The sequence below is a fragment of the Antarctobacter heliothermus genome (assembly GCF_900188425.1).
In the GTDB taxonomy this organism is placed as follows: Bacteria; Pseudomonadota; Alphaproteobacteria; order Rhodobacterales; family Rhodobacteraceae; genus Antarctobacter; species Antarctobacter heliothermus.
Genome location: NZ_FZON01000001.1, coordinates 112,489 through 168,815 on the forward strand (window position 1 = coordinate 112,489; position 56,327 = coordinate 168,815).

Below are 56,327 nucleotides of genomic sequence, written 5' to 3' on the forward strand. Positions count from 1 at the left end.
ACATTCCGACCACGCGCTAGGCATGGACTACTGGGTCGAACGCAACTGGAGCGTTGAAGAAGACCGCAGCATTCAGGCCCTTGCCGGTGTCGCCGAACAACGCGCCAAACTGGCCGCCGATCCTGACCTGTCGCGCCTGCACACCGCCGCCGTCGCTTGGCGCAAGGCCCGCTTTGACACGCTTTTGGCACAGGAACCCTATCGGGCCTTGTTTGCCCGCTTGCTTATGACACCACCCGCTCGGCCCGTATCGCTCAACGCGGCGCGGTTTCTGGCCGGGCACGCAACGCAGGCACGCAACACCAAAGACGCCCCCCAGAACTGACGCCTCTGGGGTCACACCCACCGTGTTGTCACCGCGCGACCATATTCTTGCCCAAAAGCCCGGACATTGTTTCCCCCAAATGCGTGCCAATTTTGGTGCAAAGTGAGGATACCCGGCCAATGGAATCGCAAGCCAAAGGATTCGCCCCCGATCTCAGCAACCAGCCGCGCGGAGAGTGGCTGGCAACGCTGCGCCGGATCGGCGAGGAATACGGGTTTGCCGAACCCATGGGCAAAAGCCACGCCGCGATCTTTGTCGAAGAGGGTGACACGCTGGTCGTCGCGTTTGAGACCATGTCCGGCATCGAAGCCCTGTCAGAGACGCGCACCCCCATCGGGTTCGACATGGTCAACGCCAACGGCTGGTCCTCGCTGTCGATGCTCAGCCACGGCGATACATGGTTCCGCGATGAACGGGTCTATGCGTTTTTCGACCAGCTTCAGGATGACGGCTTTTTCGACGACTTTGAAAACGTGCTGTTTTATGGCGCTGGACCCTGTGGCTATGCTGCCGGGGCCTATTCCGTCACCGCCCCCGGTGCCCGCGTTCTGATGCTGCAACCGCAGGCCACGCTGGACCCGCGCGTGGCCGAATGGGACGACCGCTTTGCCGAGGAACGCCGCCGCGATTTCACCTCGCGCTATGGATTTGCGCCGGAAATGATCGACGCCGCCGAACGGGCCTATGTGATCTACGACCCGCGTGAACGGTTGGACGCAATGCACTCGGCGCTGTTCGCACGGCCCAACGTCACGCGCCTGCGCGCACCCTTTATGGGGGGCGCGTTGCAATCCGATTTCCGCGCGCTCGACCTGTTGCCGGGGATGTTGACAGCCGCCGCCCAGGGCCGGTTGGACAGCGATTTGTTTGCCACAATGCTGCGCGCCCGGCGCAACCACCCGCCTTACCTGCGTCGCCTGCTGGCGCGGCTGGATGCAGATGGACGCGACGGGCTGGCCCGCATCCTGTGCCAGAACGTGGTGGGCCGCATGCCCGCGCCGCGCTTTCGCCGCCGCCTTGCGGAACTGGAGGCCGGGGACGACAGCGTCCGGGCGGCTGACGCGCGCTGAGTCCACTGGCGCGCGCCCGGTCCGCATGCTAACCGCAAATCCATGGATAGCATCACCCTTCGCCGCCCCGACGACTGGCATTTGCACCTGCGCGATGGCGCAATGCTGGCCGGGATCGCCCCCGAGAGCGCCCGCCACTTTGGCCGCGCCATCATCATGCCCAACCTCGTGCCGCCGGTTGTGACCGGCGCGCAGGCACAGGCTTACCGCGACCGCATCACCGCCGCCCTGCCCGCCGACAGCGGTTTCACCCCGCTGATGACCCTGTACCTGACAGAGGAAAGCGATCCGGCGGATATCATCGCCGCCCACCAAAGCGGGCTGGTGACGGCGGTCAAACTGTATCCCGCCGGGGCCACCACCAACTCCACCTCCGGGGTGCGCGACTTTGACAAGGTGCGCCCGGTGCTGGAGGCGATGGCCGAACATGGCATCCCCCTGTGCGTCCACGGCGAAGTGGTCGACAGCGACGTCGACATCTTTGACCGTGAGGCGGTGTTCATCGACCGCGTGCTGGACCCGATCCGCCGACGCACCCCCGGTCTGCGCGTCATCATGGAACACATCACCACCCGTCAGGGCGTCGACTACGCCCGCGCGGGCGGCGACGATCTGGGCGCGACCATCACCACCCATCACCTTGTGATCAACCGCAACGCCATTCTGGTGGGCGGGATCAAGCCGCATTACTACTGCCTGCCGGTTGCCAAGCGTGAGGAACACCGCCTTGCCCTGCGCGCCGCCGCAACCAGTGGCGACGCCAGCTTTTTCCTTGGCACCGACAGCGCGCCGCATACCGACCCGCTCAAGGAAAACGCCTGTGGCTGCGCCGGGTGCTTTACCGCGACCAACACCATGTCGATCCTTGCCGAGGTGTTCGAACAGGAAAACGCGCTCGACCGGCTTGAGGCGTTTGCCTCGCTCAACGGTCCCGCGTTTTATCGCCTGCCCGCGAACGAAACCCGCGTGACCCTGACTAAGGGTGATCCGGTCAGCTACCCGGCCAAGATCGACACCGGCGACGGGCCGGTCACGGTTTTCGATCCGATGATGCCGTTGCACTGGCGCGTGGGCTGAGCGGCGAGCCGACAGCATGGCCCAGCTCTGCTGCCGTGTCGATCAGCAGCCGGCCATTGACCGAAATGTCCATTCCTTCTTGGTAGACAAAGGATGACGTCCTGAATCCGGGGTACCTCGCCTACAACCTGTCGGCCACGTCCTGCGCCGCCCTGTCCGTGCCCAATTGAGCCAGAGCCACCGCGGTGAAGACGGCGTGGAAGACAGGATGAACGCGCTCATTGCTCAAAGCCTTGGCCGATGTAATTGATTCCGAAACTTGGATGAGGGTTATCCCAATCCTTCAAACCAGAATAAATACAATTAAAAACAGTGAGACGCAGAAAAAGTACCAAATTTTAAAAATAGGGCGAATCTCCGATCCGAAGAACACCAGCTTAATGACAAAAGTAAACAAAGGGGATGGATCAATTAACTCAAATGGACTCTTCCACTTTTTTCCAGAAAGAAGGAAGAAACCTGCATTGATTAGAGAAATTGTGCCTATGGCTGAGAAAACTAAGATCAACGGTTCCATGTAGTTTTTTTAGCACAAATCGTGCGAGGACGGAACGAAGGACACGATCTACCTGCTGGCCCCGACCCATGTCGACCATGCCGAGCCATTCGACAGCCCCTCCGACAACCCCCTGTTCCGTGAAATCCTGCTGCACGAACTGGTCCACCACGTCCAGCGCAACACCGGGCTCTGGGACGAATGGGCCTGCCCGGCGATTGGCGAAACCGAGGCGTACCGGCTGGGCGGGCGCTACCTGCGTCAGACGCGGACCGCCGATCCTTTGCCCAACCGCAATTTCTGGGCGGCGATCTACGCCCGCTGCTGACCGACCGGCGGGGCGGGACCTGTGCCACGCGTTTCCGCCCTTCAATTGCGCCACGGAAAAGGCTAGGCGGTCTCCAGACAAAATCCGGAGCGCCTCTCATGATCCCCTCATCCTATCCCTCTGCCGAAGAAATGGCCCGCCTGACCGCGCGCATGTTGTGGGAAATCGAGGCGGTGAACTTCATGACCGATGAGCCGTACAAACTGGCCTCCGGCCAGCTGTCGCCGGTCTACATCGACTGCCGCAAGCTGATCTCCTACCCGCGCATCCGGTCGACCCTGATGGATTTCCTCACCGTCACCGTGATGCGCAACGCAGGCTTTGAGGCGTTTGACAACATCGCCGGGGGCGAGACCGCAGGCATCCCCTTTGCCGCGCTGGTGGCCGAACGCATGGCCCTGCCCATGACCTATGTGCGCAAGAAACCCAAAGGCTACGGCAAGAACGCCCGCATCGAGGGCGCCATGTCCGAGGGTGAGCGCGTGCTGCTGGTCGAGGATCTGACCACCGATGGCGGATCAAAGATCAGCTTTGTCGACGCGATCCGCGACACCGGCGCCACCTGCGCCCACACGGCAGTTATCTTTTACTACGGCATCTTCCCCGAGACGATCAAAACGCTGGGCGATCATGGCGTCGACCTGCACCACCTGTGTACCTGGTGGGAAGTGCTGGCAGAGGCCCCGGAGAAACACGCTGGCGTCCTGTCCGAGGTCGAGTCGTTCCTCAAGGATCCGCACGGCTGGCGCACGGCCCGCAGCGACAGCTGACCTGACGGCAGCGCCGACATCTTGTGTGTTGAACGTGACAGGAAGATCACAGGGTCGACTCGCCCACACCAGATGTTGACGGCTGACCCGTCAAAATGCCAATATCCAGTGGGCAAAAGCGACCACAGGTTATCAACAGAGATATACAGTCTGCCCGTCGCCGACGCCCCCTGATAGGGCGTCTGTCTACGCAGCAGGGGATGGAAATGAACGAGATCGCAACGATCAACCCGACCGGAGTCGAAATTCAGGCAGCGGACACGATGCCCAATTCGATCGAGGCAGAGCAACAGCTTCTGGGCGCGATTCTTGTCGAGAACGACACCTATGACCGCATCGCCGCCATCATCGGCGCGCATCATTTCTACGACCCCGTCCACGCCCGCATCTTTGAAATCGCCGCCGCCCGCATCGCCAAGAACAACCTCGCCTCTCCGGTCACGCTCAAGGCGTTCATGGAGGATGATGAGGGCCTCAAGGAACTGGGCGGCCCGGCCTATCTGGCGCGTCTGGCGGCCTCTGCCATCTCGACCTTTGCTGTGCGCGACTATGCGCAGATGATCTATGATCTGGCCGTGCGCCGTGACCTGATCCGGCTGGGCAAGAGCATATCTGACAAGGCGGCCAAGGTCGATGTGGCGTCAGAGCCGCGCGAACAGATCGTCGAGGCGGAACAGGCGCTGTATAAACTGGCCGAACAGGGCCAGACCGAAAGCGGGTTCCAGAGCTTTCTCAAGGCGGTCACAGAGGCGGTCAATGTCGCCAACGCCGCCTACCAGCGCGAGGGCGGGCTGGCCGGTATTTCCACCGGCCTTGACGACATGGACAAGAAACTGGGCGGTCTGCACCCCTCTGACCTGTTGATCCTTGCCGGGCGTCCGTCGATGGGCAAAACCTCGCTGGCGACCAACATCGCCTTCAACATCGCCAAGGCCTACAAGAAGGGCCAGAAACCCGACGGCTCCTTTGGTGCCACGGATGGCGGCGTGGTCGGCTTTTTCAGCCTTGAAATGAGCGCCGAACAGCTGGCAGGCCGTATCCTTGCCGAAGCGTCCGAGATCAGCTCGCACAAGATCCGCCAAGGCGACATGGACGAGACAGAGTTCCGCCGCTTTGTGCAGGCCGCCAAGGATCTGGAGGCCTGCCCGCTCTATATCGACGACACGCCCGCCCTGCCGATCAGTCAGGTCGCGGCGCGCGCGCGGCGTCTGAAACGGACCCACGGGCTGGATCTGGTCATTGTCGACTACCTGCAACTGCTGCGCGGCACCGCCGAAAACCGGGTGCAGGAAATCGGCGAAATTTCTATGGGGCTCAAGGCCATCGCCAAGGAACTCAACATCCCGGTGGTTGCCCTGTCCCAGTTGTCGCGTCAGGTCGAAAACCGCGAGGACAAGCGCCCGCAGCTGTCGGACCTGCGGGAATCGGGTTCCATCGAACAGGACGCGGACGTGGTCATGTTCGTGTTCCGCGAAGAATATTACGCCGAACGCGAAAAACCCTCGGACGACCGGCTGGACGAAATGGCCGCATGGCAGGACCGGATGAGCCGCCTGCACGCCAAGGCCGAGGTCATCATCGGCAAACAGCGTCACGGCCCCATCGGCACCGTGGAACTGTCGTTCGAGGCGCAATTCACCCGCTTTGGCAATCTCGTCAAACCGTGGCAGCAGGACGGCCAACGGGACATGTGACGGCGTCAGGCGCTTCGCCGCGCCCGCCTACAGCCACAGCGCCAGCCCCAGGTAAAAGCCCAGCTCTGCCAGTTGTTGCGCCCCGCCAAGGCAATCGCCGGTATAGCCGCCAATGCGGTTGATGCTCCAGATGCGGAACGCCTGCCCCAACAACACCGCCCCGGCAAAGCCGCAAAGGACCGAGCCGATCCCCGCCACGAGGGTCAGCGGGATCAGCGCCACCATCGTCAGGGTCAGCGCCACGCGGTAGCCGTCCGGCGTGACCTTGGGGACAAATTTCTGCATGCCCTCGCTGCGGGCATGTATTGTGGTCCCGGTCACATGCACAGAGGCCATGCGCCCGGTGGCATGTGCGGCCACCAGACCCGCCGCCGCCACCGCCAGCGGCAGCGCCGCGATCAACGTCACCTTCAGCGCCAGCACCAGCCCCAGCGCCAATGCGCCGTAGACCCCAAAGCGCCGTTGATCCATCAGCGCGATGATCTCGGCGCGGTCGCGCCCGGCGGCCATCGCCTCGACCGCGCCGACCAGCCCGGCCTCGTGAAACGCCCCTGTCATCAACAGCGTGGCCGCGAGCGCCAGCAGCACCGCCACCATGCCCGGCAGGACCGGTGCCGTCGCCCACAACACCAGCGCGCCCAGCAGCCCCACCAGCGCGCCGATACCCGGATGATACTTGACCGCGCGCACCATCAGATCGTCCGACTCGGGCAAGGCGCGCGGCACCGGCAGCACCGTCAGATAGCGCAGCGCCAGCCAGAACAGATCCGCCTCCAACCGCACCGCATTGCGCATGACCTTTCCTCCGAGCCGGTCGCCTCAGATGCAGCATAAGCGGCAAGGCACCGCCGGCAAGGCCACCCGCGCGGCGATTTCGCGCTTGACCCTGACTGGGAACCTGAGAAACACCTGATCCCATGGCACAGGCACAGCTTTCCATCGATCTCACGGCGCTGCGCGCCAATTGGCGCGGCCTTTCAGAGATGTCGCAGGCAGAGACCGGCGCCGTGGTCAAGGCGGACGCCTATGGCCTTGGCGTCGACCAGGTCGCCCCCGCGCTGGCGGCAGAGGGCGCGCGCCGCTTTTTCGTCGCCATCGCCGAAGAGGGTGCAGAGCTGCGCCGCATCCTTGGCCCGCGCCCCGAGATCTGCGTCTTTTCCGGCCATATGGCGGGCGACGCCGCGCTGATCCGCGACGCGCAGTTGACACCGATTATCAACTCCATCGACCAGATGCTGCGCCACGTCGAGGGGCTGCCGGGCCACGCCTTCGGCATCCAGCTGGACAGCGGCATGAACCGTCTGGGGATGGAACCCGCCGAATGGCGCGCTCTGCGCGACATCGCGCTGGCGCAGAAACCCAGCCTGATCATGAGCCATCTTGCCTGCTCGGATGACCCGGCCCATCCGATGAACGTCCAGCAGTTGAACCAATTCCTTGAGATGACGGACGGCATCGACGCGCCACGCTCGCTGTCCGCCACGGGCGGCGTGCTGCTGGGACCGAACTATCACTTTGACGTCACCCGCCCGGGCATCGGCGTCTACGGCGGGTTGCCCTATCTGGACGCGCGTCCGGTGGCCTTTGTCGACCTGCCGGTGATCCAGACCCGCGATGTCCTGCCCGGCGAAACCGTGGGCTACGGCAACACCTGGACGGCAGAGCGCCCAACCCGCGTCGCCACCGTCGCGGCGGGCTACGCCGACGGCATCTTGCGCGGCATGAGCCATCAGGCCCACCTCTGGGCCGGTGAAACCCGCTGCGCCGTGCTGGGCCGGATCTCGATGGACCTGATCGGCGTCGACGTGACCGATGTCACCGGCGACCCGGAATCGCTGGAACTGCTGGGCACCCATCAAAGCATCGACACGCTGGCCGACTGGGCCGGCAGCATCGGCTATGAGATCCTGACCTCTCTCGGCGCGCGCTACAATCGCAGCTACACCGGCGCATGACCCTGCTGGCCCCCCTTGGCGCGCTGGGACGCGCCACGCTGGCACTGCTGGCCATGGTCGGGCGCGTCGCCCTGTTCGCCCTCAGCGCGCTCAGCCACATGCTGCGCCCGCCCTTCTACGGCCGCGAATTTGGCGCGGCCCTGATGAACGTCGGCTGGCTGTCGTTGCCGGTTGTCGGGCTGACCGCCATCTTCACCGGCGGTGCGCTGGCGCTGCAAATCTACTCCGGCGGCGCGCGCTTCAGCGCCGAGGCGGTGGTCCCCCAGATCGTCGCCATCGGCATCGTGCGGGAACTGGGTCCCGTGCTTGTGGGCCTGATGATCGCCGCCCGCGTAACCTCCTCTATCGCCGCCGAAATCGCCACCATGAAGGTGACGGAACAGATCGACGCGCTGGTCACACTCTCCACCGACCCGATGAAATACCTCGTGGCCCCCCGCGTGCTGGCGGCGCTGATCGTGGTGCCGCTCTTGGTGGCGGTGGGGGACGTCATCGGCATCTTCGGCGGCTACGCCGTGGCCACCGGCACGCTGGGCTTCAACGCCGCGGCCTACCTCAAGAACACCGTCGATTTCCTCGAACCGCTGGACATCATCTCCTCGCTGGTCAAGGGCTGCGCCTTTGGCGGGCTGGCGGCGCTGATGGGCTGCTACTTCGGCATGACCTCCGGGCGCGGCGCGCAGGGCGTGGGCCGCGCGACCAAAGGCTCGGTCGAGGCCGCCGCCATCCTGATCCTCGCCGCCAACTTCCTGCTTACGGGGGCGTTTTTCTCGCTATGACCAAAGACCCTTCCGGTTTCTTCTCTGTCAAAATACCCAAATCCGCCCCCGCCACCGGGCGCAACGACAGGATGGCGCGATGATCGACCTGCAAGGCGTCACCAAGGCCTTCGGCAACAACCACGTCCTGCGCGGTGTCGACCTGACCATCGAACGCGGCACCTCCATGGTGATCATCGGCGGCTCCGGCACCGGCAAATCCGTGCTGTTGAAATGCATCCTCGGCCTTGTCGCGCCCGACGCCGGCACCATCACGCTGGAGGGCACGGATGTGACCAAAACCGACCGCGACGCCTTTCTGGCGCGCTTCGGCATGTTGTTTCAGGGCGCAGCCCTGTTTGACAGCCTGCCGGTCTGGCAAAACGTCGCCTTCCGCCTGCTGCAGGGCCGCGACCGCCTGCCCAAACCAGAGGCCCGCGACCGCGCCATCGAAAAACTGCGCCGCGTCGGTCTGAAAGCAGATGTGGCCGACCGCCTGCCCGCCGAACTATCGGGCGGGATGCAAAAGCGCGTCGGCCTGGCCCGCGCCATCGCCGCCGATCCCGAAATCATCTTCTTTGACGAACCCACCACCGGCCTCGACCCGATCATGGCGGGCGTGATCAATGAACTGATCCGCGAAATCGTGACCGAGATGGGCGCCACCGCCATGACCATCACCCATGACATGACCAGCGTGCGCGCCATTTCAGACCGGGTCGCCATGCTGCACGACGGCGTGATCCAGTGGACCGGCCCGGTGTCGCAACTGGACAGCAGCGGCGACCCCTATGTGGCCCAGTTCATCTCCGGCAGCGCCGAGGGCCCGATCGAGGCCGTCCGGTGAGCCTGCCGTTTCAACCCGATCCGGTGATCCTGTTCTTTCTGTTCGCCAAGAAATTCCTCTACCTCGAAATCCTGACGGTTCTGGCCGCGATCCGCCTGATCCTGGGCCGGGGCCTGTCGCGCTGGCCTGCGCTGGCGGCCTTTGCCCTCGCCCTCGGCGGCGTCTTCACCGTATTCGCCCCCGCTGTCGGCCTGAACGACGGGCCGCTCTACGCCTCTGCCGCGCGCACCATGGCGGGACAGGGCGGCATCACCGCGCTGCTGGTGCCCTCTGCGGTGTTCCTGCTCAGCGCCCTCTCCCCCGGCGCGCGCGCGCGTTGGATCGACGTGGTTCACGGGCTAATGCTGCTGGGCCTGTTGGGCCTGTGGTGGTGGGTCTCTTGACCGGTCGCGCCAAGGACTGGCGGCACCACCTGCGCTGGCTCAACCTTGCGCTGTTCATCGCCTACCCGCTGTCATGGTTCGCGCCGCTGCTGCGGGCGGGCCTGCTACCGCTGTTCGGCCTCAGCGAGATCAGCCTGATCTCCGGCCTGCAATCGCTGTGGGAATCCGACGTCTTTCTGGCCCTTCTCGTCACGCTGTTTGCGCTGTTTGCCCCGCTGATCAAAACGCTGGGACTGGCGCTGGTCCAGTTCGACCTGCTCGACCGGCGCAGCCTGCCGGTGCTTGAGATCATCGGCAAACTCGCCATGGCCGACATCTTTTTGATCGCGCTGTATATCACCCTGTCCAAAGGCATGGGCGTGGGCCGCGTCGAACCCGCCTGGGGGCTGTACCTGTTCACCGCCTGCATCCTCACCTCGATCACGCTGGGCCTGATCGAAAAGCACCGCCCCCCGGCGCCTTCTTTGTAAAAAGACCTCGTAGGGAGCGGCCAAAGGCCGACGCGGGTCATTGGCCTCCCGCCCCGGATGAGGCATAAGCCGCCCTGCCCCAACACGCCCGGACACCCCCGACACTCCCGACACTCCCGACACTCCCGGAGACCATATGGCCAAAGCCACCGCCCGTTTCGTCTGTCAGTCCTGCGCCGCCGCCACCACCAAATGGTCGGGGCGTTGCGAAACCTGCGGCGAATGGAACACCATCACCGAGGAAAAGCCGCTCAGCCAGGGACCGTCGGGCAAGACCTTGGGCAAATCGCGCGGGCGTGCCGTGGCCTTGACCGATCTCTCCGCCAAAGAGGCGCCGCCGCCGCGCACCGCCTGCGGCATGGATGAATTTGACCGCGTTCTGGGCGGCGGACTGGTGCCGTCCAGCGCCGTGCTGATGGCGGGTGATCCGGGCATCGGCAAATCCACCCTGCTGTTGCAGGCCGCCGCCGCCTTTGCCAATGCCGGGCTCAAGGTCGTCTATATCTCGGGCGAAGAGGCCAGCGCCCAGATCCGCCTGCGCGCCCAACGCCTGAACCTGGCAGAGGCGCCGGTGAAACTGGCGACAGAAACCAACCTGCGCGACATCCTGACCACGCTGGATGAAACCCGCCCCGATCTGGCGATCATCGATTCGATCCAGACCATGTGGGCCGACAATGTCGACAGCACCCCCGGCTCTGTCAGTCAGGTCCGCGCCGCCGCGCATGAGCTGACAACCTTTGCCAAACGCACCGGCAGTTCCATCATGATGGTGGGGCACGTCACCAAGGAAGGCCAGCTGGCCGGTCCCCGCGTGGTCGAGCACATGGTCGACACTGTGCTGTATTTCGAGGGCGAGCGCGGCCACCAGTTCCGCATCCTGCGGTCGGTCAAGAACCGCTTTGGCCCCACCGATGAGATCGGCGTGTTCGAGATGACCGGCGGCGGGTTGTCAGAGGTCGCCAACCCCTCGGCGCTGTTTTTGTCCGAACGCGGCCAGCCCGCACCGGGATCGGTGGTCTTTGCCGGGGTCGAGGGCACCCGCCCCCTGCTGGTCGAATTGCAGGCGCTGGTTTCTCCCAGCCCGCATTCCCAACCGCGCCGGTCAGTTGTGGGCTGGGATGGCAGCCGTCTGGCGATGATCCTCGCGGTGCTCGAATCGCGCTGCGGCATCCCGTTTGCCGGGCTTGACGTGTATCTCAACGTCGCGGGCGGGATGCGGGTCAGCGAACCGGCCGCCGATCTGGCTGTGGCCGCTGCGCTACTTTCCGCCCGTGAGGACGCCGCCCTGCCCCCCGATACTGTCGTTTTCGGCGAAATCAGCCTATCAGGGAGCCTGCGTCCGGTCGGCCAGTCGGAAAACCGATTGAAAGAGGCGCAGAAACTTGGTTTCTCCAAGGCGATTCTGCCGCAAGGGGGCAAGGCCACGGCATCGGACGGCATGGCGCTGTCCCGGATGCCCGACCTGACCACCTTCGTCGGCGAGGTCTTTGGCGCCGGTTAGACCCGGCAGAACCGCTATGACAGGCAGAACACAGGCCGCGTGCGGCCAGGCGACAAGAGGCGAGTGAGGCAGATGGACGGGTTTACAATCGTTGATGGCGTGGTGGGCGTCATTATTCTGCTATCGGCGCTGCTGGCCTATTCACGCGGTCTGGTGCGGGAAACCATGGCGATTCTCGGCTGGGTCGTGGCCGCCGTGGTGGCCTTTCTCTTTGCCGATCAGGTGCAACCGCTGGTCAAGGAAATCCCGGTGATCGGCGAATTCCTTGCCGACAGCTGCGAACTGGCCGTCATCGCCAGCTTTGCCGCGATCTTTACCGTGGCTCTGGTGGTGGTCTCGCTGTTCACGCCGCTGTTTTCCTCGCTTATCAAACGCTCGGCCCTTGGCGGGCTGGATCAGGCGCTTGGCTTCTTCTTTGGCGTGGCGCGCGGCATCCTGCTCGTAGCCATCGCGTTCTTTGTCTACGAGACCGTGATCACCGCGCAGGACATCGCGATGATCGACGACTCGCGCTCTGCGGCAGTGTTTGCCCAGTTCACCGACCGGATCGAGGAACAGAACCCCGAACAGGCGCTTGGCTGGATCACCGCGCAATACGAACAACTGGTCAGCGTCTGCGACGCCCCGCAATAAGGCGCGAACCAAAACATGCGGCCTGCCTCTCCGGGAGGGCTAACGTAATCGTTTCGTGACATTCGCGCCCCCACCCACTACACCATGCTGCACATGCAAAGCGGATTCGGAGCTGCCCCCTTGCCCGACGCCATATTTCCTCCCGCCCATCCTTTCGACTTTGACGCAGTCCGCGAGCCGGACAACGACGACAAGCTCAAGGAAGAGTGCGGCATCTTCGGCGTTGTCGGCGTGGCCGACGCGGCGAACTTCGTGGCCCTTGGCCTGCACGCCCTGCAACATCGCGGGCAAGAGGCCGGTGGCATCGTCGCCTACCACCCCGATCTGGGCGGTTTCAATTCCGCCCGCCGGTTCGGCTATGTGCGCGACAACTTCACCCGCCAGTCATTGATGGACACGCTGCCCGGCCAACTGGCCATCGGGCATGTGCGCTATTCCACCGCCGGATCAAAGGGCCAGACCCAGATCCGCGACGTACAGCCCTTCTTTGGTGAATTCTCCATGGGTGGTGCCGCGATTGCCCACAACGGCAACATCACCAATGCCGACGCCCTGCGCCGCGAATTGATCGACCGTGGCTCGATCTTTCAGTCCTCCTCGGACAGCGAATGTATCATCCACCTGATGGCGCGCTCGCTGCAACGCGACATCCCTTCCCGGATGGAGGACGCGCTGCGCCGCGTCGAAGGCGCGTTCAGCGTTGTTGCCATGACCCGCACCAAACTGATCGGTGTCCGTGACCCGCTGGGCGTGCGCCCGCTGGTGCTGGGCAAGGTCGGCGACGGCTGGGCGCTCAGCTCTGAAACCTGCGCGCTGGACATCATCGGCGCCGAATTTGTTCGCGAAATCGCGCCCGGCGAAATGGTTGTCATCACCGCCGACGGCGGCGTCGAATCGCACTTTCCGTTCCGCAAGGCGGCGCCCCGTTTCTGCATCTTTGAACATGTCTATTTCTCACGCCCCGACTCGATCATCGGCGGCCGGTCAGTCTATGAAACCCGCCGCCAGATCGGTGTCGAACTGGCGCGTGAGGTGCCGGTGGACGCCGACCTCGTCTGCCCGGTCCCCGACAGCGGCACGCCCGCCGCCATCGGCTATGCCCACGAATCCGGCATTCCCTACGGCATGGGCATCGTGCGCAACCAATACATGGGCCGCACCTTCATCGAGCCGACAGAGCAGATCCGCAACATGGGTGTGCGCCTGAAACTCAACGTCAACCGCGCCCTGATCAAGGGCAAGCGGGTGATACTTGTGGATGACAGCGTCGTGCGCGGCACCACCAGCCGCAAGATCAAGGAGATGATCCTTGATGCCGGCGCGGCAGAGGTCCACTTCCGCATCGCGTCGCCCCCGACGGCATGGCCCTGTTTCTACGGCGTCGACACGCCCCAGCGCGAAAAGCTGCTGGCCGCGACCATGTCAGAGGATGAGATGTGCACACATCTGGGCGTCGACAGCCTGCGCTTTATCTCGCTCGACGGTCTGTACCGCGCGGTGGGTGAGGCCGAAGGCCGCAACGCCAAATGCCCGCAGTATTGTGACGCCTGCTTCTCTGGGGAATACCCGGTGGAACCCGCCGACATGATCCAAAAGGGCTTTCAGATGAAGGCGGCGGAATAAGCCGCCTCTCCCTCTGCGTGCCACGATAATCGGCTCATCCGCACCCAAGGGTCGGCGGGTGGGCGCCTTCGGCCCGCAGGCCGAACAGAGCCACACGGCGACCACAGGCCAAAAATCGCCTGCACATGACCCGCCGCCAGCCATCCGCCGCGCATCCTCCCGGCCCCTCTTTCGCCTGATGCTGCACCGCAGTATGCGCCGCTCTTCAACAACCCAGTGAAGAGCCATGGCCCAAGAAACCCCAACCCCCGACGCCGTCATATCGGCAGCCACCCGCCCGGCAACAGCCGACCTCACAGGGCTTATCCTGCTGGGCACCTTCGGCTCCGGCGACGCGCCCAAGGCCCTTGTGCGCACCTCGCGCGGCAAGGTGCAGACGCTCAAGATCGGCGATCAGATCGGCCGCGATCCCGTCATCGCAATTGAGGACGGGCGCTTGGCGCTGGCCCAAAAGGGCGAAACCCGCTGGCTGACACAGCCCGTGGCGCAATAGACCGCTAGCTTGTCACCGCCCGGCAGCGCGTCCAACTGACCGGCGTGCTGCCGTCGATGCTATATAACACCTCTTCTTCGGACCGTTGCTGCAACACAATGGCCGCACCCGCGTCCGCGCCGCCTTCGGGCATGGTGAATTCATAGCGGTGGCGGCTATAGCGCCCATCGGTCTCAATCCCCGATGGGGCCACCACCCGGTTGTCGCGGATGGTCAGGCTTTGCCCGTCGGGCGAACACCACTCTCCGCTGATCTCATCCGCCAGCGCCGCACCCGGCACCAGCAACGCGCACAGAACCAATCCCCGTTTGATCATCGTTCCACTCCTGAAAGCTGTCTTGCCAGCATGACGCAGCAATTCCGACCTGCCCAGCCCCTTGACCCCATTCGCAATGCGCCTCACATCATCGTCATGAATATCCTTGATCTCGATGCCCGCTGGCGGCGCTTCAACGATGACACCCGGTCCTGTCCCTGTTGCGGACGGCAGTTCAGCGGCCTCTATGACATCGGCTTTGATGCGCCGGACGATTGGGCCTTTGGCCCCCGCATGGGCGACGCCGACCTTGAGGTTAGTGAGGACCGCCTCGGGGCCGAGTTTTGCCGGATTTCGGGCCGGTATTTCCTGCGCTGCGTGCTGACCCTGCCCCTGCGCGGCAGCGATGAGGTGTTCGCCTTTGGCCCCTGGGCCGAGGTGCCAGAGCCGGTGTTTCGCGCCTATCTCGCCATCATCGACGATCCCGCAGCCCCCTTTCCGCCCGCCGACGGGCTGCTGGCCAACACCCTGCCGCTGTTCGAGGAAGACCTCGGCACAGCCGTCACCCTCACCCTGCCCGACCCCGACCAACGCCCGCAGGTGACCGTGGCCGAGGGACCATTGGCCGAGGCACAGGCTCAAGGCATCTCGTTCGACGATCTTCTGGACCTCTACGCCGCCTTCGGCGACGACATCCGCCCCCATCTGACGGCGGATTGACCGCCCGCGCTCCGGCGCAGGCAAAGGTCACGCGACGGCCTCGCTGTGAACAACATCCTGGCACGTCCCAACTGGCCGTGGAGTTGCATGTCAATCCCGATGAAACACGGCCCGGTCAGGCCCGCCACCCACAGGTCCCCTTGCGTTTCTTCTGTCCAAAAATATCCTGGGGGAGTCGACCAAGGGGAGACGGGGGCAACGCCCCCATGCCCCTCCCCGCTCAGTACATCCGGTCAGGAAAACCCGATTCATCCCACATTCCGGCACCGCAAACCCGTCGTGCACGGGCGCGATTCCGCCCCCGCCCGCACCAGAATACCCCTGTCACAGAACGGGCAAAGGTTAAGCGCAGGTAAATTACCTCTGTAACCCCTTGATATTGCATAGGCGCATCCCTGTCCACGCGTGGACACCCCCTATCCGGGGCCGCCGCGACATGGCCGCGCTTGACCCCGTGCCAAATCCCCGGCAAAGCAGCCGCCATGACCAAGATAGCCCTCATCACCGGCGCCTCCCGCGGCCTTGGCTTTGCCCTCGCCGAGGCGCTTGCGCCCACCCATCACATCATCGCCGTGGCCCGCACCGTCGGCGGCCTCGAAGAGCTGGACGACCGCATCCAAGCCAAGGGCGGCAGCGCCACGCTGGCCCCGATGGACGTGACCGATCGCGACGCCATGGCCCACCTGTGCCGCTCGATCCATGACCGCTGGGGCAGCCTCGCCCTCTGGGCCCACACGGCGATCCACGCCAGCGCCCTGACCCCCGCGCCCCATATCGACCCCAAGGAATGGCGCAAGGCCCTGACCACCAACGCCGACGCCATGGGCCACCTGATCCCCTTCATCGCCCCGCTTCTGGGCGACACCGGCACGGCGCTGTTCTTTGACGATCCGGTGCAGGGTCAGAAATTCTACGGCTACTACGGCACCACCAAGGCCGCGCAGATCGCTTTGGCCCGCAGCTGGGCCGCCGAAACCGAACGCACCGGCCCGCGCGTCCATGTGCTGGCGCCCAAACCGATGGCCACCGCCACCCGGGCGCGGTTTCATCCCGGCGAGGACCGCGCCGCCCTCGCCACCCCCGAGGCCGAGGCCAAACGCCTGCTCGCAAAGCTGCTCTGACCAAAAGCCCGGCAACAGGGCCGGACCGCAAGGCACGCTGAGTCTTTCAGGGCGCACCCCGCACACATCGGCGGAGCGTTGCTTGCCCCATGCCCCCCCTTTGACTAGAGAAGGGACAAACCAGAACGGGCGATCCCTCATGCGCATCCTCATCACCAACGACGACGGCATCAACGCGCCGGGTCTCAAGGTTCTTGCCGCCATCGCCGCAGAGCTGGCCGGTCCACAGGGCGAGGTCTGGACCGTCGCCCCCGCCTTTGAGCAATCCGGCGTCGCGCACTGCATCTCCTACACCCATCCGACCATGATCGCGCAGCTGGGCCCGCGCCAATACGCCGCCGAGGGCAGCCCCGCAGATTGCGTGCTGGCCGGTCTGCATGACGTGCTCAAGGACAGCCCGCCGGATCTGGTCCTGTCGGGCGTGAACCGAGGCAACAACTCGGCCGAGAACGCGCTGTATTCCGGCACGCTGGGTGGCGCGATGGAGGCGGCCTTGCAAGGGCTGACCGCCATAGGGCTGTCACAGTATTACGGCCCGGACAACGCATTGGCCGATGACCCGTTCGAGGCCGCCTCCGTCCACGGAGCCGAAACCGTGCGCCGCATCCTGCGTGTGGACCCGGGCCGGACCGAGGGCTATCGCCGGTTCTACAACGTCAACTTTCCGCCGGTGTCCGCCGCAAGGGTCGAGGGTACGGTGGCCGCGCCGCAGGGGCTGCGCCGCGATACCCGCTTTACTGTCGAGTCGACGCATTCCCCCTCCGGGCGGCGGTTTCTCTGGGTCCGCGGCGGCGATCAACGCGCCGAGACCGCGCCCGGCAGCGACGCCGACATGAACCTCAAGGGCTGGATCACCGTCACGCCGATGCGCGCCGACCTGACCGACCATGCCGCGCTGAACGATCTGAAAGACGCCTTTTCATGAGCTTCGACGCCGAGGCCAAGATGCAGTTCCTCTTTGCGCTTCGGTCCAAAGGCGTCACCGACAAGGCTGTGCTCAACGCGATGGAACGGGTCGACCGGGGCCGGTTCATCCAGGGCTATTTCTCTGAACGCGCCTACGAGGACATGCCGCTGCCGATTTCCTGCGGGCAGACCATCTCACAGCCCTCAGTCGTCGGGTTGATGACGCAGGCGCTGAAGGTCGGGTCGCGCGACAAGGTGCTAGAGGTCGGCACCGGCTCTGGCTATCAGGCGGCGATCCTCGCGCAACTGGCGCGGCGGGTCTACACCGTGGACCGTCACCGGCGGCTGGTACATGCCGCGCGAGCTGTGTTTGACGCGCTTGAACTGACCAATATCACCGCCTTTACGGCAGACGGATCCTTTGGTTTGCCTGATCAGGAACCGTTTGACCGCATAATTGTGACCGCAGCCGCCGAAGACCCCCCCGGCCCGCTCTTGGCGCAATTGAAGATTGGCGGTATCATGGTGGTGCCGGTGGGCCAGTCGGATGCCGTTCAAAGCCTGATCCGCGTGACGCGGACCGAACAAGGCTACGACTATGACGAAATGCGGCCCGTGCGCTTTGTGCCGCTGGTCGAAGGGCTCGGCAAGGACTGACGCGCCGGCGCGGCGCGCAAATCGCGCCACCAACCTGTGACGCCCTGGAGACAAGGGGTGCATGTGAGGATATCGAGATGACACTTGGCTTCCGCCCCATGACGGCCCTTGCCCTGGTAACACTGCTGTCGGCCTGTTCCGACGGCATGGATTTCGACCTGCGTGGCGGAATCGGAGGCGGGGTCGATACAACCGACGCCGCGCTCAAGGCGACGGGAACCCGCCCCGAACCGGATGATCGGGGCATCCTGTCCTATCCCAGCTACCAGGTCGCCGTGGCCAAACGCGGCGACACGCTGGCCGATGTGGCCGCCCGTGTTGGCCTGCCCGCCGACGAACTGGGCAAGTACAACGGAATCAGACCGAGTGACGCGCTGCGGCGGGGCGAGATCGTCGCCCTGCCCCGCCGCGTGGCTGAACCGTCGATTGGCGCTGACGGGACCGGACCGATTCGCCCGCCGTCGGGGGTGGATGTCACCACGCTGGCCTCGAACGCGATCGACCGGGCGCCAGACACCGCCCGCCGAAACGGGAGTGCGGCGGCGACAGGCGCGGAACCTGTCCGGCACAAGGTCGCCCGGGGCGAGACTGCCTTTACCATCGCGCGGCTGTACAACGTCTCGCCGCGCGCGCTGTCGGAATGGAACGCACTGGACAAGGATTTCTCGATCCGCGAAGGCCAGTTCCTGTTGATCCCGGTCAGCACGCAGACCGCCGCGCGCACGATTGAACCGGCCACCACGCCGCCGGGGTCCGGGTCGTTGACCCCGGTGCCGCCGTCAGCCGCAACACCGCTGCCCGCCGAGACGCCAGAGCCGCGCACCGCGGCCAAACCCGATGTCAAACCGGACAAGCCGGTGGCCGACATCGGCCAGTCCAAAACCACGACCGGCGGCAGCATGTCGATGCCGGTCCCCGGGTCGATCATTCGGGAATACAACCCCGGCACCAATCCCGGCATCGACATCAGCGCCTCACCCGGCACGCCGGTGTCCGCCGCCGCCAGCGGATCAGTCATCAGCGTGTCCAAAAAGACCGATGGTGCAAGTTTCATCATCGTCCGCCACCCGGACAATGTGAACACGGTCTATCTGAACGTGGCCGATATTGGCGTGAATGTCGGTGATGCGGTCAGCCGGGGACAGCAGATCGGTCGCGTGGCGCCCGGTGATGTCGGGTTCCTGCACTTTGAGGTCCGCAAGGGCCTGGATAGCACCGACCCGATGAGCTATCTGCGCTGACCCTGATGCGTGGCGCTATCCCAGCGCCACGCCATTGCGCCCTGCAAGATCGGTAAAGAACTGCCAAGCCACCCGGCCCGAACGTGCGCCGCGCGTGGCCTGCCATTCGACCGCCTCGGCGCGCAAATCCTCATCGCTGACCGTGACGCCGTAAGCGTCGCAATAGCCCCGCACCATGGCAAGATAGTCGTCCTGAGAGCAGGGATGAAAGCCAAGCCACAGGCCGAAACGATCCGACAGCGACACCTTTTCCTCAACCGCCTCAGAGGGGCTGATCGCGGTCGACCGTTCGTTTTCGATCATGTCGCGCGGCATCAGGTGACGGCGGTTTGAGGTGGCGTAGAACAGCACGTTCTCGGGCCGCCCCTCGATCCCGCCATCCAGCACCGCCTTGAGGCTCTTGTAGTGCTCATCGTCATGGCTGAACGACAGATCATCGCAGAACAACACAAAGCGCAGTGGCGCATCACGCAGCACCGCCAGCAGACGCCCGACAGATCCCAGATCCTCGCGTTGCAGTTCCACCAGTTTCAGGTCGTGCCCCTGTGCACGCACGGAGGCGTGTACCGCCTTGACGACGCTGGATTTCCCCATGCCGCGCGCGCCCCAGAGCAGGGCGTTGTTGGCGGCATGTCCGCGCGCAAATTGCAGCGTGTTGTCCACCAGCGTATCGCGGGCGCGGTCAATGCCGATCAGCAGATCCAGCGCCACACGATTGACCTGCGGCACCGGCACCAACCTGTCAGGATCGACATGCCAGACAAAGGCCTCTGCCTCGTCAAAGGCGGGGGCGGCCTGCGGCGCCGGCGACATCCGCTCCAGCGCCGCGGCGATGCGTTTCAGCGCCGCGGCCTTGGTCCCTACGGATTTTCCACTCATCGCCGTGCCTCGTCTTCGTCCTCGTCTTCTTCGAACTCATCCATCAGAGGATCGTTTTCGGTGTCGGGTTCTTCCTCGAACCACAGACCCTGAGCGCGCAATTCGGCCTCGCGCTTTTTCTCGACCCGGCCAACAAGGAAGATCGACACTTCGTACAGGCCGTAGACCACCACGAAGAGGATCAGCTGCGTCACCACGTCCGGCGGTGTCACCACGGCCGCCAGCACAAGGATGGCCACCATGGCATACTTGCGCACGCTGCCCAGACCCTCGGCAGAGACCAGCCCGGCCTTGCCCATCAGCGTCAGCAGAACCGGCAACTGAAAGCACAGGCCAAAGGCCATGATAAAGACCAGCGAGGTGCTCAGGCTTTCGTTGACCTTGCCGAAAAAGGTGATCCGCAAGCCCTGCTCTGTCTCTGGCACCACGATTGCGGTCGCGTCGGACACGTCCACACTGCCCGAAAGCAGATCAGCAAAGATCGAGGGCGCGTCGGCAAAGCCCAGAAAGAATGCCATCGCCAGCGGGGTCACGACAAAATGGGCAAAACTCGCGCCCAGCAAGAACATCACCGGCGACGCGATGATGAAAGGCAAGAAGGCGTTCTTTTCCTTTTTGTAGAGACCGGGCGCCACAAACCGCCACATCTGGAAGGCTATGACCGGGAACGCCAGCGCAAAGCCGAACACCATCGAGATCCGGAACACCACAAAGAGGTATTCCTGCGGGCTGGTGTATTGCAGCGTTGGCGACGGATCGCCCAGCGCGCGCAGCGTGTTTTCGATCGGGACAAGCAGGAATTGCAGGATATGCTCGGCGAGGAAATCGCCGCTGATCGGAATGAACAGAACGCAAATCCCTGCCAGCAGCGCCAGCACCGAGCGGATCAACCGCGTCCGCAGTTCGGCCAGATGCTCGATCAGCGGGGCCGAGCTGTCCTCGATCTCATCTTGCGCGTCACTCATGCCTTGTCATTTCCTTCGGCGGCGGGCCCTTCGGCGGCGGGCGCATCGGCTGCGGGTTTGGGGGCGGCGTCTTCGGGGGGCGCATGCATGGACGCTTCAAGCTCATCCGCCTTGCGCAGGGCCTCCTGCGCCTCACGCGCCTTGCGCTCGGCCGCCTTGCGGGCAGCGCCGGCCTCGATCTTCTTGCGGGCGTCTTCGCGTTCCTTGGCCAGCTTGCCAGTTTCGCTGTCAGGGTCGAGGTTGGTCATGGATTTGGCGGCATCCTTGACGCCGTCCATTGCACTGCTCACCGGATTGGTGGCTGACTTGAACGTCTTGGCAATATCCTTGACCCCGGCATCATCCGCCGCCTCATTCATCGCACGGCTGAACTCGCGCGCCATTCCACGCGCCTTGCCCATGAAACGACCCACGTTGCGAAAAAGCACCGGCAGATCCTTGGGCCCGACAACGATCAGCGCAACGATGCCGATCACCAGCAGTTCGGCAAAGCCAAGATCGAACATAACAGCTTACGCCTTGTCTTTCTCGTCTTCCGGGGTGACGTCCTTGGCCTCATCGGCCTTTTTCTGTTCTTCCAATTCTTCGGTGCTTTCGCTCACGCCCTTCTTGAAGGCGGTGATGCCTTTGCCCACTTCGCCCATCAGCGAAGAGATCTTGCCGCGACCAAACAGGACCAGCACGACAACCGCGATCAGCAGAAGGCCTGGAAGGCCGATGTTTCCGATACCCATGATGTCTCTCCTAACGTCGGCGGCGCCGCAAACGGGGGCCGCGCATCAATGCCACTGCCGCTATCTATAGGCTCTGCCGCGCTGCGAAAAGCGCCAAAGCGCCGCGAATGGCCACTCGTTTTGTCATGACCTTGTCAGTTGTCAGGTTTTTGTCAGTATGGTCGGCGCACGGATGCCGGAAAGGGGATGCGCGATGAATCGGAAAGACCGACTGTATGCCCTGACCCAGCGCCTGCGCGACGGTAAATTGCACACAGCAGAGGCGATGGCGCAGGATCTCGGGGTGTCGGTGCGCACGATCTACCGAGACATGGAAACGCTGGCCGCGTCCGGCGTGCCGGTCGAGGGCGCGCGCGGCTATGGCTATACCGTGCAGGCGGCCATCACCCTGCCCCCGTTGAACCTGACCGAAGAAGAGCTGGAGGCGCTGCATCTGGCCCTTGCCGCCCTTGGCGCATCGACCCTGCCGGAACAGGCCGCCAGCGCCCGCAGCCTTGCCGCCAAGATAGAGGCGGTCCTGCCAGAGGATTCCGGACCCGCCCCTGCGCCCTTCGGCTTTGCCACCGACCGCTTTGCCGAAGCGGCGCGCGGCTTTGTGCATATGCCGGCCATCCGCGCCGCGATCCGCGCGCGCCAGCGTCTGCGGATTGAGACCCGCGAGGGGGTGCATGTGCTGCGCCCGCTGCATCTGGATTACTTTGGCCGGATCTGGACCTGTGTCGGTTGGAACGAAACAGAGGCGCAGTTTCTCAGCCTGCGGATCGACAGGATCGACAGGCTCACGCCCTTGCCCGGCCTCTTTGTCGATGAACCGGGCAAGACGCTGGCCGATTGGCGAAAACAATCGGGGTGAGCGGGTTTGAAACGCAAGTGACCCCGGCGCTGGGAGCGGGCACCGGGGTCGATCGGGACTGACGCGGCAATGGGTGGGACGTGGGGATGTACCGCGTTTGGGACAGCCCGAAATCAGTATTTGTGGGTCGTGCCGCCAGAGTATCCGCCTGTGTAGCCACCAGTGTAACCGCCGGTATGGCCGCCAGTGTAGCCACCGGTATAGCCACCCGTGTGCCCGCCAGTATAGCCGCCTGTGTAGCCACCCGTGTGCCCGTTGTCCTTCTTGTAGCCGCCGTCATAGCCGCCATTGTAGCTGGTCTTGACGTCCTGATAGCCGCTTACGATGCAGGACCAGGGCGCGCCCTGGTCACCACCGATCTTGATGACTTCACGCGACAGGGTCGAGTATTTCTCGGTCACGGTGGCATAGGTCTGCACGCATTCCATGTGACCGATATAGGCGGTGTTCCAGTCGGCATAGCCGTAGGAGTCGTGCGCCGCCGTGGTCCAGGTCTGTATGGTCACGATCTTGGCGTGCTGCTGGGTCGGGCCATAGCCCATGGCAGTGATCTTGTCACCCTGATCGGCGACAGCTGCGGTTGCGGTCAGCGCGAGGGCTGCGAAAGCAATCTTGGCAAAGGTTTTCATGGGTTTGTTCCTTGGGAAAATGTGGGCAGTCTGGATAAAACGGGGCTTGGTCCATCCGGTCAGCGGCTTGAATGCGCGTGTTGCTCCGAACGTCGTAACTGAGACGCAAGATAGCCGCCAATCCTTGGCCGCATCAGTGAGGAAAACCCCCACTTCGGCGCAAGCGGCTGATATAAGGGGGCAAATTCATGAAACCCATACAGGTTAACAGCAAAAAGCCCCGCTTCCGGTCAGGAAACGGGGCCAGCACTGTGATCAATTCGAGAGGCGGATCAGATCGACGCGCGATAGATCTTGTCGATGTTGGCCCCCAGGGCCGCGTTGAAATCCGCGTCCGACAGTTGCTTGCTCAGCCCTTCTGACAGCGCGCGGCTGAAAGAGGCAATCATCTTGGGCTGGCGCGCCAGACGTTCGCAGGCCTCGTCGGTGGAGTATCCGCCCGACAACGCCACAACCCGGATCACGCGCGGATGGTCGGCCAGATCGTTGTACAGCCCATCCTCGGTCGGGATGGTCAGCTTAAGCATGACATCCTGACCTTCGGCCAGCTTGTCCAACTGGGCGGCAATCTCAGCCTTGAGGATCACCTCTGCCTCTGCCTTTGTCGCCGCATGAATGTCGACCTCGGGTTCAAGGATCGGCACAAGGCCCGCCGCCAGAACGGTCATGCCCAGTTCGAATTGCTGGGCGACAACGGCCTTGATGCCGTCTGCGTTGGCCCCGTGGATGACAGAGCGTTCCTTGGTGCCGAAGATGCCAAAGTCGGCGGCCTCCTTGAGGGTCTCCTCAATGCCAGGGATCGGCTTCATCAGCTGCACGCCGTCGGCCTTGTCCTCCAGCCCCTTGTCGATCTTGAGGAAGGGCACGATGCCCCGGTCGTCCCACAGCGCCTGTGCGGTGGGCTTGCCCTCGACCTCGGCGCGCATGGTGCGCTCAAACAGAATCGCGCCCAGCACCTTGGCGTTGGTGAAATCCGGGGCGGTGATGATGCGTGAGCGCATCTTGTGGATCTCGGCATACATGGCGTCTTCGCCTTCGTAGCTGTCCTCGGTCACGCCGTAGAGCCGCAGCGCCTTGGGCGTAGAGCCGCCGGACTGGTCCAGCGCGGCAATAAAACCGCCGCCTGTGCGCATTTGCTCGGTTTGTTTGGAAAAAGTGGCTGCGTCCTGTCCCATGAGACCCTCTTATGATGAGATGAAAGGCTTTTGCGCTTTCGATACCGCAGGGGACCGGACCGGTATAGTGGGCGTCTGACCTGATAACGCTAACTGTGACGTGGAGGCGATTTTTCGGCGAAAAATCGTTTCACCGCCGGTCGACCTTGAGCCATATCCCGTCTTTCGCCCGCACCGTCAGATGCGCCTCCGGCACCGGCACCTTGCCCGCGACCGGGGTCACGCGCAAATCACGCAGCAAGAGCGACAGCAGCAGCACGCCTTCGACCATGGCGAATCCCGCCCCCGTGCAGACCCGCGGGCCGGCGGAGAACGGGATATAGGCCTCGCGCCCGCAGGTCTTGCCGTTCTCGGTCTGCCAGCGTCCGGGGTCAAAGCCGTCCGGGTTGTCCCACAGCCCCTCATGGCGATGCAGGTGCCACGGGCTGAGCACCATCTGCGACCCTTTTGGAATGTCGCGGTTGCGGAACCGTTCCGGGCAGGTCGCTTCGCGCACCATCATCGGCACCGGCGGATACAGGCGCAGCGCCTCACGGAACACATCGCGGCTGACCCGCAGCTTGGAGATGTCGGAAAACGCGCAGGTCCGCAGCGCCTGCGCCTCTGTCGCCACCTTTTCCTGCCACTCCGGGTGAGTCGCCATCAGGTACAAGGCCCAGCCAAGGGCGGAGGCGCTAGTTTCATGCCCCGCAAGGAAAAAGATCGCCACCTGATCGACCATTTCTTCGGCGGTGAACCCCTGCCCCGTCTCGGGGTCGCGTGTGGTCATGATCTTGGTCGCCAGATCGTCGGGCGCGGTGCCCGCCTTGATCGCGGCCAGACGCGCCTCTGTCAGACGGGTGATCAGGGTGCGGATGCGCCGGGCAGCCGCCTTGGTGTCGCGGCGGAAAAACCGGGGCATCCAGCGCGGCACCGGGATGAAGGCGGCGAGGTTCAGGATCGGTTGCGTGCGCTGGTAGGCGCGAAATTCGTGAAACACCTCTTGCGCGGTTTCATCCTCGATCGGGATGGAAAACAGCGTGCGAAAGATCACGTCCGCCGCCGCGTGGCTGGCGATCTCCTCGACCTCCACATCCTGTCCCGCCTGTGCCGACAGCCGGTCCAGCGCCGATTGCGCCGCCGCCCACATCGCCGGATAGGTTTCGCGCAGGCGTCCCCCCTCAAAGGCGGGGTCGATGATCCGCCGCTGCCGCTGCCATGTGGCGCCATTGGTCAGGAACACCGAATTGCCCAGCAGCGGGCGCAACCCTTCGCTGATGCGGCCCGATTTGGGGAAATCCATCGGGCGTTCCTTCAGCACCGTCTTGACCAGATCGGGCTGGTTCAGCAGGTAAGAGCGAAAGAACGGCGTGCGGAATTCTGCCATCTTGGCGCGGTACAGGCGCGCGGGCTGCGCCGACAGGATGTCCTGCCGGAACAGTTTGATATAGCGCCACAGCGAAACCCGATCAGGCCGCGCCGCCGGTTTCGGAGGGATCATGCCGCAATGCTCGTGTATTTTGACACCGGCACGTCGATCCGACTGTTGGAGGGCGGGCGGTCCGCATAGCGGGCGGCCAGCGACAGCGGTCCGGCGGTGATGCGGAAGTAATCATAGTCCCGTGGCCGGTCAAAAGCGCAGAGATACTGGAAATGCAGGCGAAAGAACTTCCACCGCAGTTCCTTCCACCGTTCGGGGGACAGGGACCGGGTAAATTGCGCCGAAAACACCAGCGGCCAGCGTTTGTTCTCGGGTGCCACGCCGGACACGCTGACCGGATCACATAACGCAAAGGCACAGCCATCCCCCGGCGCGGTGACATCGACCCATGTCATCTCGTCCCGTGCGCTCAGATACCGCAGATCCGCCCGCAAACGATGTGCGCCGCGCAAGAACGACACCATGGGCACCACCTGCCCCAAACTGAGAAAGGCCAGTTTCGGCCCGTTCGCCGGGACGCGGCCCGCGCGGATCAGATCGGCCAGAATCGACACCGCAAGATGCGCGCCAGAGGAATGGCCCACCACCAGCACCTCATCCACGTCATCGGTCAACGCCTTGGCGATGATCTCACCGAAGTCCGCCATGCGCGCCTCCAACTCGGGCGGGTTGGCGCCGTGATAGCGGGCGGAATAGGCGTAGTCGTGCATCAGGTAATAGGCAAAGACCTTGCCGTCTTTCTTCTTGAACCAACGCAGCAGGGTCCATGTGGTGACTGCCCAGACCACAAGTCCCGCAACCGTCGCCGCCGACCCAAGATCCATCCCAAGCCACCCTGCCAGACCCGCTGAAAGCCCGCCAATGACGGCAAACCCGGCCCAGCCCAGCAGTATCGCAATGATCAATTGCAGCAACAGCATCCCGATCGGGTAAAGCGCGGCAATCACCGGCCCCTTGCGCAGCAACATCAGCCGTCGCAGCGCGCCGGTTGCGATGTATTCCCAGGCGGTGCGGACCAGTTGCGCATAGGTCGCGGGGATCGAGGTCGACATGCTGTTGCGCACGATGTCGGACCAGACCAGAACCTCGACATCTGCCGTGACCGTCTTACCGTCCATCTCGCTGGTGACGTGCCAGCCATACAGCCCGCCGGTGCGCTTGGGGCTGAGGTCGATCCGATAGCCGGACACCTGCGCCTGGGCCGCGCCCTCCTTGCGGTACAGCTCGCGGTAGCGACGGGGATGAATCGGATCGTAGCCGGGGATGTAGAACACCCTGCGCCGTGACACATCCTGCGGTTTTTCGGCCCGTGGTTCGTCGGCCCGTAGCTTTTCGAACTGTGGTTTTTCGAACTGTGGTTTTTCAGTCTGTCCAGTGCCCATCATTCGCACCTCTTTGTTGCGAACAGGGTATGCCGGATTTTCGGCAAGAGTAAGGCGGCCTCAGGGCGGGACGGATGCGGATGCCGCCCACCGGCCCCGGGAATGCCATCACGCCCCGCGAACAGCCACCCCATGATCCCTGGAGTGTTGGGCAGGCGGCGACCTGTGCGACGCATAGGCCTCGATCAGATACCAGAACACCAGGCAGTTCGTGACGTGCCACATGAAATGCGTCCCCGTCGGGATCGCCTCACACAGCCGCATGTCCAGACTACGGAAAAGCAGGGCAAGTCCGAACAGGCCGACACCCAGCCCAAGCCTCAGCAGCGACGGATGTCGGGCTTTCCAGATGAACCAGAAGACGCTGGCGCTCATCAACGCGGCGGGGAAATACTGCGCCGATCCACTGAAACCGGAGGTGATGGCAAGCGGTGTCGCCCGCACAAGATCGCCAGAGGCCAGCGCGATCCCGGACCCCATGACGCTGAGGCTGAACAGTGCGGCATAGGGCAGGCTAAAGCTGTCCGGCGCAAAGCGCCGCAGCGCCAGAAGGCCGTAGACTACAACAAAGGACCAGATCGGGACCACATCCGCAATCTCTGCCCAGACGGTCGCATAGGTGTGCAACAGGAACGATCCGACCCCGATAGAGGCCGCGAGGATCATCAAGATCGTCACCGACACGCTAAGTTGGCCACGGCGCCACAGCAAAACGAACCCGACAATCGCCACCAGCACAACGACAAGACTGGACACCGCATTGAGCGGCTCGGCCCAGAACTCGGGAGAGGTCCGCTCGCAGTATAAACTTGTGCTGGGGGCACTCAGGTCAGGAAACACGGTCAACTCTTCAAGGTTGTCGGCCCGGATTCGGACGGACCAAACCCGTTTGCCGCAGCCCGGGCACGCTGGCAACTCCGGAATAGAAATTGCAGCCGCGACCGATTTGCACTATCCAATTTTCGAATGTGATCAGAACGAGGCGGAAGCCTATGATAAATTTACGGGAATTTTCGTTCGTGGCCAGTCTTGACCTGCGGTCCCGCCCCGTTCCGTTCGGCCCCACGAACCTGTTCTCCAAAGCGCGCAATTGGTGTGTCGGTCCGCCGACCTGGACGCGCTTTGCCGCTAAGGCACGGATCCGGCCCATGACATTTGCGTTCATGATCGCTGTTTCAGGTGCGCTTGGCGCAACGGCTGCGTCGGCCGAGGATGCAGTGGCCTCTGTTGTCAGGATCTACACAACCACGGTTCAGACCGGCCAGTCGCCCAAGCGGCTGGCGGACCGGCTTGCGCCGTCGATCGACCTACAGACCCTGTCGTCAAAGATCCTGGGAAAAGCGTATGCCAGCGCAACACCGCAAGACCGCTCCGACTTCAACGCTGTCCTGCTGGAGGTGATCGCCTTTGAACTGAGCAGAAGACTGGGCAACGAACAGACTTTCACGGTTCTGCGGTCGCGGACTCTGAGCGGCGGGGACGTGGTTGTTCTGACCAAAGTCACAAAAAGCGACGGCTCTGAAAAGAGCATCGACTGGAAGATGCGGCCCTGCGGGTCGGTCTATTGCATCTACGATCTGCGCAGTGACAACGTATCCTTCAGCGTTGCGCGCCGCGACGAATTCAGCGCCCGGCTGCAATCGGCGGGTGGTTCGCTTGCCGGTCTGACAACCTCGCTGCGGGCAGAGATCGCCGCTAGACAGTGACCGCGCGTATGGACACCTCCCCGCTCACCGAACTGCGCCACTGCCATCGGACCTATGACCGGGGGCGTATTGTGGCGCTGAACGACGTGTCCCTGAAAATCGGCCATGGCGAACTGGTGTCGATCACCGGCCCCAGCGGCTGTGGCAAGTCCACGCTGCTTGACATCATGTGTGGCCTTGAGGAACCCAAGCCGGGTGAGGTGTTCTTTGACGGCCACCGCATTCAGGGGCGCAGCGCCTGGGCACGGCTGCGCGCGGCGCGCATCGGCTTTGTCTTTCAGACCTTTCACCTGATCCCGTCGCTGAGCGTGGCAGAAAACATCGAACTGGCGATGCTGACGCAAACCCGGACGCAACGTGCGCGTCGGGCGCGCGTCGCCGAATTGCTGGAGGTGCTTGGCCTTGGGTTGCGCGCCGCGCAGTTTCCGCTGGAACTGTCGGGCGGCGAACGGCAGCGTGTCGCCATCGCGCGGGCCCTTGCGAACAGGCCCGGACTGGTCATCGCCGATGAACCGACCGGCAGCCTCGACTCCAAAAGCAGCGCGCAGATCGTCGACCTGCTGGAGGGGTTGCAGCGCCAAGAGGGCATCACGGTCGTGATCGTCACCCATGACCCCAACATCGCCGCCCGCTGCGACCGACGGATCAACATGTGCGACGGCCAGATCGTCTCTGACCTGACAACCGCGCCGCTGCGGCCCGAGGGGGCAACCCCATGAACCTGGCCACCCTGCCCTGGCGCAGCCTGACCGCGCAACGCGTGCGATCCACATTGACCGTGCTGGGCATCGCGGTGGCCGTCGGGGCCTTCATCGCTCTGACCGGCCTGACGCGCGGAATACAGCATTCCTTTGATACCGGGATCGGCGACACCGGGGCGGATTTCGTGGTCAGCCAGCGCAATACCTACAGTCTGGTCAGCAGTTCCGTCGCTCAGGACTTCGACGAGGCCTTGTCTGCCGTTGCCGGGGTCGATCAGGTATCAGGCGTGGTTCTGACCGTCGCGGAACTGGACGAAAGCGCAAACATCTTTGTCACCGGCTGGCCAAGCGGCAGCTTTTTGTGGTCCTCGCTTGACCTGTATGAGGGAAAAGCGCCGGATGGCCCGCGTGAGTTGGTCCTTGGCCGGTCGATTGCCCGCGCACTGGGCAAGACCGTGGGGGACGAGGTCAACCTGCAATATGAGACCTTTGTGATTTCCGGATTGTCGCGGTCGGACTCTGTCTTCAACCAGAACATCGCGATCACGCAATTGCCTGTCCTCCAGGACCTGTTGGGACGCCCGGGGACCGTCTCGCTGTTTCAGATCCGCCTGTCGCGTCCGGTGACACCAACCGTGGCGGAAGAGGTCCGTCTGGCCTTGGCCGCCGTGTCGCCCCTGCTGGACATCAGCGACAGCGAGTCTTTCGCCGGGAACATGCGGTTCGAGCAAACCCTTGGAACCATTGCCTCTGCCGTGTCTCTGGTCATGATCCTCGCCTCGTCGATCCTGGTGGCCAACACGTTGCTGATGTCGGTCTCAGAGCGCAGTCAGGAATTTGGCATTCTGGCAGCCATCGGCTGGACGCCCGGCATGATCCGCGCGCTGGTGGTGTCAGAGGGGCTGATGATGTGCATGATCGGCAGTATCGCGGGCGTCGGTCTGGGCATCGGTGCGATGTACGTCGTGTCGTGGATGCAGGTGTTTGCCGGGTTGCTGGAACCCTACATCACGCTGGGCATTGTGGGTCAGGCCACAGGCTGGGTCTGCCTTGTCGGCACGGCGGCAGCGTTTTATCCGGCGTGGCGTGTCACGCGGATTGCCCCCTCGGCGGCGCTGCGCGGGTTGCGCTGACCCGGGATCAGCCCAGATCAGCCCAGAGTGGCCAGCGCCGGAAAGGTTTCCAGCAGCCAGAACGACAGCGACGAGAACCCGCCCGTCAACATCAACAGGCCGATGGTCCACAGCAAAAGACCCATGGCGCGCTCGATCTGTTCCATGTGCCGTTTCATCCAGCCCATGACCCCGGTCAGGCGCGGCAGGAAGGCCGCGACCAGCAGGAAGGGCACCCCCAACCCGATGGCATAGACCGCCAGCAGCAATGTCCCGCGCGCCACCGAGGCCTCGGAGGCGGCAAGGCTGAGGATCGCGCCCAGTTGCGGGCCGATACAGGGTGTCCAGCCAAAGGCAAAGGCGAGGCCCAGAATATACGCCCCAAAGGCCGATCCGCCCCGGTCGCCCGCATCCAGCCGCGCCTCGCGGTCCAGAAAGCCGATCCGGTAGACGCCGACAAAATGCGCGCCAAAGATCATCACCACGATCCCGGCGGCGGTGTTGAGCCAGTCCTGATACTGGAGAAAGGCAAGGCCGACGGCGGAGGCGGCAAAGCCCATCAACAGAAAGACCGTCGAGAGACCCAGCACAAAGAAAACGGCAGGCAGCAGCGCCTTGTTCCGGCCCGCATCACGCGAGCCCAGATCAGTCACGGACACCCCGCTCATGTAGGCCAGATAGGGCGGCACCACCGGCAGCACGCAGGGGCTGAGGAATGAGATGACCCCGGCCACCAGCGCCACGATCATGGCGGGCAAGAGCGATGCGTCTATGATTTCGATTCCGAACATATCCCGGGTCTTAGGCCAAAGCGCGGGCGGCGTCACCTCGCAGCTGTGTCACATCCGCGTGCAATGTGGTCGCGCTTTTCTTCGGGCGGCCAAGGGGCTACATCCGGGCCATGACACATGAACTTGACGCGCTAGGACTGCTGTGCCCGCTTCCTGTCCTGAAGGCCCGCAAAAGGCTGCAGGGGCTGGCCTCTGGCGAAGTGTTGATCCTGCACACGGACGACCCCGCGGCGGTGGTGGATGTGCCGCATTTTTGTGCCGAGGCGGGGCATGTTCTGGACGGGTATGAAGAGGCGGGCAAGGCGATCACCTGGACGATCCGCAAAGGGTGAGCCGTGCGGCTGTCCACATGTGGACAGAACAGTGACGTCGCGTCTTCAATGGCTTACGGAGGCGAATTCACACATTGTTAGGTAAATCGCTGCTGATAGGCATGGGAAATATCCGTCCGCGCCCTGCCCTTGCCGTTCCCGGAGGTGTCTAGGGTCACGGTTTTAGCGACGGGGAAGAAAATGGGGAGTACGCTCCAGAAGGCCCGTCAGCGCGTCGGGTGCAGACTTTGAGTTGTGCGGACAGGTCGCACTTTCGATGCTACGCTGACCCAACAGCAGAAGGACGGGCAATGACGATCACCAAGCAGGAAGAGTTGGACGGGCTCAGAGAGATCGGCCGGATTGTCGCGAACACGATGCGTGTCATGGCACAAAAGATGGAGCCAGACATGACAACAGCGGATCTGGACGCAATCGGGCGCGAATTTATGGAGCGCGAAGGGGCGGTTTCAGCACCGCAATCGACCTATGGGTTTCCAGGTGCCACCTGCATCAGCGTGAACGAAGAGATCGCGCATGGGATTCCGGGAAAGCGCGTGATTGCAAAGGGCGATATGGTCAACATTGACGTCTCCGCTTCCAAAAACGGTTACTTCGCGGATACCGGCGCGACGTTTTGTGTCCCCCCGGTTGCCCCGTCTCTGGGCAAACTGTGTCGCGATGGACGGCGCGCAATGCAAATCGGGATTGCACAGGTTGGGCGGGATCGCCCGGTGGCCGGTATTGGCAAGGCCATCGGACGCTTTGCGTCGCACCGGGGGTACACTTTGATCAGAAACCTTGCGAGCCACGGCGTGGGGCGCGCCCTGCACGAATATCCCGAAGAGATCGCGACGTGGCCGACCCGTGGCGACAGGCGCCGGATCGGGAACGGTTTAGTCATGACTGTGGAACCCTTCCTTTCGAAAGGAGGATTGTGGGCAAACGAGGGACGCGATGGCTGGACTCTGTATAGCGAGCCGACCGCGCCTGTTGTGCAGTATGAGCACACAGTTGTGGCGACGGATCGCGGCGCCATTATCGTGACAATGCCCGGTTAATCCATTTCTGTCGGGTCGTTACGGCACCTGCACGCACATCCCCCCAGATCTTGAGGTCTTGTCCCCCGCCTGCGCGGAACAACAAAAAGCCCCGCGAAAACGCGGGGCTTTTTAATGTTCATTTGGTCCGGATCAGCTGCCCAGTGACCACCAGCCACGGCGCTTGGGCTTGTCGTCGGCCTCTGCGGGCTCCGGGGCCTCGGCGGCGGGTGCCGGTGTGGGTTCTGGTGTAGATTCGGGCGCGGGTTCCGGGGTGGGCGCGGGTTCGGCGCTGGCCACCTCGACGGGGGCCGGTTCCGCCTGTGCTTCCTCCGGTGCCGGTGCCGTTTCTGGAGCCGTTTCAGGGGCCGTTTCGGCGACCGGCGTTTCGGCGACCTCGGCAGCGGGGGCCGCCGGTTGCACCGGCGTCTCCGCCGCAATCGGCGTGCCGACCGCCTCGGCGATCACATCCGCAGCCTTGCGCCGCGTGCGGGCGCGCTTGGGCTTGGCGTCGGTGTCGGGCGCGGTGGCCTCAACCGGGTCCGGTGTCTTGTCCTCAGTCGCCTGGGCAACCACTTCGGGCGTCTCGGCGTCCGGCGTGGGTGCGTCGGCAGGCTGCGCATCGGCAACTGGCGCATCGGCAACTGGCGAAGCCTCTGCCACAACGGGCTCTGCCGCAGGGGCGGCATCGGCAGTTTCTGTCACGGTATCCGTGGACTTGCTGCGTGACCGGCGCGACCGCGTGCGGGTGCGCTTGGGTTTGGGCGCATCCTCGGCGGTCTGCGGGGCGTCGGCCCCTTCGACCGTCTCAGCCGTGTCACCGGCGGGCGCGGCCGTGGCCATTTCAGGCTGGCGCGCGTCATCATCCGACGAGTCACTGTCACCGTTGTCGCCGTTGTTGTCGCCGTTATCCCCATTCTCGCCGTTGTCCTTGGACTTCGACTTGCGCCGACGCCGACGACGGCGCTTTTTCGCCTTGTCGTCTTCGCCGGTCTCCTCCGCCTGCGGTGCGGCGGCAGGCGCGGCCTCGGGGGCTGTGGTCTCGACGATCTCCGCGTCTTCGATCTCTTCCTCGTAGTCCTCGTCCACCTGATCCATCAGCGAGGTATCGACGGAGACCACCGGCGCGGTCGCCTCTGGCACCACGCGGGTCGCGGTCTTGAACTTCTCCAGTGTGAAGTCGGGCGAGACCAGATGCGGTTCGCCCTCGATCCGGACCGACATGCCATAGCGCGTCTCGATCTGGAGGATGTGTTCGCGTTTCTGGTTCATCAGGTAGTTGGCGATGCCCACCGGGCATTTCACCAGCACCTCGCGCGAGCGGCGGCGCACGCCTTCTTCTTCGATCTGGCGCAGCACCTGTAGCGACAGATTGTCATCCGAGCGGATCAGCCCGGTGCCGTGGCAGGCCGGGCAAGGCTGGGTTGTCGCCTCGATCATGCCGGGGCGCAGACGCTGGCGCGACATTTCCATCAGGCCAAAGCCCGAGATGCGGCCCACCTGAATACGCGCGCGGTCTGTTTTCAGCTTGTCCTTGATGCGCTTTTCGACGGCGGCGTTGTTCTTGCGCTCATCCATGTCGATGAAGTCGATGACGATCAGGCCGGCAAGGTCGCGCAGACGCAACTGGCGGGCCACCTCTTCGGCGGCCTCAAGGTTGGTCTTGGTGGCGGTTTCCTCGATCGAGCCCTCTTTGGTGGCGCGGCCAGAGTTCACGTCGATGGCCACCAGCGCCTCTGTCACACCGATCACGATGTAACCGCCGGATTTCAGCTGCACGGTCGGGTTGAACATGCCGCCTAGGTAGGATTCGACCTGAAAGCGCGCGAACAGCGGCATCTGGTCGTGGTAGTGCTGCACGTTTTTGGCGTGGGACGGCATGATCATCTTCATGAAGTCCTTGGCGACGCGGTAGCCGCGTTCGCCCTCGACCAGAACCTCGTCGATCTCGCGGCTGTACAGATCGCGGATCGAGCGTTTGATCAGGTCGCCCTCTTCGTAGATCTTGGCGGGGGCGATGGATTTCAGTGTCAGTTCACGGATCTGTTCCCACAGGCGCTGGAGGTATTCGTAGTCGCGCTTGATCTCTGTCTTGGTGCGTTTCGCGCCAGCGGTGCGGATGATCAGCCCGGCGCCCTTGGGGACGTCGATGCTGGTGGCGATTTCCTTGAGCTTGGAGCGGTCGGCGGCATTGGTGATCTTGCGGCTGATGCCACCACCGCGCGCGGTGTTGGGCATCAGGACGCAGTAGCGACCGGCGAGCGACAGGTAGGTGGTCAGGGCCGCGCCCTTGTTGCCGCGCTCTTCCTTGACGACCTGCACCAGCATGATCTGGCGGACCTTGATCACTTCCTGGATCTTGTAGCGGCGCACGCGGGGTTTGCGGACCGGGCGGATGTCTTCGTGGGTGTCGTCGTCGGCAACGGATTCGATCGAGGCATCGCGGGCGGCGGCGTCGTCCTGCGCGTCGTCCTCGTCCTCATCTTCGTCGTCGCTGTCGTCGCGGGCGGTGTCCGCCGCGTCGGTGTCGGTCGTGTCCGCCGCAGGGGTGACGGCCTCTGCCTGAACCGGCGCGGCGACGGGCGCGGGTTCGCCTGTGTCGGTGGCTTCGGGATCTTGCGAGACCACGGCGGCCTCATCCCGGGTGCCTTCGGCGATGGGGCGCGGCGGGGTGGTGTCGGTCGTCTCGGGCGCGTCGTCTTCGTCCGGTGTTGCGGGCGGTGTTGCGGGCGGTGTTGCGGGCGCGGCGCTGTCGGCGGTGTCGACCGGGGTTGCGTCCTCTGCCGCAGGCATCGGCGTCAGATCCGCCTCGGGGGCGGCGGCGGGCGTGTCAGGTGCGACGGGTGCAACTTCGGGCGCGGTCTCCTGCGCGGAGGCCTGCGGTTCTACAGGGGCGGCGGCAGGGGTCGCCTCATCGGCGTCCTGCGGTTCCTGCACCGGGGTTTCGTGCACGGTTTCCATCGGCGACAGGCCCTCACCCGGCGCGCCGGTTTCGAGATCCTCATCAAGGTCGATGGTTTCCATACCGCTGATTTCACGCGGCTTTTGGTCTGCTGCCTGCTCGGGTCTTTGCTCTGCCGCGGCCTCTGCCGACGCGGGTTTATCCGCTGTATCGGACGGCTTGGAGGTCCGTTTGCGCGACCGCGAACGGGATTTCCGGGGTTTTTCTTCTTCCTCGGCGGCGGCCTTGGCAGCCTCTTCCTCTTCGGCCATCAGCGCCTGACGGTCGGCGATGGGGATCTGGTAATAGTCGGGGTGAATTTCCGAGAACGCCAAAAAGCCGTGGCGGTTGCCGCCGTAATCGACAAAGGCCGCCTGCAACGAGGGCTCGACCCGCGTGATCTTGGCTAGATAGATATTACCGGCGAGCTGCCGCTTGTTTTCAGATTCAAAGTCAAATTCCTCAACCTTGTTTCCGTCCACCACCACAACGCGGGTCTCTTCCGCGTGGGTGGCGTCGATGAGCATTTTCTTAGCCATGTTATCCGTTTGCACGGCGCACGCCTCCGCGGCCCAGGTGGGGCCCCGGAGGTTGCGGCGTGTCTTGTCTGGGCGAGATGGTGCGCGACGGCACGGCGGGAGCCATTGGTCCCTGCCTCGTGCCTGATGTCATTCGCGCGCTTCATCGCGGTTCTTCTCCGACGCCTGTCTTCGGCAAGTGAACCGAAGCGGCGCCCATTCATTGAGCCCGTCGCATGTTGCGGTCCGGGCGGGGTCTTTGGCCTTGCGGCCCGATCGGTCTGTCCGGGTCCGGTTTGTCAGGGTCCACGGTCAGCGAAACTGGTCGGCGCGGGGTAATACACACGCGGCCTGACCGCTAACATAAGGCGTGCAAAGGGGCAAAGACAATAGGTCATGTCGGGCGGGACGCTTACGCAAAGGGATAGGCCCCGAAATTGGGCGCCTGACTGCCTTTGACGTCGCGTCTGGAGCGGCCTCTGACGTGTCCTCTGGCGTGGCGTCGCCACGCCCTGTGCGCGCCGCCCGGACAGACGGCGCGCACAAGGTAGCGGGCAGTGGGCAGCGCGCTGAGGGTCAGCCCATGGCCCGCAGGCGTTTGATCAGGCTGGAGGTGTCCCAGCGCCCGCCGCCCAGTTTCTGCACGTCCTTGTAGAACTGATCCACAAGCGCGGTGACGGGCAGCGAGGCACCGACCTCATCCGCGGTGCGCAGGCAGATGTTGAGATCCTTGCGCATCCAGTCAACGGCAAAGCCGTGTTCGAATTCATCCGCGATCATCGTCTTGTAACGGTTGACCATCTGCCACGACCCGGCCGCACCGCCGCCGATCACATCGACCACCGCCGCCCCGTCCAGACCGGCCTTTTCGGCAAAGTGCAGCCCCTCTGACAGGCCCTGCACCAGACCGGCAATACAGATCTGGTTGACCATCTTGGTCAACTGGCCTGCGCCCGACTCTCCCAGACGGCGGCACATCTTGGCATAGGCAGTCATCACCGGCTCTGCCGCGTCATAGACCGGCGCATCGCCGCCACACATGATCACAAGCTGGCCATTTTCCGCCCCTGCCTGCCCGCCGGACACCGGCGCATCGACAAAGGACAGACCCGCCTTGGCGGCCTCGGCATACAGCTCTGCGGTGACCTGCGCCGACACGGTGGTGTGATCGACAAATGTGGCCCCCTGCCCCATGCCGGCAAAGGCGCCGTCCGCGCCGGTGCAAACACCGCGCAGATCATCGTCATTGCCCACGCAGGCCATGATAAATTCGGCCCCCTGCGCCGCCTCACGCGGGGTTGCCGCATGGGCTCCGCCATGTTCGGCCACCCATTTTTCGGCTTTGGCGGTGGTGCGGTTGTAGACGGTCACGTCATGTCCGGCCTTGGCCAGATGCCCTGCCATGGGATAGCCCATAACGCCCAGACCCAGAAATGCGACTTTTGCCATTGATCTCTCCCTCATCGGACCAGCCCGCCTGCCCTTGGCAAGCCCGGGCTGGCAAGTTAATCCCGGTGCATTCTGACCTACCCCAACTGGACGGAGAGGGAAATGGCGCTGATGTTTCGATGGCTGTTGCGACTGGCCAGTCTGGCTGTGGCGCTGATCGTCATCGGCGTCTTGCTGTCCTACTATCTCGCGTCGCGGTCACTGCCCGACTACGACAAGACCCTGTCGGTCTCTGGCATCACCGCCGACATCGAGATCGTGCGCGACAATTCAGCGGTGCCGCATATCATGGCGCTGTCGGACCGCGACGCGTTTTTCGGGCTGGGCTATGCCCATGCGCAGGACCGGCTGTGGCAGTTGATGGTGATGCGGCGCACGGCACAGGGGCGGTTATCGGAAATCTTTGGCCGCCGGACGCTGCGCACCGACACGCTGCTGCGGCGGCTGGACATCTACAGCGCGGCCAAAGCCTCTGTCGCGCATCAGGACGCCCGCACGCTGGACGCGCTGGAGGCCTATGCCGCCGGGATCAACGCCCGCATCGGTGAGATCAACATGCAGAGCCTTGGGCGCGGCGCACCCGAGTTTTTCCTGTTCTCGGCAGAGATCGCGCCGTGGCAACCGGCGGATTCTCTGGCGATCATCAAGCTGATGGCGCTGCAATTGTCGGGCCATATCGGCGATGAGGTGCTGCGGGCGCGCACCTCCTTGTTGCTGGGAGACGAGGCGCGGCTGTCTGATATCCTGCCCGACATGCCGGGCACCGGCGTGGCGGCGCTGCCCCGCGTTGCGCAGTTGTTGCCGGGGGCGGGCACGCAACACGCGCAGGCGCGCACCATTGGCGGGGATTTCCTGTGGCCGGTGCCGCGGCGCGGACTGGCGGGCGCGTCCAACGTCTGGGCCGCAGCAGCGGACCGCTCTGCCTCACGCGGGACGCTGCTGGCCAATGACCCGCATCTGGGGTTCACCGCGCCCTCGACCTGGTATCTGGCACGGATGGAGCTGCAGTCCGGCGGCGTCATCGGCGCGTCGATCCCCGGCATCCCGGCGCTGATGGTGGGCCGGTCACGGCAGCTGGCCTGGGGGATAACCTCCTCATACCTGGACGATCAGGATCTGTTTTTCGAAGAGATCAACCCTGACAACCGCGACGAATACCGCACGCCGGACGGGTTCAAACCGTTTGAGAGGCGGCAATCCATCATCCGCATCAAGGATGAGCCGCCGGTCACGCTGACCCTGCTGTGGACCGACAACGGGCCGGTGCTGCCCGCCTCGCAGTTCGACCTGGACAAGATCACCCCGCCCGGCCATCTGGTGACGCTGTCGTGGACGGCGCTGTCGGATGAGGACACCTCTGCCTCGGCTGCAGTGGGGTTGATGATGGCGGGGTCGGTCGAGGAAGGGATGCAGATCTCGCGCCTCTATGTGGCGCCGTCGCAGAACCTGACCATGATCGACGGGCAGACCGTCGCGATGAAACTGGTGGGTGCGATGCCGCGCCGTGATCCCGCGCACGAAAGCCTGGGTCGGCTGCCGTCGCGCGGTTGGATCGCCACCAATCGCTGGGACGGGCTGCTGCCCTATTCGTCGAACCCCGAGTTCCTGGCCCCCGAGGGCGGGATTGTCGGCAATACCAACAACAAGATGATCGACCGCCCGTTTCCGAACCACGTCAGTTTCGAATGGGGCGACAGCCAGCGGGTGCAGCGCTGGACCAGCGTTATGCAGGGCCGCAAGGTACACACCCGCGACAGCTTCATCGAGGCGCAGCTGGACACCGTCTCGCCCGCCGCGCGCACGCTGTTGCCGCTGATCGGCCGCGATCTGTGGTTCACCGGAGAGGCGGCGGCGCAGGGCACCCCCGCCCGTCAGCGCCAGCGCGCGCTGGCGCTGCTGGCCGACTGGAACGGCGAGATGAACGAACATCTGCCAGAGCCGCTGATCTATGCCGCCTGGCTGCGCGCACTGCAGGACCGGCTGATCCGTGACGATCTGGGACCGCTGGCCGAAGGGTTCGACCATGTGGAGCCGCTGTTCATCGAGCGGGTCTATCGCGACGTGGACGGGGCCAGCGTCTGGTGTGACGTGATCCGCTCTGCCGTGGTGGAAACCTGTAGCGACGTTGCGCGGCTGGCGCTGGACGATGCGCTGGTTTGGATTGACGAAGAGTTCGGCAGCTCGCTGGAATCGCTGCGCTGGGGCGATGCCCATGCCGCCACGCACCGCCATCCGGTGTTGGGCGAGGTGCCGATCCTGCGGTACTTCGTGAACGTCCGGCAGGAAACGTCGGGCGGCGACCACACCTTGATGCGCGGGCGCACGTCGGGACAGGATCCCGATCCTTTTGCCAATGTGCATGGGGCGGGCTATCGCGGGGTCTATGATTTCGCCGACCCGGACAGTTCGGTCTTTATCTTGGCGACTGGACAGTCGGGGCACCCGCTGTCGCGCCACTACGACGATCTGGGCCAGCTGTGGCGGCGGGGTGAATACCTGCCGATGTCGCTGGATATCGGGCTGGCGCGCGCTGCCTCTGTCGGGATCACACGTCTGGTCAAGCCATGAGCCTGACTGCCGAGGCCGCACGGGCCTCGGCCATAAAGGCGCTGGCACATCATGGCGGCGGTTCAGAGCCGCGCGCCGCCCGGCCCGGTGGCGGTGCGGCACATCTGTTTGCCACAGACACCCCCGAGGGGCCGATCCTGATCAAGGTCTGGGCCGATGCCGATCGCGCGGCGCGGCAGGCACGGCGTCAAACACAGGTGGCGCGGGTGTTGAACGCCGGGGACTGTCGCGCGCCCAAGGTTTTGTTTTTCGATGAACCCTGCCGGGCGATGGCCATGCCAACAGTCAACGGCACCGATCTTGCCGCGCTTTGGCGGGCGGGCCGGGAGGATGTGCCGGGCCTCTCAGGGCAGTGGCTGGCGGCCTTTCACGGCCTGACCCGTCGCCCCTGCCCGTTTGACCCGACGGGCCAGGTCAACTGGCTGTCGCGGCTGGTGGCGGCGGCGCTTGACGGGCAACGGGCCATTCCCGATCCCGCAGGCTTTGCCAAGGTCGCGCGGGGCGTGCAGGCGATGGCGGATGGTGTCAGCGGATGCGCCTCTGCCCGCGCGGTCACGCACCGCGACATGACCCTGTCCAACCTGATGCTGGACGTGGACGGCACAATCTGGGGGTTGGATTTCGAGAACACCCGCGTCGATGAACCGTTGCGCGATGTCTTTACGCTGGCGCTGGACCTGATGACGCTGGGCGCGCAAGACGGCAAGGACGCCGTGGCAAGGCTGGTCCGCAGGTATGGTGACGGCGACTCTGATCCGGCGGTCCGGCTGTTCCTGCAACGCTGTTTCTGTCTCTGGGTCTGGGCCAATACGCCGGCCACCCCGTCAGCGCGGCAGTTGCACCGGTTGGAGGTGGCCGAAGACCTGTTGCACAGGGATGATCCGGTGATCTGAGGCGGGGGCCTCAGTCCTTGTCCATCGCCTCGAACTGCGCGCGGTCGCGCGCCGACCATTTGACAGAGATGTGAAAGCCGTCCTCTTCCTGACGCTCTTGCTCGACCAGGGATTTTTCGAACAGCCAGGCACGCTTGCGCCCTTCGTCAAAGCCCAGCACCAGATCGTCGCGCAGCCGTTCACCGTCGACCGCCTCGGTCACCGCCTCAAGGAAGTTGCCCAGCCCCTCGCCCGTCAGGGCCGACACCGCATGTACGGCAGGATCGCGCGCCGCGCGCTGGCGCACCGCCTCGATGTCGTCCGGCGTCAGCCGGTCGAGCTTGTTCCACAACTCGATCTGGGTGGTCTCTTCATCCACCCCAAGGCTTTCGAGGATGGTGCGGACGTCTTTGGCCTGCTCCTCGGACTCGGGGTGAGAAATATCACGCACATGCACCACCACATCCGCCGCCAGCACCTCTTCGAGCGTGGCGCGGAAGGCGGCGACCAGTTCGGTCGGCAGGTCGCTGATGAAACCAACCGTGTCGGACAGGATCACATCCGCCCCGGTGGACAAACGAACCGCCCGCATCGTCGGGTCCAGCGTGGCAAAGAGCATGTCCTTGGCCATCACATCGGCCCCGGTCAAGCGATTGAACAGGGTGGATTTTCCGGCGTTGGTATAGCCCACCAGCGCGACAATCGGATAGGGCACCTTTGCACGCGCCTTGCGGTGCAATTCGCGGGTGCGCACCACCTTGTCCAACTGGCGGCGCAGGCGCACCAGCTGTTCATCGATGGCGCGTCTGTCGGCCTCGATCTGGGTTTCCCCCGGACCCCCGACAAAGCCCAATCCGCCACGCTGCCGTTCAAGGTGGGTCCAGGCCCGGACAAGGCGGGTGCGCTGATAGCTGAGATGCGCCATCTCGACCTGCAACACACCTTCGCGGGTGGCGGCGCGGTCCGAAAAGATCTCAAGGATCAGGCCGGTCCGGTCCAGCAGTTTGACCTTCCACGTCTTTTCCAGATTGCGCTGTTGCACCGGGGTCACCGGGCCGTCGACCAGCACCAATTCGATCTCTTGCGCCTCAAACAGGGCGCGCAGCTCCTCGATCTTGCCGGAGCCGAACAGAGCGCCCGCATGGGGGCGCGGCAGCGGCACGATGGTTTCACCCACGACCTCTAGCCCCGGCAGGGCATGTGCCAGCGACACGGCCTCATCCAAGGCCATCCGGGCGTTGCGCCGGTCCTTGTCGTTCTTGATATCGGGATGCAGGACCCAGGCGCGGGTCACTGGTGCTGCGTGTTCCTTCACGCGTCCCCTTCGCCGTCATACAGATTGATCGGCTGGCTGGGCATGATGGTCGAAATCGCATGTTTATAGACAAGCTGTGATTGCCCGTCGCGACGCAACAGAACGCAGAAATTGTCAAACCAGGTGATGACTCCCTGGAGTTTGACGCCGTTGATCAGAAAGACTGTCACCGGCACCTTGGTTTTGCGAACGTGATTAAGAAATGCGTCCTGCAGGTTCTGTCTGTCAGAAGCCATTGAATTGCCTTTGTTCTTGCCGGGCCCGCGCGCCGGGCCGCCCTCGTTTTGCCAAGTATGGTATGCCCGTGCCGGAGTTTCCAGCCGAAAATCCGGGAATTTGGTCAGCGCCTGTTCGACTCATGTTTGCGCGCAACTATTCCCGCCACAGGTCCGGGCTGATCATGACGATGATCGCCAGCAATTCCAGCCGCCCCAGCACCATGGCGCCGCACAGGATCAACTGCGCGTCCCAACGCATTGCGGCAAGGTCGATGGCCCCCGCCGGGGCCGCCGCAATAAGTGGGCCGGTGTTTGACAATGTGGCGATGGTCAGCACGATGGCGCGTTCGAAATCGACGCCGTAGATCCCCAGAATCATGGTCAGCGCCGCCAGCGTGACCGCAAAGAACATGAAGAAGACCCAGGCGATAAAGGTCCCCTCGCGGCGAATCCGCCGCCCCATCGGCCCGGCGCTTCCGACCGAATGCGGATGGACCAGCCGTTCGATCTCACGCTTGCCGTTCAGGTACAGCGCATAGACGCGCATCAGCTTGACCCCGCCCGCCGTGGTGGCCACGCCGCCGCCCACCAGCGCCAGACCCATCAGGATGATGCCCGGCGTCGGCAGGCCGGACCAGCCCTGCGCCGTCTCCCAATCGCCGCTGACAAACCCGGTGGTGGTCAGAAAGGACGCGGCGGTGAACAGCCCGCCCCACAACGCGCGCAGCCCGGCGATCCAGTTCTGTTCCTCGCCCACCTCGAACGAGGCGACCCAGTGGCGCAGGAACAGCAGCAACGGCACCGAGACGACGATGATCAGGCCCAGCCGGAATTCCGGGTCGAAATACAGGCCTCGCTCTTGCCGGGTGTCGGCCGAAAAGGTCATCCGCGACAGGGCGAAGAAGAAAAAGCAGAACAGCACCATCTCGCCACCCAACCCGCTGGGTGCGGCCCCCACCCCCGACAGCGGCGTGATCCCCGAGGTCGACATGACCGACATCGCATGGCTCAGCGCCACCAAGGGCGGATCGCCCGCCACCAGCAACATCACGGTCAGCGCCAGCGTCAGCCCGGCATAGATCGGAAACAGCGTCTCGGCGCTGCGCATCAGGCGCTGGCTGGGCGCGGTGGGGCCGGAATTCATCGCGCCCTCGGCCATGGACTGGCCCGGCTCGCCGCTGGCGGTCACCTCAAAGCCACCCAGCGCCAGCGGCGCAAGGATAGCCGAGGCGGCGATCCACATCACCAGCCCTCCCATCCAGCCGACCTGCACCCGCCACAGATGTTCCGGCCCCGACAGCCGGGCGGCGTCAAACAGCGTGGCCCCGGTGGTGGTGAAAGAGGACACCATTTCGAAATAGGCGCTGCCAAAGCCGGTGTTGCGCACCGCCTCATGGAACGGCACCGCAAACATCAACGGCAGAAAAACGAAGCCCGCCGCCAGCGCCACCAGTTGCCGCAGCGCGCTTTCGTTGTGGCGCTGGTTGCCCAGCGCCAGCGCCACCAGCGCGGTCATGATCAACCCCAGCAAGGCGCCATAGAAAAAGGTCCGTGCGTCGTGGAAATCCTCGATCGCATAGGCAAAGGCCGCGGGCAGCAGCATCGAGGCCGCCCCCAATCCCGTCATCAACAGAAACAGCGGCATCCGGGCAATGGCGTTCATCGCGTGCCCCTCGCCAAAAGGCCGGGCATCGCAGAAGCGGCCGCAATGGCCCCCTGCCCGGACATGCCCCTAGAAGAAGTCAATCGAGACCTGCAACAGCCGTTCGACCTCTGCCACGTCCCCGGTCAGGGCAAAGATCACGATCTGGTCGCCTTCCTCGATGCGCAAGGAGCCGGTCGGCTTGACCACCTTGTCGCCCTTGCGGACCGCCCCCACCAGCACACCTTCGGGGAAATCGATCTCACGGATCAGGCTGCCTGCAATGGGTGAGGTCGACATGACCTCGGCCTCGATCACCTCGGCCTCGGCGTCGCCGATGGAATAGACCTGACTGACGCGGCCATGGCGGATGTGGCGCAGGATCGAACTGACGGTGGTGGAGCGCGGATTGATGTAGGCGTCGATGCCCAGCGGTTCCATCAGCGGCACCAGCGTGGGGTCGTTGATCAGCGCAATCACCATGGGGCAGCCGGCGGCCTTGGCGCGCACGGCGGCCAGCAGGTTCACCTTGTCATCATCGGTCACGCACAGCGCCGCATCGGCCCGCGCCACCCCGGCCTCGACCAGCAGACCGGCGTCCAGACCGTCGCCATGCAGCACGATGGTACGCTCCAGTTCCTCGGCGGCGCGTTCGGCGTTCTTGCGGTTGCGCTCGATCATCTTGGCGCGAATGCGGGTCTTGCCCGCCTCCAGCGCACGGGCCACAGACAGGCCGACATTGCCGCCGCCGACAATCACCACCCGCTCCTGCTTGCGATGGGCCTTGCCGAAAATCTCCATCGTGCGCTGCACGTCCTCGGAATGCACCACGACGTAACAACTGTCGCCCACGAACAGCTGATCACCCGACTCCGGCGCAAAAAGCTGCCCCTCGCGGCGCACCCCCACCACAACAGAGCGCAGCGTCGAAAACAGATCGGTCAACTGCCGCAAAGGCGTGTTCACGATCGGACAGCCCTCATCAATGGACAGGCCCATCAGCTGGGTCTTGCCATTCAGAAAGGTCTCCGTGTCAAAGGCGGCCGGCGCGGCCAGCCGCTGCAACGCGGCCTCGGCCACCTCGCGTTCCGGGCTGATCACCACGTCAATGGGCAGGTGATCGCGCCGGTACAGATCCGAATAGATCGCCGTCAGATAGCTTTCGGCACGCAGGCGAGCAATCTTGCGCGGGACCGCAAACACCGAATGCGCCACCTGACAGGTCACCATGTTGACCTCATCGGAATAGGTCGCGGCAATCACCATGTCCGCATCCCGCGCCCCGGCCTTTTCCAGCACGTCGGGATAGGAGGCAAAACCGGCAATGCCCTGCACGTCCAGCGTATCGGTGGCGCGGCGCACAAGATCGGGATTGTTGTCCACAACCGTGACGTCGTTCCGCTCTCCCGAGAGGTGACGGGCAATCTGCCAGCCGACCTGACCTGCCCCGCAAATGATGACCTTCATGCGTTCTTGAGCCCGCCCCTGCGCCGCGTCCCGGCTTCAGCCTCCTTCCCTGACATGCAGGCGCGGCGCCGTCAACGGGCAGCCACGCGCCGCACACCTGTCCAATCGGGCCCAATCCGGTGCAAACTCTGTCCCACCACCCCAAACCCCGCGCCAGATGCTCGCCGCCAACCCGGGCGCGCCTTTGCCCCCACACCGCCAGCCTGTTCCCCGGAGCCATCTCTCGCTTGATGCCGATAAGAGACGCCCGGCGGCGGGGGACAAGGGGGCGCAGCCCCGCGCTTGCGCGGCTTGCCCTTGTGGCCCGTCGCCGGGTGGCTCAGGCAGCAAAAAAAGCGAGCGATGGGTCCGGGGGAACAGGCGGGTCTGTTCACGGGTGAATCGCGAAGCGGCAAACGCGCCGTCAGGCGCGACACGGCAGGGTCGGCGGGCGGGCGATGTCGCGGCCCGCAGGGGCCGGGACGAGTCCCGCACGACGACCCGCGCCGGAATCCCCGGCGCTAAAACCCGTCGCGCCGCGCGCGACGCGCCCGCTTCATGGCAAAGACCTCGGCGCGCGGCACCCAGCGATACTTGGGATCCTCAACGACCCGTCCGAACCACAACCGCCCCTGCCCCTGGCGCCAGGGGTCCAGCACAAGCCCGGTGTTCATCGCCGCCCCACGGGTCGAGACGATCACCGTGGAATGTTCGATCCTCAGGTTGTCGGCATTGGCGATGGCGCGATGCAAGCTGAGGCTCTGCAAGCCCTCCTGTCGCAACCGCGCCTCAAGATCTTCTGCCCAGTGTTTGCACAGACCGCGCGGCTTGACCCCGGTGTTGACAGCGATGTTGTGGATCAGTGGCGGGTCCACCGCATCCCAGTCGCGCGCCCAGTTCAGAGGTTCGATCACCGCGATCCGCGCCACAGCCGCCGCCTCATCGGCCGCAACCTCCGGTCCCAGCGCCAGAACCGCCCGCTCTACCGCCGCGATCTTGGCGGACTGGCCTTCTGGCCCGGCGGCAAAGGACAGTTCAGCGCTTTCATCTGGCCCAACGTCTGGCCCGCCACCCGGCCTGTCGCTCGGGATTGGCGCTGCGCAGCCCGCAAGGGCAAGACCCGTCAACACCAGCGCGCCGCGTCGCGTCACAGTCATGGCGTGCCCTCCGCGTCAGGTCGCTTCGGAAAAACTGCCATCCACCCGCGCAATCCGCGCGCCGGATTTGGCCGAGGTCACAACCCCCAGCGACTTCAGCTTGCGGTGCAGGGCCGAGCGTTCCATCCCGACAAAGGACGCTGTCCGCGAGATATTGCCGCCAAACCGGTTGATCTGGGTCAGCAGGTATTCGCGTTCAAACGCCTCACGCGCCTCGCGCAGCGGCAGGGTCGCCAGCGTGCCCGACAGCACGACGCGGTCCTCTGCGCCTTCACCCGGCGCGCTGTCCTGCGGCAATTCGCGAGCCTCGATCGGGCCGGTGCCATCGCCCAGGATCAGCACCCGTTCGACCAGGTTCTTGAGCTGGCGGACGTTGCCGGGCCATGTCATCGTCTGCATCAGGGCCACCGCCTCTTCGGTCATCTGCCGCAGCGGCAGGCCCTGGGCGCGATTGCACTGTTCGATGAAATGATCCGCCAGCACCGGAATATCCTCACGCCGTTCCGCCAGCGAGGGCACGGCGATCGGCACCACGTTCAGCCGGTGATACAGTTCCTCGCGGAACCGGCCTGCGGCAATTTCCGTCTGCAAGTCGCGGTTGGTGGAGGAAATCACCCGCAGGTCGACGCGCACCTTGTCGTTGCCGCCGACGCGGGTGAATTGCTGATCGACCAGCACGCGCAGGATCTTGGACTGGGTGCCGTTGGGCATGTCGGCGACCTCGTCGAAATAGACCACCCCGCCATGCGCCTGTTCCAGCAACCCCGGTTCGACCCCGCGCTTGGCGGTTTCGCGGCCAAACAGCATTGCCTCCATCATCTCGGGTTCCACACCGGCGCAGTTCACCGTCACGAACGGCGCCTTGGCGCGGTTCGACTGGGCGTGGACATAGCGTGCGGCCACTTCCTTGCCCGCCCCCGCCGGGCCGGTCAGCATCACCCGACCGTTCGATTTGGTCACCTTGTCCAACTGGCTGATCAGGGCGCGGTAGGCCGCGCTGTCGCCGATCATCTCTGCCGATTTCACCTCACCGCGTTTCAGCTGGGTGTTCTCGCGGCGCAGCAGGGACGCCTCCATCGCGCGGCGGATCACCACCAGAAGCTGGTCGATGTTGAACGGCTTTTCGATGAAATCGTAGGCCCCCTGCTTGATCGCCGCCACCGCGATCTCGATGTTGCCATGACCGGAGATGATCACCACCGGGATGTCGGGGTTATCGCGCTTGACGGTCTTGAGGATGTCGATCCCGTCCATCTTGCTGTCCTTCAGCCAGATGTCGAGGATCAGCAGGGCGGGCGGTTCGGCGTTGATTTCGGTCATCGCCTCCTGGCTGTTGCCTGCAAGGCGGGTCGCATAGCCTTCGTCCTCAAGGATATCCCCGATCAGTTCGCGGATGTCGCGCTCATCGTCGACAATCAGGATGTCACTCATCTCTGCCCTCTCATTCCCTGGTACTCACACACCTTCCAAAGCATCGGCGCGGTGCGCCTCTGCTGTCCGGTTCAGCGGCAGTCGAATGACTGCCATGGCGCCCGTGCGGGCGCCCTCGGCAAAGGCTGGCGCGTCGTCCAGCGTCAGCGTTCCGCCGTGTTCCTCGATGATCTTCTTGACGATGGGCAGGCCCAGGCCGGTGCCCTTGTCCCGCGTCGTCACATAAGGCTCGAACAGCCGCGCCCGATCTTCGGGCAGGCCGATGCCGTTGTCCATGATACGGATCTCGGCGCGGCCATCCTCGGCCACCTTGGCCGTGACGCGGATTTCAGGCTGGTGGCCCTCTGGCGCACCAAGTTCCTGAAGCGTTTCAATCGCCTCACCCGCGTTCTTGATCAGGTTCAACAGCGCCTGTCCGCCGATCATGTCGGCATCCAGATCCGCCCACATCGGGTCATCGGGGATCTGCATGTCGAACCGCACCCCCGGCTGGCCGGTTTCCTGCAACAGCACCGCCTCGCGCAGCAGCGCGCCCAGATCCTCTGGCTTGCGGTTGGGTTCCGGCATCCGGGCAAACTCGGAAAACTCATCCACGATGCGTTTGAGCGTCTCTGTCTGGCGCACAATACGGTCCGTCAGATCACTGACCTTGTCGGTGTCGCGCTCTTCCAGCTTGCCGGCAAAGCTGCGCTTGATCCGTTCGGCGGACAGCTTGATCGGGGTCAGCGGGTTCTTGATCTCATGCGCGATGCGCCGCGCGACATCGCCCCAGGCCGCCATGCGCTGCGCGCTGACCAGATCGGTCACATCATCAAAGGCAATCACATAGCCCTCTAGCGAGCGGTCTTTGCGCCGCCGGGTCGACAGCCGCACCAGCAGGTGTTCCAGCCGCCCCTCGCGGCTGACCTTGATCTCTTGCTGCGCCGTCTCCAGCCCGTCCTGCCGCAGCCGGTCGAACAAGGCGCCAAATTCCGGCACCGCCACCGTCATCGGCACCGAGCGGTGGGTTTCATGCCAGCCCAGCAGACGTTCGGCAGACCGGTTCACAAAGGTTACCTTGCCCTCGGCGTCCAGCCCCACAACCCCGGAGGTGACAGAGGACAGCACGGAATCGAACAGACGTTGGCGGCGTTCGATCTGACGAGTGTTTTCCAACAGCGTCTCGCGCTGCGCCTTTAGCTGGCGGGTCATCTGGTTGAAGTAGCGCCCCAGCATCGAGATTTCGTCGTCGCCCTCTTCTTCCTGCACCTGCACGTCCAGATCGCCGGAGCCGACCAGTTGCGCCGCGCCGGTCAACCGCCCGACCGGGCGGCTGAGCCGCTCGGCGAACCACAGGCCCGCCCAGGTCGCCGCAAGGATCAGAAGCAACGCAAAACCAAGGTAGAGCAACGCAAAGTCAAACAGCTGCCTGCCCCGCTCTGTCTCTTGTTGCTGGTAAAAGCGCGCGGTTTCCTGCGTCTCATCCAGCAGGTTGAGGATCTGCCCGTCGACCTGACGGCTGACGTAAAGATAGCGGTCGGCAAAGGCCCCCAGCGGCAACAGCGCGCGGACCTCATTGTTGTCCCAGTCGGGAATGACGGTCAGACCCTCTGCATCGGCGCGCAGGAAATCCGCCGAGGCGGGTTGTTCGAAATCGAACAGATAAGACCGTTCGCCCCGCGCGCGAATGTCGCCTTCGCTGTTGATCACATAGGCCTCGCGCAGGCCGCGCTGGATCTGGGCCTGCCCCTGGCTGAGGATCTGCCGCAACTCGCCGTCGTCCATGGCAAAGCTGCGGCGGCGGTTTTCATCCAGAAAGGCACCCAGCGCGCGGGCATCCTGTACCAGCCCCGCGCGGGTTTCGGCCTCATAGGCCTCTGCCGCGGCAAGCGAGGCACCGACCACGTTCTGCACCCGGCTGGAAAACCACGTCTCAAGCCCGATATTGATGGTCAGCACGGCAAAGACCGCCACGGTCACGGTCGGCAGCAGCGCCATCATGGCAAAGGCCGCCGTCAGCCGCAGGTGCAGGCGCGATCCCGCCGATTGCGCCCGTCGGTCGGCGATCATGCGCGCCACGCGGGCCAGAACCAGCGCCGCAAGCAGCAGGACGTAGACCAGATCGGCCAACAGGACGAGTCGCAGGCTGAACGCCGTCGCGCCTTGGTCCAGCGGCCCCAGCACCATGAAAGTGGCAATGGCCAGCACGGGCCCCAGCGCCACCAGCAACAGGGTGACGACGTTCTGAAAAAGCCGTGTCCGCCGCAGACGCGTGAACAGCGCCCAGGTCGGAGACCGGAACATGGTGCGTGCCCGCGTGGCCACAGCCAACCCTCGTTAATGTGCCGTCTCTGGTGGACCAGACGACGGCAACCGCCAAATTTTGTGACCTTCTCACCACGCCGAGGCGGCGGGGTCACACATATGTGGCTCTTTTACATCAACTTGCGGCGGCGTGTCACGCGAATATCAAGGTCGGTGATCTTCTTGCGCAAAGTATTGCGATTGATGCCGAGTAGATCGGCGCATTTCGCCTGATTGCCGCCCGTGGCCTCCAGCGCGATCTCGATCAGTGGCGCCTCGACCTCGCGCAGGATGCGGCCATACAGACCCGGCGGCGGTAGCATCGCGCCATGCAGGTCAAAGTATCGACGCAGGTGGCGGCCGACGCTTTCGCCCAGCTTGTCGCTGTCGCCGCCGCGCAGCGCCGGGCCGGTCTCGGGCTGGTTGCCCAGCACGGCCTCGACCTCGGCGCGGGTGATTTCCTCGGCGCGGCTGGTCAGGCTGAGACGGCGCACCGCGTTTTCCAGCTGGCGCACGTTGCCGGGCCAGGAATAGACCCGGAACAGATCCGCCGCCCCCTCAGAGAGCCAGCGTTTCGGCGCGCCTTCACGTTCGGCCCGATTGAGAAAATGTTCGGCCAACAGCGGAATATCCTCGACCCGTTCGCGCAGGCTGGGCACGGCAATCGCCGCCCCGTCCAGCCGGTAGAACAGATCCTGCCGTACCTTGCCGTTCTCGATCAGCGATTGCGGGTCATGCTGCGACGAGGCCAGAAACCGCGGCACATGATCGCCGGGCACATCCATCATGCGCACGATCCGGGCCTGAATCTCATCGGAAATGTCGGCGATCTCATCAATCAGCAGCGTGCCGCCCCGGACCCGTGCCAGGACCCGCGCCGGACCGTCCAGATCGGCCAGATCAGAGCTGTTGACCGTCACAAACGGCAGCGTCCGCCGGTCGCTGAAATCATGCAGTGCGCGGGCGATCAGCGATTTTCCGGTGCCGCTTTCGCCGGTGATCAGAACCGGCAGGTCGGTGTTCATCACCCGCGCCACCAAACGGTACAGCCCCTGCATGGCGGGCGTCTTGCCCACCAGCGGCAGCTCATCCGGCTCATCCGCGCCCACCACCGGCTCTTCGCGCTTGGGCGTGCGGTTGCGGTTCTCCAGCGCCCGCGCGGTGCGCTTCATCAGGTCCGGCAGGTCAAACGGCTTGGGCAGATAGTCATAGGCCTCGGCCTCGGCCGCCTGGATCGCCGTCATGATCGTGTTTTGTGCCGAAATCACGATCACCGGCAGACCGGGGCGGTCTTCGGCGATCTTGGGCAGCATTTCCAACCCGTTGCCATCGGGCATGACCACGTCGGAAATCACCACGTCGCCCTTGCCCTCGGCCACCCAGCGCATCAGCGTCGTCAGGCTGGAGGTGGCGTGCACCTTGCATCCGGCGCGGGTCAGGGCCTGCGTCAGAACCGTGCGGATCGTGCGGTCATCATCCGCAACCAGAACTGTACCATCCATTTATGTGCTCTCCTTTGGCGCCGCAGGTGCGCGCGGCAGCGATATGCGAAACACCGTCCGCCCCGGGACGCTGTCGACCGAAATCCATCCGTCGTGGTCGGATATGATCTTGCTCACCAGGGCGAGGCCCAGGCCGGTGCCGTTTTCCTTGCCCGACACGAAGGGATCAAAGATATCGCCCTTGATGTCCGGCGGCAGGCCGGGGCCGTCGTCGATGATCTCGACCTGCAGCGGCAGGGTCTGACCCGATCCGTCAGCCCGGCGCAGGCGAAAGCTGTGTTCATAGAAGGTGTGCAGGCGGATCGTTCCCCCCTCCCGTGGGTCTGCCGCCTCCGATGCGTTCTTGATCAGGTTCAGGATCACCTGCAAAAGCTGGTCAGGATCGCCAAGCGCCATGGGCAACGAGGGATCGTAATCCTCGATGATCTTCATATGGGCGCCGAACCCCAGCAAAGAGGAGCGGCGCGCGCGGTCCAGAACGTCGTGTATATTGACCTCACGCCGTTCGGGGGCCGACAGGTTTCCGAACTGTTCGACCTGCTCCAGCAGCTTGACGATACGGCGAGTCTCGACCACGATAAGGTCTGTTAATTCAAGATCTTCCGGCCCAAGGCTCATGCTGATGAGCTGCGCGGCCCCGGCGATGCCCGCCAGTGGGTTCTTGATCTCATGGGCCAGCATTTCCGCCATGCCGATGGCCGACTTGGCCGCCGATTTGACTGAATGGCTCTGCGTCATACGCCCGGCAAGTTCACGCGGGCTGATCAACATGATCATCCAGCCCGGCCTGCCCGTCAGAGGTGAAATTTGCAGATTGCAGACCAGCGGCGCGCGGCTGCCGGTGCCGACATCCACGTCATTCACAAACAGCGGTGTGCCCTGGTCGCGGGCGCGGGCAAAGCTTTCCTCCAGCGGCGCATCCACCGCCAGCCTGTCCCAGATCGGCTGGCCGGTCAGCCACTTGGCCGAGTTGTTCATGAACCCTTCGGCGGCCGGGTTCAGATCGCCAATCAGATCGTTTTCGTCGATCAGGATGGCCGGGACCGGCAGCGACGACCAGATATTGCTGTCCTGTTCGTCCATCACGCGGCCTCCGCCCCGGCGCCAAGCGCCTCTGGCAGCAAGTGCAGGACGGCGCGCGGATCGCGTTCGGTCAGCAGGCGTTTGCGCAGCGTCGGCGGCGTGTTGGCGGCATCCATGTACCAACCCAGATGTTTGCGCGCGACCCGGTTGCCCAGCGTGGCCCCGTAAAAGTCCAGCATGGCCTCATAGTGGCCACAGACCATGTCGATCAGCGCGCGACCCCTTGGCACATCCGGCTTTGGCGCGCCGTACAGGGCATGCGCCACCTGCGCCAACCGCCACGGGGCCCCTTGTGCGCCACGTCCGATCATCACACCGTCCGCCCCGGACAGACGCAGCGCATCGGTCGCTGAGGCCGAATCAACGACATCTCCGTTTGCAATTACAGGCACTTGCACAGCGCTCTTCACCTCATTTATGGCGGCCCAATTGGCCGCTCCCTTGTAAAACTGACAGCGCGTGCGGCCGTGAATGACGATCATCCGGACGCCTGCTCCTTCGGCCCTGCGCGCCAGATCCGGCGCGTTCAAACAGTCCACGTCCCAGCCCAGCCGGGTCTTCAGCGTCACCGGCAGATCCACAGCGGCCACCACCGCCTCTATCAGGCGCAGCGCGTGATCCGGTGCGCGCATCAGCGCCGACCCGGACCAGCCGCCGGTCACCTTCTTGGCCGGGCAGCCCATGTTGATGTCGATCACCCGCGCGCCCATGTCGGCCACCCGGCGCGCCGCCTCTGCCATTGGCCCCGCCTCCCGACCCGAGATCTGGACCGAGGTATTCTCGATCTGCGCGCCAAGCTCGGCCTTTTCACGCGTGCCAGGGCGCGCTGTCAGAAACTCGCCGCTGGCGATCATCTCGGACACGACAAGACCAGCGCCAAAGCGCGAAACCAGCGTGCGAAACGGCAGATCGGTGATTCCCGCCAGCGGCGCCAGCAAAACGGGGTCCGTGATCCGCCGATCTCCAAGATCAAAGCCCAAATGCCCAGTCCTTGTGCAATGGCGAGTGTGTGTCCTCTGGTCGACAGATTTATGGGAAAGCAGCGTTTTCTACAATCTGTCAGGCCCTTTTTCCGGGCGCATCCCCGCCTTGCGCCCAAAAAACAGGCACAAGGCCCGACAGATTGCGCGACGGCCCGTCAGGGCCTATGACAGGGACCGAAATCGTCGGGCAGACCATGAATACTGGGATCATCATCGTCGCCGCAGGCCGCGGCACGCGGGCTGGCGGGGAACTTCCGAAGCAATGGCAGTGCGTTGGCGGTCAACCCGTGGCGCGCTGGACCTTGCAGGCCTTTGCCGGGCGCGGACTGATTGTCATGGTCATCCACCCCGACGACCGGGCCGTCGCAGAGGCGGCGGCGCAGGGGTTGGATGTGCGGCTGGTTCCGGGCGGCGCAGATCGGGCCGCATCGGTGGCGGCGGGGCTGGAGGTGCTGGCGAAAAACACACCGGACAAGGTCCTGATCCACGACGTGGCACGCCCCTGTGTGTCTGCCACCGTCATAGAGGCGGTGCTGGCGGCGCTGGACACCCATGCGGGCGCGGCCCCGGCACTGGCGGTCACGGATGCGCTGTGGACCGGCGACGCGGGGCTGGTATCGGGAACACAGGACCGCACGGGGCTGTACCGGGCGCAGACGCCGCAAGGGTTTGATTTTGAACAAATCCTGGCTGCGCATCGCGCCCATTCTGGCGGTGCGGCGGATGACGTCGCCGTGGCCCGCGCGGCGGGCATGACGGTGGCCATCGTGCCCGGAGACGAGGCCAACCTGAAAATCACCGCGCCCGGGGATTTTTCCCGTGCTGCCAATCAGTTGCGAGGGAAAATGGATGTAAGGCTGGGCAATGGGTTCGACGTGCACGCGTTTGAGGACGGCGACCATGTCGTGCTCTGTGGCGTCGCGGTGCCGCACACACACAAGCTCAAAGGTCATTCGGACGCTGATGTGGGTATGCACGCGGTTACGGACGCCATCTACGGCGCGCTGGCCGAGGGCGACATCGGGCGGCACTTTCCGCCCTCCGATCCCCAGTGGAAGGGCGCCGACAGCGCGATTTTCCTGCGCCATGCGGTCAGTCTGGCCCGCGCACGCGGCTATGCCATCGGCAACATCGACCTGACGCTGATCTGTGAGCGCCCCAAGATCGACCCACATGCCGATGAAATGACAGAAAAAATGGCAAGCATCATGGAACTGGACGGCAACCGGATATCGATCAAGGCAACCACATCAGAGAGGCTGGGCTTTACCGGACGCGAAGAGGGAATCGCCGCGCTGGCCACCGCAACCCTGGTGGCATCATGAGGTGGCTGGCCTCTGTCGGCGGCGTTGGCTATCTGCGCCCCGCACCGGGCACTTGGGGGTCGCTAGCGGCGCTGCCCCTGGCCTACGGCGTGCACATGATCGGCGGTTTCTGGCTGTTGCTGGCGCTGACCATCGCCGCCTTTGGGCTGGGATGGTTTGCGGTGGTCAGGCTGACCGCCGACGGTCACGGCGAAGATCCCTCATGGGTCGTGATTGATGAAGTGGTCGGCCAGTGGATCGCCCTGTTTCCAGTAAGTTATGGCGCAATGCTGATGTCGGTTGACCTGTGGCGGCTATGGCCCGGCTGGATCGCGGGCCTTGTCCTGTTCCGGCTGTTCGACATCTGGAAACCGTGGATCATCGGGCATGTCGACCGGATGGGCACCCCTCTGGGCGTGATGCTGGATGATGTGCTGGCGGGTATCCTGGCCGCCCTGATCACGGTTGTGCTGGCCGGGATCTCACACGGGCTGTTGATGTGACGGTCGCGCAGCGCATCGTCGAGAGGGCCACCCAAACCGGCCAGACCGTCACCACAGCCGAAAGCTGCACAGGCGGCATGGTGGCCG

General features: G+C 64.3%; 56 protein-coding genes (2 of these 56 only partly in view). 32 read left to right on the forward strand and 24 right to left on the reverse strand.

Annotated elements, in window-relative coordinates:
- The 7 genes from CHB90_RS00530 to CHB90_RS00555 form a co-directional block, all read left to right on the forward strand.
- Window positions 1-325, forward strand: partial view of a glycosyltransferase family 2 protein gene (locus CHB90_RS00530; RefSeq protein WP_089275863.1) — the end only. It extends 731 nt beyond the left edge of the window; 325 of the gene's 1,056 nt are visible here — the last part of the coding sequence; its start codon lies beyond the left edge, outside the window; its stop codon occupies window positions 323-325.
- Window positions 326-444: 119 nt separating this feature from the next.
- Window positions 445-1,395, forward strand: a complete 951-nt coding sequence (locus CHB90_RS00535; RefSeq protein ID WP_089275864.1) for a phosphoadenosine phosphosulfate reductase — start codon at window positions 445-447, stop codon at window positions 1,393-1,395.
- Window positions 1,396-1,437: 42 nt separating this feature from the next.
- Complete coding sequence (pyrC, locus tag CHB90_RS00540) at window positions 1,438-2,472, forward strand: dihydroorotase (RefSeq protein WP_089275865.1); 1,035 nt, start codon at window positions 1,438-1,440, stop codon at window positions 2,470-2,472.
- 221 nt (window positions 2,473-2,693) lie between these two features.
- Window positions 2,694-2,993, forward strand: a complete 300-nt coding sequence (locus CHB90_RS26075) for a hypothetical protein (RefSeq protein ID WP_141135779.1) — start codon at window positions 2,694-2,696, stop codon at window positions 2,991-2,993.
- A 108-nt stretch (window positions 2,994-3,101) separates the two neighbouring features.
- On the forward strand, window positions 3,102-3,296 hold the full coding sequence (locus CHB90_RS27510) for a hypothetical protein (protein WP_425426577.1): 195 nt from the start codon (window positions 3,102-3,104) through the stop codon (window positions 3,294-3,296).
- Window positions 3,297-3,394: 98 nt separating this feature from the next.
- Window positions 3,395-4,066 (forward strand): orotate phosphoribosyltransferase, encoded by a 672-nt coding sequence (locus CHB90_RS00550; protein WP_089275867.1) that lies wholly within the window; start codon window positions 3,395-3,397, stop codon window positions 4,064-4,066.
- A gap of 206 nt (window positions 4,067-4,272) precedes the next feature.
- Window positions 4,273-5,760, forward strand: coding sequence for a replicative DNA helicase (locus CHB90_RS00555; protein ID WP_089275868.1), 1,488 nt, complete (start codon window positions 4,273-4,275; stop codon window positions 5,758-5,760).
- A 27-nt stretch (window positions 5,761-5,787) separates the two neighbouring features.
- Here CHB90_RS00555 and CHB90_RS00560 read toward each other — a convergent pair whose 3' ends face one another.
- Window positions 5,788-6,555: an adenosylcobinamide-GDP ribazoletransferase gene (locus CHB90_RS00560; protein ID WP_089275869.1), complete on the reverse strand. Its 768-nt coding sequence runs from the start codon at window positions 6,553-6,555 to the stop codon at window positions 5,788-5,790.
- A gap of 122 nt (window positions 6,556-6,677) precedes the next feature.
- Here CHB90_RS00560 and alr point away from each other — a divergent pair, with 122 nt between their 5' ends.
- The 9 genes from alr (at window position 6,678) to CHB90_RS00600 (ending at window position 14,426) form a co-directional block, all read left to right on the forward strand.
- The gene (alr, locus tag CHB90_RS00565) at window positions 6,678-7,715 is read left to right on the forward strand and encodes an alanine racemase (protein WP_089275870.1); all 1,038 of its coding nucleotides are present in this window, start codon (window positions 6,678-6,680) and stop codon (window positions 7,713-7,715) included.
- Entirely contained in the window at window positions 7,712-8,494 is a 783-nt protein-coding gene (locus tag CHB90_RS00570) for an MlaE family ABC transporter permease (RefSeq protein ID WP_089275871.1), read from the forward strand. Before alr ends, CHB90_RS00570 begins: the two co-directional genes overlap by 4 nt.
- Window positions 8,495-8,573: 79 nt before the next feature.
- Complete coding sequence (locus tag CHB90_RS00575) at window positions 8,574-9,320, forward strand: ABC transporter ATP-binding protein (RefSeq protein WP_089275872.1); 747 nt, start codon at window positions 8,574-8,576, stop codon at window positions 9,318-9,320.
- Entirely contained in the window at window positions 9,317-9,703 is a 387-nt protein-coding gene (locus CHB90_RS26905) for a hypothetical protein (protein ID WP_245823099.1), read from the forward strand. The genes CHB90_RS00575 and CHB90_RS26905 overlap by 4 nt, the downstream gene beginning before the upstream one ends.
- Window positions 9,700-10,173, forward strand: coding sequence for a paraquat-inducible protein A (locus CHB90_RS26910; RefSeq protein ID WP_245823100.1), 474 nt, complete (start codon window positions 9,700-9,702; stop codon window positions 10,171-10,173). The genes CHB90_RS26905 and CHB90_RS26910 overlap by 4 nt, the downstream gene beginning before the upstream one ends.
- A 136-nt stretch (window positions 10,174-10,309) precedes the next feature.
- Entirely contained in the window at window positions 10,310-11,677 is a 1,368-nt protein-coding gene (radA, locus tag CHB90_RS00585) for a DNA repair protein RadA (RefSeq protein WP_089275874.1), read from the forward strand.
- 72 nt (window positions 11,678-11,749) lie between these two features.
- On the forward strand, window positions 11,750-12,310 hold the full coding sequence (locus CHB90_RS00590) for a CvpA family protein (RefSeq protein WP_089275875.1): 561 nt from the start codon (window positions 11,750-11,752) through the stop codon (window positions 12,308-12,310).
- 93 nt (window positions 12,311-12,403) lie between these two features.
- Window positions 12,404-13,933, forward strand: coding sequence for an amidophosphoribosyltransferase (gene purF, locus CHB90_RS00595; protein WP_089276002.1), 1,530 nt, complete (start codon window positions 12,404-12,406; stop codon window positions 13,931-13,933).
- A gap of 226 nt (window positions 13,934-14,159) precedes the next feature.
- Window positions 14,160-14,426 (forward strand): hypothetical protein, encoded by a 267-nt coding sequence (locus CHB90_RS00600; protein WP_089275876.1) that lies wholly within the window; start codon window positions 14,160-14,162, stop codon window positions 14,424-14,426.
- A gap of 4 nt (window positions 14,427-14,430) precedes the next feature.
- Here CHB90_RS00600 and CHB90_RS00605 read toward each other — a convergent pair whose 3' ends face one another.
- On the reverse strand, window positions 14,431-14,742 hold the full coding sequence (locus CHB90_RS00605) for a hypothetical protein (protein ID WP_089275877.1): 312 nt from the start codon (window positions 14,740-14,742) through the stop codon (window positions 14,431-14,433).
- 96 nt (window positions 14,743-14,838) lie between these two features.
- Between CHB90_RS00605 and CHB90_RS00610 the strand changes: the two genes are divergently transcribed.
- The 5 genes from CHB90_RS00610 (at window position 14,839) to CHB90_RS00630 (ending at window position 19,327) form a co-directional block, all read left to right on the forward strand.
- Window positions 14,839-15,402: a DUF2199 domain-containing protein gene (locus CHB90_RS00610; protein WP_170940948.1), complete on the forward strand. Its 564-nt coding sequence runs from the start codon at window positions 14,839-14,841 to the stop codon at window positions 15,400-15,402.
- Between the two features lie 482 nt (window positions 15,403-15,884).
- Window positions 15,885-16,523, forward strand: coding sequence for an SDR family NAD(P)-dependent oxidoreductase (locus CHB90_RS00615; protein ID WP_089275879.1), 639 nt, complete (start codon window positions 15,885-15,887; stop codon window positions 16,521-16,523).
- 139 nt (window positions 16,524-16,662) lie between these two features.
- The gene (gene surE, locus CHB90_RS00620) at window positions 16,663-17,448 is read left to right on the forward strand and encodes a 5'/3'-nucleotidase SurE (RefSeq protein ID WP_089275880.1); all 786 of its coding nucleotides are present in this window, start codon (window positions 16,663-16,665) and stop codon (window positions 17,446-17,448) included.
- Complete coding sequence (locus CHB90_RS00625) at window positions 17,445-18,086, forward strand: protein-L-isoaspartate(D-aspartate) O-methyltransferase (protein WP_089275881.1); 642 nt, start codon at window positions 17,445-17,447, stop codon at window positions 18,084-18,086. Before surE ends, CHB90_RS00625 begins: the two co-directional genes overlap by 4 nt.
- Window positions 18,087-18,163: 77 nt before the next feature.
- Window positions 18,164-19,327, forward strand: coding sequence for a LysM peptidoglycan-binding domain-containing M23 family metallopeptidase (locus tag CHB90_RS00630; protein WP_089275882.1), 1,164 nt, complete (start codon window positions 18,164-18,166; stop codon window positions 19,325-19,327).
- Between the two features lie 15 nt (window positions 19,328-19,342).
- Here the strand turns inward: CHB90_RS00630 and CHB90_RS00635 are convergent, their stop codons facing one another.
- The 4 genes from CHB90_RS00635 to CHB90_RS00650 are packed head-to-tail and all read right to left on the reverse strand — an operon-like array spanning window position 19,343 to window position 21,905.
- A complete protein-coding gene (locus CHB90_RS00635) occupies window positions 19,343-20,206 on the reverse strand; it encodes an ATP-binding protein (protein ID WP_089275883.1) in 864 nt (287 codons plus the stop codon).
- A complete protein-coding gene (tatC, locus tag CHB90_RS00640; protein WP_089275884.1) occupies window positions 20,203-21,171 on the reverse strand; it encodes a twin-arginine translocase subunit TatC in 969 nt (322 codons plus the stop codon). Before tatC ends, CHB90_RS00635 begins: the two co-directional genes overlap by 4 nt.
- Complete coding sequence (tatB, locus tag CHB90_RS00645) at window positions 21,168-21,677, reverse strand: Sec-independent protein translocase protein TatB (RefSeq protein ID WP_089275885.1); 510 nt, start codon at window positions 21,675-21,677, stop codon at window positions 21,168-21,170. The genes tatC and tatB overlap by 4 nt, the downstream gene beginning before the upstream one ends.
- Window positions 21,678-21,683: 6 nt before the next feature.
- Window positions 21,684-21,905 (reverse strand): twin-arginine translocase TatA/TatE family subunit, encoded by a 222-nt coding sequence (locus tag CHB90_RS00650; RefSeq protein ID WP_089275886.1) that lies wholly within the window; start codon window positions 21,903-21,905, stop codon window positions 21,684-21,686.
- A 193-nt stretch (window positions 21,906-22,098) separates the two neighbouring features.
- Between CHB90_RS00650 and CHB90_RS00655 the strand changes: the two genes are divergently transcribed.
- The gene (locus tag CHB90_RS00655; protein WP_089275887.1) at window positions 22,099-22,758 is read left to right on the forward strand and encodes a helix-turn-helix transcriptional regulator; all 660 of its coding nucleotides are present in this window, start codon (window positions 22,099-22,101) and stop codon (window positions 22,756-22,758) included.
- 113 nt (window positions 22,759-22,871) lie between these two features.
- Here CHB90_RS00655 and CHB90_RS00660 read toward each other — a convergent pair whose 3' ends face one another.
- The 5 genes from CHB90_RS00660 to CHB90_RS00680 all read right to left on the reverse strand — a co-directional run bounded on the left by CHB90_RS00660 (window position 22,872) and on the right by CHB90_RS00680 (window position 28,204).
- Window positions 22,872-23,387: a hypothetical protein gene (locus CHB90_RS00660; RefSeq protein WP_089275888.1), complete on the reverse strand. Its 516-nt coding sequence runs from the start codon at window positions 23,385-23,387 to the stop codon at window positions 22,872-22,874.
- Between the two features lie 272 nt (window positions 23,388-23,659).
- Complete coding sequence (locus CHB90_RS00665) at window positions 23,660-24,562, reverse strand: fructose bisphosphate aldolase (protein ID WP_089275889.1); 903 nt, start codon at window positions 24,560-24,562, stop codon at window positions 23,660-23,662.
- 130 nt (window positions 24,563-24,692) lie between these two features.
- Window positions 24,693-26,042, reverse strand: a complete 1,350-nt coding sequence (locus CHB90_RS00670) for a cytochrome P450 (protein WP_089275890.1) — start codon at window positions 26,040-26,042, stop codon at window positions 24,693-24,695.
- Window positions 26,039-27,367, reverse strand: coding sequence for a hypothetical protein (locus CHB90_RS00675; RefSeq protein ID WP_245823101.1), 1,329 nt, complete (start codon window positions 27,365-27,367; stop codon window positions 26,039-26,041). Before CHB90_RS00675 ends, CHB90_RS00670 begins: the two co-directional genes overlap by 4 nt.
- A 105-nt stretch (window positions 27,368-27,472) precedes the next feature.
- Window positions 27,473-28,204, reverse strand: coding sequence for a ceramidase domain-containing protein (locus tag CHB90_RS00680; protein WP_170940949.1), 732 nt, complete (start codon window positions 28,202-28,204; stop codon window positions 27,473-27,475).
- A gap of 308 nt (window positions 28,205-28,512) precedes the next feature.
- On the opposite strand from CHB90_RS00680, the gene CHB90_RS00685 reads away from it, so the two are divergent.
- From CHB90_RS00685 to CHB90_RS00695, 3 genes are read left to right on the forward strand one after another with little or no spacing between them, the layout of a single operon-like run.
- Window positions 28,513-29,070 (forward strand): Tgt2/MlaC family protein, encoded by a 558-nt coding sequence (locus CHB90_RS00685; protein ID WP_170940950.1) that lies wholly within the window; start codon window positions 28,513-28,515, stop codon window positions 29,068-29,070.
- An 8-nt stretch (window positions 29,071-29,078) separates the two neighbouring features.
- On the forward strand, window positions 29,079-29,789 hold the full coding sequence (locus tag CHB90_RS00690; RefSeq protein WP_089275893.1) for an ABC transporter ATP-binding protein: 711 nt from the start codon (window positions 29,079-29,081) through the stop codon (window positions 29,787-29,789).
- A complete protein-coding gene (locus CHB90_RS00695) occupies window positions 29,786-30,904 on the forward strand; it encodes an ABC transporter permease (RefSeq protein ID WP_089275894.1) in 1,119 nt (372 codons plus the stop codon). The genes CHB90_RS00690 and CHB90_RS00695 overlap by 4 nt, the downstream gene beginning before the upstream one ends.
- A 17-nt stretch (window positions 30,905-30,921) precedes the next feature.
- Here the strand turns inward: CHB90_RS00695 and CHB90_RS00700 are convergent, their stop codons facing one another.
- A complete protein-coding gene (locus tag CHB90_RS00700; RefSeq protein ID WP_089275895.1) occupies window positions 30,922-31,674 on the reverse strand; it encodes a cytochrome c biogenesis CcdA family protein in 753 nt (250 codons plus the stop codon).
- 110 nt (window positions 31,675-31,784) lie between these two features.
- On the opposite strand from CHB90_RS00700, the gene CHB90_RS00705 reads away from it, so the two are divergent.
- Both CHB90_RS00705 and map read left to right on the forward strand, forming a co-directional pair.
- Window positions 31,785-32,006 (forward strand): sulfurtransferase TusA family protein, encoded by a 222-nt coding sequence (locus CHB90_RS00705; protein WP_089275896.1) that lies wholly within the window; start codon window positions 31,785-31,787, stop codon window positions 32,004-32,006.
- 290 nt (window positions 32,007-32,296) lie between these two features.
- A complete protein-coding gene (gene map / locus CHB90_RS00710) occupies window positions 32,297-33,046 on the forward strand; it encodes a type I methionyl aminopeptidase (RefSeq protein ID WP_089275897.1) in 750 nt (249 codons plus the stop codon).
- A 132-nt stretch (window positions 33,047-33,178) separates the two neighbouring features.
- Here map and CHB90_RS00715 read toward each other — a convergent pair whose 3' ends face one another.
- Both CHB90_RS00715 and CHB90_RS00720 read right to left on the reverse strand, forming a co-directional pair.
- Window positions 33,179-36,505, reverse strand: coding sequence for an Rne/Rng family ribonuclease (locus CHB90_RS00715; RefSeq protein ID WP_089275898.1), 3,327 nt, complete (start codon window positions 36,503-36,505; stop codon window positions 33,179-33,181).
- 555 nt (window positions 36,506-37,060) lie between these two features.
- Entirely contained in the window at window positions 37,061-37,933 is an 873-nt protein-coding gene (locus CHB90_RS00720) for an NAD(P)-dependent oxidoreductase (RefSeq protein ID WP_089275899.1), read from the reverse strand.
- A gap of 102 nt (window positions 37,934-38,035) precedes the next feature.
- Between CHB90_RS00720 and CHB90_RS00725 the strand changes: the two genes are divergently transcribed.
- Together CHB90_RS00725 and CHB90_RS00730 are read left to right on the forward strand one after the other, a co-directional pair.
- Window positions 38,036-40,501: a penicillin acylase family protein gene (locus CHB90_RS00725; protein ID WP_089275900.1), complete on the forward strand. Its 2,466-nt coding sequence runs from the start codon at window positions 38,036-38,038 to the stop codon at window positions 40,499-40,501.
- Complete coding sequence (locus tag CHB90_RS00730; RefSeq protein WP_089275901.1) at window positions 40,498-41,394, forward strand: aminoglycoside phosphotransferase family protein; 897 nt, start codon at window positions 40,498-40,500, stop codon at window positions 41,392-41,394. Before CHB90_RS00725 ends, CHB90_RS00730 begins: the two co-directional genes overlap by 4 nt.
- A 10-nt stretch (window positions 41,395-41,404) precedes the next feature.
- On the opposite strand, the gene hflX is transcribed toward CHB90_RS00730, so the two are convergent.
- The 10 genes from hflX to dusB form a co-directional block, all read right to left on the reverse strand.
- Complete coding sequence (hflX, locus tag CHB90_RS00735; RefSeq protein WP_089275902.1) at window positions 41,405-42,667, reverse strand: GTPase HflX; 1,263 nt, start codon at window positions 42,665-42,667, stop codon at window positions 41,405-41,407.
- Window positions 42,668-42,684: 17 nt separating this feature from the next.
- The gene (gene hfq / locus CHB90_RS00740) at window positions 42,685-42,924 is read right to left on the reverse strand and encodes an RNA chaperone Hfq (RefSeq protein WP_023849333.1); all 240 of its coding nucleotides are present in this window, start codon (window positions 42,922-42,924) and stop codon (window positions 42,685-42,687) included.
- A 136-nt stretch (window positions 42,925-43,060) separates the two neighbouring features.
- Window positions 43,061-44,569, reverse strand: coding sequence for a TrkH family potassium uptake protein (locus tag CHB90_RS00745; protein ID WP_089275903.1), 1,509 nt, complete (start codon window positions 44,567-44,569; stop codon window positions 43,061-43,063).
- Between the two features lie 69 nt (window positions 44,570-44,638).
- Window positions 44,639-46,015, reverse strand: coding sequence for a Trk system potassium transporter TrkA (gene trkA, locus CHB90_RS00750; RefSeq protein WP_089275904.1), 1,377 nt, complete (start codon window positions 46,013-46,015; stop codon window positions 44,639-44,641).
- Between the two features lie 500 nt (window positions 46,016-46,515).
- A complete protein-coding gene (locus tag CHB90_RS00755) occupies window positions 46,516-47,151 on the reverse strand; it encodes a hypothetical protein (protein WP_089275905.1) in 636 nt (211 codons plus the stop codon).
- Window positions 47,152-47,166: 15 nt separating this feature from the next.
- Entirely contained in the window at window positions 47,167-48,582 is a 1,416-nt protein-coding gene (ntrX, locus tag CHB90_RS00760; RefSeq protein WP_089275906.1) for a nitrogen assimilation response regulator NtrX, read from the reverse strand.
- Between the two features lie 24 nt (window positions 48,583-48,606).
- Window positions 48,607-50,865: a sensor histidine kinase NtrY-like gene (locus CHB90_RS00765; RefSeq protein ID WP_089275907.1), complete on the reverse strand. Its 2,259-nt coding sequence runs from the start codon at window positions 50,863-50,865 to the stop codon at window positions 48,607-48,609.
- A 131-nt stretch (window positions 50,866-50,996) separates the two neighbouring features.
- Complete coding sequence (locus CHB90_RS00770; protein ID WP_089275908.1) at window positions 50,997-52,367, reverse strand: response regulator; 1,371 nt, start codon at window positions 52,365-52,367, stop codon at window positions 50,997-50,999.
- Window positions 52,368-53,450 carry a two-component system sensor histidine kinase NtrB gene (locus CHB90_RS00775; RefSeq protein ID WP_089275909.1) on the reverse strand — a complete coding sequence of 361 codons (1,083 nt, stop codon included), beginning with the start codon at window positions 53,448-53,450 and terminating at the stop codon, window positions 52,368-52,370. It lies immediately after the preceding gene.
- On the reverse strand, window positions 53,450-54,430 hold the full coding sequence (gene dusB / locus CHB90_RS00780) for a tRNA dihydrouridine synthase DusB (protein ID WP_089275910.1): 981 nt from the start codon (window positions 54,428-54,430) through the stop codon (window positions 53,450-53,452). Before dusB ends, CHB90_RS00775 begins: the two co-directional genes overlap by 1 nt.
- Window positions 54,431-54,627: 197 nt before the next feature.
- On the opposite strand from dusB, the gene CHB90_RS00785 reads away from it, so the two are divergent.
- The 3 genes in view from CHB90_RS00785 to CHB90_RS00795 are tightly spaced (each overlapping or abutting the next) and all read left to right on the forward strand, a layout consistent with a single transcriptional unit that may run on beyond the window.
- Entirely contained in the window at window positions 54,628-55,758 is a 1,131-nt protein-coding gene (locus CHB90_RS00785; protein WP_089276005.1) for a bifunctional 2-C-methyl-D-erythritol 4-phosphate cytidylyltransferase/2-C-methyl-D-erythritol 2,4-cyclodiphosphate synthase, read from the forward strand.
- The gene (locus CHB90_RS00790) at window positions 55,755-56,240 is read left to right on the forward strand and encodes a phosphatidylglycerophosphatase A family protein (protein ID WP_089275911.1); all 486 of its coding nucleotides are present in this window, start codon (window positions 55,755-55,757) and stop codon (window positions 56,238-56,240) included. Before CHB90_RS00785 ends, CHB90_RS00790 begins: the two co-directional genes overlap by 4 nt.
- A protein-coding gene (locus CHB90_RS00795) for a CinA family protein (RefSeq protein ID WP_089275912.1) crosses the window boundary here: on the forward strand, window positions 56,237-56,327 show its 5' end (the start). It continues 377 nt past the right edge of the window; the window shows 91 of its 468 coding nt (coding positions 1-91); the start codon lies at window positions 56,237-56,239; the stop codon falls past the right edge of the window. Before CHB90_RS00790 ends, CHB90_RS00795 begins: the two co-directional genes overlap by 4 nt.

Excerpts from the sequence above, each read along its gene's own strand:
- CHB90_RS00535 (WP_089275864.1), top strand. The coding sequence starts at position 445 with ATGGAATCGCAAGCCAAAGGATTCGCCCCCGATCTCAGCAACCAGCCG.
- pyrC (WP_089275865.1), top strand. The coding sequence starts at position 1,438 with ATGGATAGCATCACCCTTCGCCGCCCCGACGACTGGCATTTGCACCTG.
- CHB90_RS00550 (WP_089275867.1), top strand. The coding sequence starts at position 3,395 with ATGATCCCCTCATCCTATCCCTCTGCCGAAGAAATGGCCCGCCTGACC.
- CHB90_RS00555 (WP_089275868.1), top strand. The coding sequence starts at position 4,273 with ATGAACGAGATCGCAACGATCAACCCGACCGGAGTCGAAATTCAGGCA.
- CHB90_RS00560 (WP_089275869.1), bottom strand. The coding sequence starts at position 6,555 with ATGCGCAATGCGGTGCGGTTGGAGGCGGATCTGTTCTGGCTGGCGCTG.
- alr (WP_089275870.1), top strand. The coding sequence starts at position 6,678 with ATGGCACAGGCACAGCTTTCCATCGATCTCACGGCGCTGCGCGCCAAT.
- CHB90_RS00570 (WP_089275871.1), top strand. The coding sequence starts at position 7,712 with ATGACCCTGCTGGCCCCCCTTGGCGCGCTGGGACGCGCCACGCTGGCA.
- CHB90_RS00575 (WP_089275872.1), top strand. The coding sequence starts at position 8,574 with ATGATCGACCTGCAAGGCGTCACCAAGGCCTTCGGCAACAACCACGTC.
- radA (WP_089275874.1), top strand. The coding sequence starts at position 10,310 with ATGGCCAAAGCCACCGCCCGTTTCGTCTGTCAGTCCTGCGCCGCCGCC.
- CHB90_RS00590 (WP_089275875.1), top strand. The coding sequence starts at position 11,750 with ATGGACGGGTTTACAATCGTTGATGGCGTGGTGGGCGTCATTATTCTG.
- purF (WP_089276002.1), top strand. The coding sequence starts at position 12,404 with ATGCAAAGCGGATTCGGAGCTGCCCCCTTGCCCGACGCCATATTTCCT.
- CHB90_RS00600 (WP_089275876.1), top strand. The coding sequence starts at position 14,160 with ATGGCCCAAGAAACCCCAACCCCCGACGCCGTCATATCGGCAGCCACC.
- CHB90_RS00605 (WP_089275877.1), bottom strand. The coding sequence starts at position 14,742 with ATGATCAAACGGGGATTGGTTCTGTGCGCGTTGCTGGTGCCGGGTGCG.
- CHB90_RS00610 (WP_170940948.1), top strand. The coding sequence starts at position 14,839 with ATGAATATCCTTGATCTCGATGCCCGCTGGCGGCGCTTCAACGATGAC.
- CHB90_RS00615 (WP_089275879.1), top strand. The coding sequence starts at position 15,885 with ATGACCAAGATAGCCCTCATCACCGGCGCCTCCCGCGGCCTTGGCTTT.
- surE (WP_089275880.1), top strand. The coding sequence starts at position 16,663 with ATGCGCATCCTCATCACCAACGACGACGGCATCAACGCGCCGGGTCTC.
- CHB90_RS00625 (WP_089275881.1), top strand. The coding sequence starts at position 17,445 with ATGAGCTTCGACGCCGAGGCCAAGATGCAGTTCCTCTTTGCGCTTCGG.
- CHB90_RS00630 (WP_089275882.1), top strand. The coding sequence starts at position 18,164 with ATGACACTTGGCTTCCGCCCCATGACGGCCCTTGCCCTGGTAACACTG.
- CHB90_RS00635 (WP_089275883.1), bottom strand. The coding sequence starts at position 20,206 with ATGAGTGGAAAATCCGTAGGGACCAAGGCCGCGGCGCTGAAACGCATC.
- tatC (WP_089275884.1), bottom strand. The coding sequence starts at position 21,171 with ATGAGTGACGCGCAAGATGAGATCGAGGACAGCTCGGCCCCGCTGATC.
- tatB (WP_089275885.1), bottom strand. The coding sequence starts at position 21,677 with ATGTTCGATCTTGGCTTTGCCGAACTGCTGGTGATCGGCATCGTTGCG.
- CHB90_RS00650 (WP_089275886.1), bottom strand. The coding sequence starts at position 21,905 with ATGGGTATCGGAAACATCGGCCTTCCAGGCCTTCTGCTGATCGCGGTT.
- CHB90_RS00655 (WP_089275887.1), top strand. The coding sequence starts at position 22,099 with ATGAATCGGAAAGACCGACTGTATGCCCTGACCCAGCGCCTGCGCGAC.
- CHB90_RS00660 (WP_089275888.1), bottom strand. The coding sequence starts at position 23,387 with ATGAAAACCTTTGCCAAGATTGCTTTCGCAGCCCTCGCGCTGACCGCA.
- CHB90_RS00665 (WP_089275889.1), bottom strand. The coding sequence starts at position 24,562 with ATGGGACAGGACGCAGCCACTTTTTCCAAACAAACCGAGCAAATGCGC.
- CHB90_RS00670 (WP_089275890.1), bottom strand. The coding sequence starts at position 26,042 with ATGATCCCTCCGAAACCGGCGGCGCGGCCTGATCGGGTTTCGCTGTGG.
- CHB90_RS00675 (WP_245823101.1), bottom strand. The coding sequence starts at position 27,367 with ATGATGGGCACTGGACAGACTGAAAAACCACAGTTCGAAAAACCACAG.
- CHB90_RS00685 (WP_170940950.1), top strand. The coding sequence starts at position 28,513 with ATGACATTTGCGTTCATGATCGCTGTTTCAGGTGCGCTTGGCGCAACG.
- CHB90_RS00690 (WP_089275893.1), top strand. The coding sequence starts at position 29,079 with ATGGACACCTCCCCGCTCACCGAACTGCGCCACTGCCATCGGACCTAT.
- CHB90_RS00695 (WP_089275894.1), top strand. The coding sequence starts at position 29,786 with ATGAACCTGGCCACCCTGCCCTGGCGCAGCCTGACCGCGCAACGCGTG.
- CHB90_RS00700 (WP_089275895.1), bottom strand. The coding sequence starts at position 31,674 with ATGTTCGGAATCGAAATCATAGACGCATCGCTCTTGCCCGCCATGATC.
- CHB90_RS00705 (WP_089275896.1), top strand. The coding sequence starts at position 31,785 with ATGACACATGAACTTGACGCGCTAGGACTGCTGTGCCCGCTTCCTGTC.
- map (WP_089275897.1), top strand. The coding sequence starts at position 32,297 with ATGACGATCACCAAGCAGGAAGAGTTGGACGGGCTCAGAGAGATCGGC.
- CHB90_RS00715 (WP_089275898.1), bottom strand. The coding sequence starts at position 36,505 with ATGGCTAAGAAAATGCTCATCGACGCCACCCACGCGGAAGAGACCCGC.
- CHB90_RS00720 (WP_089275899.1), bottom strand. The coding sequence starts at position 37,933 with ATGGCAAAAGTCGCATTTCTGGGTCTGGGCGTTATGGGCTATCCCATG.
- CHB90_RS00725 (WP_089275900.1), top strand. The coding sequence starts at position 38,036 with ATGGCGCTGATGTTTCGATGGCTGTTGCGACTGGCCAGTCTGGCTGTG.
- CHB90_RS00730 (WP_089275901.1), top strand. The coding sequence starts at position 40,498 with ATGAGCCTGACTGCCGAGGCCGCACGGGCCTCGGCCATAAAGGCGCTG.
- hfq (WP_023849333.1), bottom strand. The coding sequence starts at position 42,924 with ATGGCTTCTGACAGACAGAACCTGCAGGACGCATTTCTTAATCACGTT.
- CHB90_RS00745 (WP_089275903.1), bottom strand. The coding sequence starts at position 44,569 with ATGAACGCCATTGCCCGGATGCCGCTGTTTCTGTTGATGACGGGATTG.
- trkA (WP_089275904.1), bottom strand. The coding sequence starts at position 46,015 with ATGAAGGTCATCATTTGCGGGGCAGGTCAGGTCGGCTGGCAGATTGCC.
- CHB90_RS00755 (WP_089275905.1), bottom strand. The coding sequence starts at position 47,151 with ATGACTGTGACGCGACGCGGCGCGCTGGTGTTGACGGGTCTTGCCCTT.
- ntrX (WP_089275906.1), bottom strand. The coding sequence starts at position 48,582 with ATGAGTGACATCCTGATTGTCGACGATGAGCGCGACATCCGCGAACTG.
- CHB90_RS00765 (WP_089275907.1), bottom strand. The coding sequence starts at position 50,865 with ATGTTCCGGTCTCCGACCTGGGCGCTGTTCACGCGTCTGCGGCGGACA.
- CHB90_RS00770 (WP_089275908.1), bottom strand. The coding sequence starts at position 52,367 with ATGGATGGTACAGTTCTGGTTGCGGATGATGACCGCACGATCCGCACG.
- CHB90_RS00775 (WP_089275909.1), bottom strand. The coding sequence starts at position 53,450 with ATGGACGAACAGGACAGCAATATCTGGTCGTCGCTGCCGGTCCCGGCC.
- CHB90_RS00785 (WP_089276005.1), top strand. The coding sequence starts at position 54,628 with ATGAATACTGGGATCATCATCGTCGCCGCAGGCCGCGGCACGCGGGCT.
- CHB90_RS00790 (WP_089275911.1), top strand. The coding sequence starts at position 55,755 with ATGAGGTGGCTGGCCTCTGTCGGCGGCGTTGGCTATCTGCGCCCCGCA.